The organism is Arthrobacter sp. FW306-1B-F12A (assembly GCF_058781865.1).
Map to the genome: position 1 here is coordinate 1 of NZ_JBYSXD010000002.1, position 57671 is coordinate 57671.

At 64.9% G+C, this 57671-nt stretch carries 51 protein-coding genes (1 of these 51 running past the window's edge); 21 read left to right on the forward strand and 30 right to left on the reverse strand.

From position 1 onward, the window contains the following. The 7 genes from AC3WJU_RS01230 to AC3WJU_RS01260 all read right to left on the reverse strand — a co-directional run. Positions 1-1426: HNH endonuclease signature motif containing protein (locus AC3WJU_RS01230; protein ID WP_492258945.1), on the reverse strand; the 1426-nt coding region annotated here is incomplete at its 3' end. A gap of 76 nt (positions 1427-1502) precedes the next feature. Further along, positions 1503-4640, reverse strand: coding sequence for an efflux RND transporter permease subunit (locus AC3WJU_RS01235; protein WP_492258946.1), 3138 nt, complete (start codon positions 4638-4640; stop codon positions 1503-1505). A gap of 40 nt (positions 4641-4680) precedes the next feature. Continuing rightward, entirely contained in the window at positions 4681-5145 is a 465-nt protein-coding gene (locus tag AC3WJU_RS01240; protein ID WP_307052976.1) for a hypothetical protein, read from the reverse strand. Next, positions 5142-8336, reverse strand: a complete 3195-nt coding sequence (locus AC3WJU_RS01245) for an efflux RND transporter permease subunit (protein ID WP_492258947.1) — start codon at positions 8334-8336, stop codon at positions 5142-5144. Before AC3WJU_RS01245 ends, AC3WJU_RS01240 begins: the two co-directional genes overlap by 4 nt. Positions 8337-8611: 275 nt before the next feature. After that, positions 8612-9604 (reverse strand): hypothetical protein, encoded by a 993-nt coding sequence (locus AC3WJU_RS01250; RefSeq protein WP_284988270.1) that lies wholly within the window; start codon positions 9602-9604, stop codon positions 8612-8614. A gap of 404 nt (positions 9605-10008) precedes the next feature. Beyond that, a complete protein-coding gene (locus AC3WJU_RS01255) occupies positions 10009-12774 on the reverse strand; it encodes a PAS domain S-box protein (protein ID WP_492258948.1) in 2766 nt (921 codons plus the stop codon). A 31-nt stretch (positions 12775-12805) separates the two neighbouring features. After that, the gene (locus AC3WJU_RS01260; protein ID WP_492258949.1) at positions 12806-13696 is read right to left on the reverse strand and encodes a ribonuclease Z; all 891 of its coding nucleotides are present in this window, start codon (positions 13694-13696) and stop codon (positions 12806-12808) included. 105 nt (positions 13697-13801) lie between these two features. Here AC3WJU_RS01260 and AC3WJU_RS01265 point away from each other — a divergent pair, with 105 nt between their 5' ends. Together AC3WJU_RS01265 and AC3WJU_RS01270 are read left to right on the forward strand one after the other, a co-directional pair. Beyond that, complete coding sequence (locus AC3WJU_RS01265) at positions 13802-14776, forward strand: dienelactone hydrolase family protein (protein ID WP_284988267.1); 975 nt, start codon at positions 13802-13804, stop codon at positions 14774-14776. Positions 14777-14804: 28 nt separating this feature from the next. After that, positions 14805-15461: a DNA alkylation repair protein gene (locus tag AC3WJU_RS01270; RefSeq protein ID WP_284988266.1), complete on the forward strand. Its 657-nt coding sequence runs from the start codon at positions 14805-14807 to the stop codon at positions 15459-15461. A 61-nt stretch (positions 15462-15522) separates the two neighbouring features. Here the strand turns inward: AC3WJU_RS01270 and AC3WJU_RS01275 are convergent, their stop codons facing one another. Beyond that, positions 15523-16677 carry a PDDEXK nuclease domain-containing protein gene (locus AC3WJU_RS01275; RefSeq protein ID WP_284988265.1) on the reverse strand — a complete coding sequence of 385 codons (1155 nt, stop codon included), beginning with the start codon at positions 16675-16677 and terminating at the stop codon, positions 15523-15525. A 215-nt stretch (positions 16678-16892) separates the two neighbouring features. Here AC3WJU_RS01275 and AC3WJU_RS01280 point away from each other — a divergent pair, with 215 nt between their 5' ends. The 5 genes from AC3WJU_RS01280 (at position 16893) to AC3WJU_RS01300 (ending at position 21617) form a co-directional block, all read left to right on the forward strand. Further along, positions 16893-17087, forward strand: coding sequence for a DUF1918 domain-containing protein (locus AC3WJU_RS01280; RefSeq protein ID WP_492258950.1), 195 nt, complete (start codon positions 16893-16895; stop codon positions 17085-17087). 72 nt (positions 17088-17159) lie between these two features. Beyond that, positions 17160-17648 (forward strand): DedA family protein, encoded by a 489-nt coding sequence (locus AC3WJU_RS01285; RefSeq protein WP_492258951.1) that lies wholly within the window; start codon positions 17160-17162, stop codon positions 17646-17648. Positions 17649-17680: 32 nt separating this feature from the next. Next, positions 17681-18484 (forward strand): thioesterase family protein, encoded by an 804-nt coding sequence (locus AC3WJU_RS01290; RefSeq protein ID WP_059389321.1) that lies wholly within the window; start codon positions 17681-17683, stop codon positions 18482-18484. Beyond that, the gene (locus AC3WJU_RS01295; RefSeq protein ID WP_492258952.1) at positions 18484-19260 is read left to right on the forward strand and encodes a lipoate--protein ligase family protein; all 777 of its coding nucleotides are present in this window, start codon (positions 18484-18486) and stop codon (positions 19258-19260) included. Before AC3WJU_RS01290 ends, AC3WJU_RS01295 begins: the two co-directional genes overlap by 1 nt. A 56-nt stretch (positions 19261-19316) precedes the next feature. Beyond that, positions 19317-21617, forward strand: a complete 2301-nt coding sequence (locus AC3WJU_RS01300) for an FdhF/YdeP family oxidoreductase (protein ID WP_492258953.1) — start codon at positions 19317-19319, stop codon at positions 21615-21617. A gap of 29 nt (positions 21618-21646) precedes the next feature. Here the strand turns inward: AC3WJU_RS01300 and AC3WJU_RS01305 are convergent, their stop codons facing one another. Together AC3WJU_RS01305 and AC3WJU_RS01310 are read right to left on the reverse strand one after the other, a co-directional pair. Next, positions 21647-21904: a mycoredoxin gene (locus AC3WJU_RS01305; protein ID WP_059389319.1), complete on the reverse strand. Its 258-nt coding sequence runs from the start codon at positions 21902-21904 to the stop codon at positions 21647-21649. A gap of 126 nt (positions 21905-22030) precedes the next feature. Continuing rightward, the gene (locus tag AC3WJU_RS01310; protein WP_059389318.1) at positions 22031-22420 is read right to left on the reverse strand and encodes a hypothetical protein; all 390 of its coding nucleotides are present in this window, start codon (positions 22418-22420) and stop codon (positions 22031-22033) included. 205 nt (positions 22421-22625) lie between these two features. Between AC3WJU_RS01310 and AC3WJU_RS01315 the strand changes: the two genes are divergently transcribed. Then, positions 22626-23825, forward strand: a complete 1200-nt coding sequence (locus AC3WJU_RS01315) for an MFS transporter (protein ID WP_492258954.1) — start codon at positions 22626-22628, stop codon at positions 23823-23825. On the opposite strand, the gene AC3WJU_RS01320 is transcribed toward AC3WJU_RS01315, so the two are convergent. From AC3WJU_RS01320 to trxB, 3 genes are all read right to left on the reverse strand, one after another. Continuing rightward, positions 23815-25050: an APC family permease gene (locus AC3WJU_RS01320; RefSeq protein WP_492258955.1), complete on the reverse strand. Its 1236-nt coding sequence runs from the start codon at positions 25048-25050 to the stop codon at positions 23815-23817. The two genes, AC3WJU_RS01315 and AC3WJU_RS01320, sit on opposite strands and share 11 nt — an antisense overlap. A gap of 4 nt (positions 25051-25054) precedes the next feature. Next, a complete protein-coding gene (locus AC3WJU_RS01325) occupies positions 25055-26305 on the reverse strand; it encodes an Nramp family divalent metal transporter (RefSeq protein ID WP_059389316.1) in 1251 nt (416 codons plus the stop codon). A 172-nt stretch (positions 26306-26477) separates the two neighbouring features. Continuing rightward, on the reverse strand, positions 26478-27455 hold the full coding sequence (gene trxB, locus AC3WJU_RS01330; RefSeq protein WP_307052987.1) for a thioredoxin-disulfide reductase: 978 nt from the start codon (positions 27453-27455) through the stop codon (positions 26478-26480). Between the two features lie 66 nt (positions 27456-27521). On the opposite strand from trxB, the gene AC3WJU_RS01335 reads away from it, so the two are divergent. Continuing rightward, positions 27522-28040 carry a GNAT family N-acetyltransferase gene (locus tag AC3WJU_RS01335; protein WP_492258956.1) on the forward strand — a complete coding sequence of 173 codons (519 nt, stop codon included), beginning with the start codon at positions 27522-27524 and terminating at the stop codon, positions 28038-28040. Between the two features lie 33 nt (positions 28041-28073). On the opposite strand, the gene AC3WJU_RS01340 is transcribed toward AC3WJU_RS01335, so the two are convergent. Next, entirely contained in the window at positions 28074-28766 is a 693-nt protein-coding gene (locus tag AC3WJU_RS01340) for an NUDIX domain-containing protein (protein WP_492258957.1), read from the reverse strand. A gap of 46 nt (positions 28767-28812) precedes the next feature. Between AC3WJU_RS01340 and AC3WJU_RS01345 the strand changes: the two genes are divergently transcribed. After that, positions 28813-29571 (forward strand): DeoR/GlpR family DNA-binding transcription regulator, encoded by a 759-nt coding sequence (locus tag AC3WJU_RS01345; protein WP_059389314.1) that lies wholly within the window; start codon positions 28813-28815, stop codon positions 29569-29571. Positions 29572-29583: 12 nt separating this feature from the next. On the opposite strand, the gene AC3WJU_RS01350 is transcribed toward AC3WJU_RS01345, so the two are convergent. The 3 genes from AC3WJU_RS01350 to AC3WJU_RS01360 all read right to left on the reverse strand — a co-directional run bounded on the left by AC3WJU_RS01350 (position 29584) and on the right by AC3WJU_RS01360 (position 32985). Next, complete coding sequence (locus AC3WJU_RS01350) at positions 29584-30180, reverse strand: TMEM175 family protein (RefSeq protein ID WP_492258958.1); 597 nt, start codon at positions 30178-30180, stop codon at positions 29584-29586. A 73-nt stretch (positions 30181-30253) separates the two neighbouring features. After that, on the reverse strand, positions 30254-31297 hold the full coding sequence (locus tag AC3WJU_RS01355) for an NAD(P)-dependent alcohol dehydrogenase (protein ID WP_306959550.1): 1044 nt from the start codon (positions 31295-31297) through the stop codon (positions 30254-30256). Between the two features lie 125 nt (positions 31298-31422). Next, complete coding sequence (locus AC3WJU_RS01360) at positions 31423-32985, reverse strand: CehA/McbA family metallohydrolase (RefSeq protein ID WP_306959551.1); 1563 nt, start codon at positions 32983-32985, stop codon at positions 31423-31425. Positions 32986-33217: 232 nt separating this feature from the next. Between AC3WJU_RS01360 and AC3WJU_RS01365 the strand changes: the two genes are divergently transcribed. Further along, positions 33218-33460: a hypothetical protein gene (locus tag AC3WJU_RS01365; protein ID WP_492258959.1), complete on the forward strand. Its 243-nt coding sequence runs from the start codon at positions 33218-33220 to the stop codon at positions 33458-33460. 89 nt (positions 33461-33549) lie between these two features. On the opposite strand, the gene AC3WJU_RS01370 is transcribed toward AC3WJU_RS01365, so the two are convergent. The 4 genes from AC3WJU_RS01370 to AC3WJU_RS01385 form a co-directional block, all read right to left on the reverse strand. Next, a complete protein-coding gene (locus tag AC3WJU_RS01370) occupies positions 33550-34161 on the reverse strand; it encodes a DUF305 domain-containing protein (protein ID WP_306959555.1) in 612 nt (203 codons plus the stop codon). A gap of 136 nt (positions 34162-34297) precedes the next feature. After that, positions 34298-34729, reverse strand: a complete 432-nt coding sequence (locus tag AC3WJU_RS01375) for a hypothetical protein (protein WP_332602099.1) — start codon at positions 34727-34729, stop codon at positions 34298-34300. 94 nt (positions 34730-34823) lie between these two features. Further along, positions 34824-35651, reverse strand: a complete 828-nt coding sequence (locus AC3WJU_RS01380; RefSeq protein ID WP_059389307.1) for a slipin family protein — start codon at positions 35649-35651, stop codon at positions 34824-34826. Between the two features lie 207 nt (positions 35652-35858). Continuing rightward, positions 35859-36044, reverse strand: a complete 186-nt coding sequence (locus tag AC3WJU_RS01385; protein WP_059389306.1) for a hypothetical protein — start codon at positions 36042-36044, stop codon at positions 35859-35861. A gap of 98 nt (positions 36045-36142) precedes the next feature. Between AC3WJU_RS01385 and hrpB the strand changes: the two genes are divergently transcribed. From hrpB to AC3WJU_RS01400, 3 genes are all read left to right on the forward strand, one after another. Continuing rightward, complete coding sequence (gene hrpB / locus AC3WJU_RS01390) at positions 36143-38857, forward strand: ATP-dependent helicase HrpB (RefSeq protein WP_492258960.1); 2715 nt, start codon at positions 36143-36145, stop codon at positions 38855-38857. Between the two features lie 69 nt (positions 38858-38926). Continuing rightward, positions 38927-39679 (forward strand): M50 family metallopeptidase, encoded by a 753-nt coding sequence (locus AC3WJU_RS01395; protein WP_492258961.1) that lies wholly within the window; start codon positions 38927-38929, stop codon positions 39677-39679. Between the two features lie 113 nt (positions 39680-39792). Further along, entirely contained in the window at positions 39793-41970 is a 2178-nt protein-coding gene (locus AC3WJU_RS01400) for an elongation factor G-like protein EF-G2 (protein WP_492258962.1), read from the forward strand. 21 nt (positions 41971-41991) lie between these two features. Here the strand turns inward: AC3WJU_RS01400 and AC3WJU_RS01405 are convergent, their stop codons facing one another. The 8 genes from AC3WJU_RS01405 to kynA all read right to left on the reverse strand — a co-directional run bounded on the left by AC3WJU_RS01405 (position 41992) and on the right by kynA (position 49342). Further along, the gene (locus AC3WJU_RS01405; RefSeq protein WP_492259012.1) at positions 41992-42657 is read right to left on the reverse strand and encodes an alpha/beta hydrolase family protein; all 666 of its coding nucleotides are present in this window, start codon (positions 42655-42657) and stop codon (positions 41992-41994) included. A 2-nt stretch (positions 42658-42659) separates the two neighbouring features. Then, positions 42660-43280, reverse strand: coding sequence for an L-threonylcarbamoyladenylate synthase (locus AC3WJU_RS01410; RefSeq protein WP_059389303.1), 621 nt, complete (start codon positions 43278-43280; stop codon positions 42660-42662). 27 nt (positions 43281-43307) lie between these two features. Next, complete coding sequence (locus AC3WJU_RS01415) at positions 43308-44108, reverse strand: ABC transporter permease (protein ID WP_306959564.1); 801 nt, start codon at positions 44106-44108, stop codon at positions 43308-43310. 61 nt (positions 44109-44169) lie between these two features. Next, positions 44170-45156 carry an ABC transporter ATP-binding protein gene (locus AC3WJU_RS01420; RefSeq protein WP_306959565.1) on the reverse strand — a complete coding sequence of 329 codons (987 nt, stop codon included), beginning with the start codon at positions 45154-45156 and terminating at the stop codon, positions 44170-44172. Continuing rightward, a complete protein-coding gene (locus tag AC3WJU_RS01425) occupies positions 45153-46238 on the reverse strand; it encodes a LolA family protein (protein ID WP_492258963.1) in 1086 nt (361 codons plus the stop codon). Before AC3WJU_RS01425 ends, AC3WJU_RS01420 begins: the two co-directional genes overlap by 4 nt. A gap of 86 nt (positions 46239-46324) precedes the next feature. Continuing rightward, positions 46325-47179, reverse strand: coding sequence for a PaaX family transcriptional regulator (locus AC3WJU_RS01430; RefSeq protein WP_332602104.1), 855 nt, complete (start codon positions 47177-47179; stop codon positions 46325-46327). Further along, entirely contained in the window at positions 47176-48414 is a 1239-nt protein-coding gene (gene kynU, locus AC3WJU_RS01435; protein WP_492258964.1) for a kynureninase, read from the reverse strand. Before kynU ends, AC3WJU_RS01430 begins: the two co-directional genes overlap by 4 nt. A gap of 43 nt (positions 48415-48457) precedes the next feature. Then, positions 48458-49342 carry a tryptophan 2,3-dioxygenase gene (gene kynA, locus AC3WJU_RS01440; protein WP_492258965.1) on the reverse strand — a complete coding sequence of 295 codons (885 nt, stop codon included), beginning with the start codon at positions 49340-49342 and terminating at the stop codon, positions 48458-48460. A 119-nt stretch (positions 49343-49461) separates the two neighbouring features. Here kynA and AC3WJU_RS01445 point away from each other — a divergent pair, with 119 nt between their 5' ends. From AC3WJU_RS01445 to AC3WJU_RS01460, 4 genes are all read left to right on the forward strand, one after another. Beyond that, on the forward strand, positions 49462-49959 hold the full coding sequence (locus tag AC3WJU_RS01445; protein ID WP_284988243.1) for an HAD domain-containing protein: 498 nt from the start codon (positions 49462-49464) through the stop codon (positions 49957-49959). A gap of 169 nt (positions 49960-50128) precedes the next feature. Further along, a complete protein-coding gene (locus tag AC3WJU_RS01450) occupies positions 50129-51343 on the forward strand; it encodes an inorganic phosphate transporter (RefSeq protein ID WP_059389297.1) in 1215 nt (404 codons plus the stop codon). Further along, positions 51340-51561: a hypothetical protein gene (locus AC3WJU_RS01455; RefSeq protein ID WP_059389296.1), complete on the forward strand. Its 222-nt coding sequence runs from the start codon at positions 51340-51342 to the stop codon at positions 51559-51561. Before AC3WJU_RS01450 ends, AC3WJU_RS01455 begins: the two co-directional genes overlap by 4 nt. A gap of 36 nt (positions 51562-51597) precedes the next feature. Continuing rightward, positions 51598-52194, forward strand: a complete 597-nt coding sequence (locus AC3WJU_RS01460) for a dihydrofolate reductase family protein (RefSeq protein ID WP_284988242.1) — start codon at positions 51598-51600, stop codon at positions 52192-52194. Here AC3WJU_RS01460 and AC3WJU_RS01465 read toward each other — a convergent pair. Then, a complete protein-coding gene (locus tag AC3WJU_RS01465) occupies positions 52147-52614 on the reverse strand; it encodes a hotdog fold thioesterase (protein WP_284988241.1) in 468 nt (155 codons plus the stop codon). The genes AC3WJU_RS01460 and AC3WJU_RS01465 overlap by 48 nt on opposite strands. A gap of 181 nt (positions 52615-52795) precedes the next feature. Here AC3WJU_RS01465 and polA point away from each other — a divergent pair, with 181 nt between their 5' ends. The 3 genes from polA to AC3WJU_RS01480 all read left to right on the forward strand — a co-directional run. After that, positions 52796-55438, forward strand: coding sequence for a DNA polymerase I (gene polA, locus AC3WJU_RS01470; protein ID WP_492259013.1), 2643 nt, complete (start codon positions 52796-52798; stop codon positions 55436-55438). 89 nt (positions 55439-55527) lie between these two features. Continuing rightward, positions 55528-56832 carry a GNAT family N-acetyltransferase gene (locus AC3WJU_RS01475; RefSeq protein ID WP_307053002.1) on the forward strand — a complete coding sequence of 435 codons (1305 nt, stop codon included), beginning with the start codon at positions 55528-55530 and terminating at the stop codon, positions 56830-56832. Positions 56833-56877: 45 nt separating this feature from the next. Next, positions 56878-57671, forward strand: the 5' portion of a protein-coding gene (locus tag AC3WJU_RS01480) for a polysaccharide deacetylase family protein (protein WP_492258966.1). The gene runs 139 nt beyond the window's last position; only the first 794 of its 933 coding nucleotides appear in the window; the start codon lies at positions 56878-56880; the stop codon falls past the right edge of the window.

Below are 57671 nucleotides of genomic sequence, written 5' to 3' on the forward strand. Positions count from 1 at the left end.
GTGGTTCCCAGTCCTGGTGTTCGCTGGGGTAGTGCCGATGTGAGGGCGAGGTCCAGCCAGGCGGACTGTCTTTGCTGGCGGGGGTGGGGGTCCATGCGGTGGTGTGTTTGAGGCGGTGGTGTTTGGGGCATGGCTGGCCGAGGTTGGAGATGCCGGTGGTGCCTCCCTGGGCCCAGGCCAGGAGGTGGTCTGCTTCGTTGTCCAGGGAGTGGTTGTTGCAGCCTGGGAAGGGGCACTTGCCGTCGCGGAGCCGGAGCCATTGGCGCTGGGCTGTGGTGAGGCGGTAGCTGGTGCGTCCGATTTCCAGCGGGGCGCCGTCGCGGGGGTCGGTCAGGACCCGGTGGAAGGAGTCGGCGCCGTCGGCGACCAGTGCCCGGGCCATGGAGGGCGGGATCGGCCCGTACCCGTCGAGCGTGGCCGGTTCGTCCGTGGCGCCCAGCAGGGACAGGACCGGGACGGTGATCAGGACTTGCGCCCTCGGGGACGGAACCCGCCCCGCCAGCCCCGGTTCAACTCGTCGGGCGCCCGTGCCGCTGGCTCGCGAACCGCCGTCGCCCGTGCCGCCGTCGGGCAGTCCGCCGTCGACCGTCGCGGAGCCGGTGTTGGCGAGGAGCCAGGTGGCGGTGACGTCGGCGCGGAGTTGGGCGAGGGTCCGGGCCTCGTGGGGGCCTTGGAGGGCGCGGGCGGCGGCGGTGGTCCGTTCCCAGATCCCGGCCGCGGTTTCGGCGGGAAGGTGGGCGGAGAGCCAGGCCATGCCGTCGCGGTCCGGGAGGTATTCGACCCGCCGCTCCCCGGCTCGTGTGGTGTGGCGTTCTTCGATGCTGACGGGGTGGTGGCGTTCGCGCCAGGTGCGGGCTTTGGCCCGGAACCGGGACGGGACGAGCTCCCCGGCGGGGCAGCCCCGGGCGGGGTTGGGGGCGTCGGGGTCCAGGAAGTGCGCTTCAAGGGCCGCTGCTGCGGCCGGGCCCAGGCCGTCGGTTTCATCGACGATGATCCGGGCATGCTGCCAGGAGATCGACCCGGACTCGAGGGCGGCCAGGGTCAGCGGCAGGTCCGTGGTCAATGCCTGGGATTCGGCCAGGAGGGTGCCGGCGGTTCGTTCGCTGACGGTCAGGACACAGGCGAGCTCGGCGACCAGGGCGAGCTCGTGGGCGGTGGACTCCCGGGGCGAGGACGCCGGCGGCGCCAGGGCCCTGGCCGCCTGGGCGTAGTCCGCGGCGAGCCTCGCTTTCAGCGCGGCGGTCCGGGCCTCCAGCCGGGCCACTTCGGCGAGGCCGTCCAGGCAAGCATCCGCCCGATCCCGGAGCGGATCGGCGGTCTCGGAAGAACCGGCGTCGCGGGTGAAGGAGGCAAACGCGGCGACGGACGCGGCAACGGCCTCCACGGCCGCCCTGCTCTCCGCACTCCACGTTGTCCTTCGATCCATACCCACAGCATCGCAGGAGGCACCGACAATTTAGCCTTGGCGACAGGGCTGGGACGCGTGGGCGAGGCAGAATCGGCTAGCTAGGTTCCTGCGCTCGGGAAGGAACCACTCGCCTGAATCTCCGGAAAAGGAACGTGAGTGCCTCCCGTGGATCACGGGACCCTGCTTTTGCGAAGCGGAGGTAGAGCGAGGGGACAATGAACAAATTGAGCAGGGTGGACGTGACGAGTCCGCCCAGAATGACCACGGCCATGGGGTGTTCAATTTCGTGGCCCGGGATATTTCCCATAACCACCAAAGGCACCAAGGCAAGTCCGGTAGCCAAGGTGGTCATGAGGATCGGGGAAAGCCGTTCCGCCGCTCCGCGCAACACGAGGGCGCGGCCGAAGGCTTCGTCCTCGTTCCTTTCCAGATGCTGGCAGTGGCTGATGAGCAGGATCCCGTTGCGGGCTGCGATGCCCATCACCGTGAGGAAACCGACGAGTGAGCCAAGCGAGAGGACCCCGCCGGTCACGTAGGCAGCGAAAACCCCGCCGACCAGGGCGATGGGGAGCGTCAGCAGCGCGAGCAGGGCCAGCCGCCAGCTCCGGAACGACGCTTGCAGGAACAGGAAGATCAGGGCCAGGGCCGCCACGGCGAAGATCGTCAGGCGTTCGGTGGCCGCCTGGCGTTCCGTGTACTCACCGAGGAGTTGGACGCTGTAACCCGGCGGCAGCTTCATGTCTTCGAGGCGTTCCTGGAGCGTGCGGACAACGGTCCCGAGGTCTGCCCCCTGATCGATAAAGGAACCGACCTCAACCCGGCGGGATCCGTTGGTGCGGTCAATGAGGTTGGGTGTCGATTGCACGCTGACGGCGGCGACGTCGGCCAGCCGGACGCGCTGTCCCCCGGGGGTGTCGATCGGCAGGTCCTCGATACTGGTGACGCTGGCGCGGGTCTCCGGGGTGCTCCAGACTTGGACGTCGTAGGCGCGTCCGTCCCGGAAGACGTCGCCTACTTCTTCCCCGGCCACGAGTGTCGCGGCTGCCCGCCTCACGTCGCCGGGTTTCAGCCCGTACTTTTGCGCTGCGGCAAGGTCCACCTTGACCGTGATCTGCGGTACCTCGACTTCCAGGGAAACGTGGGGTTCATTGGTGCCCTGGATATGGTCAAGGATGGACTTGATCTTCTGGGCCTGGTCCCGCAGCACGTTCAGGTCGTCCCCGTAGACCCGGACCAGGATTGGTTCGCTGGAGCCGGTCAGGACCTCTTCGATCCTCTCTTTCAGGTAAGTCTGGACGTCGCGGTGCAGGCCCGGATAGCCGTCGACGACCTCCTGGACAGCTGCCACCGTTTTTTCGTAGTCGGCGTGGCGGTCGATGCTGATCCAGTTTTCCCCGGCGTTGACGCCGACGATTTCGTCTGCGGTGAACGCCTGGCCGATGTGGGTACCGCAGTTCAGGACCCCGGGCACCTTGAGGAGCTCCTCACAGCCCCTTTGTGAGATGCGGTATTCCTCCGCTGCCGAAGTGCCGGGCTCTGCGACCCAGTGCATCAGGAAGTCCCGTTCCTTGAAGGTGGGGAACAAGGACTGGCCCAGCAACGGAGCGATCACCAGCCCCGCGAGAGCGACGGCGCCGAAACCGGCGTAGCCGTAGCGGGGCCGGTTCATGGTCCGGGACAAAATGGCGTGATATCCGCGCTTGAGCACCCGGACCAGTGGAGGATCGCGCTGCTCCAGTTTCGCGTTGCCGAGCAGGATCAGGGCCAGGGCCGGTGTCACCGTCAGCGCGACCAGCATCGAGGCGAGGACGGCCAAGGTATAGGAGACAGCCAGCGGCCGGAAAAAGACACCGGTCAGTCCGTCGAGGAAGAAAATGGGAACGGCCGCGACGACGATGATCAGGGTCGCGTAGACAATGGGACTTCGCATTTCCAGGGAGGCCCTGAGCACCACCGAGGCCGTTGGTTCGCCGCTGCCCAGGGCCCTATGTTGTCTGAGCCGGCGCATGATGTTTTCGACGTCGATGATCGCGTCGTCGACGACCACACCCACGGCGATGACAAGCCCCGCCAAGACCATGGTGTTGATGGAGCTCGCCGTGAAGTACAGCACGAGCGCCGCCGTCAGGAGGGAGAGCGGAATGGCCACAAGGCTGATCAGCGCGGTGCGCCACTGGAAGAGGAAGGCGCCGAGGATCATCACAACCAGGAGGCAGCCCAGGAGCAGCGCGAGGCTGAGGTTGGAAATCGCCTCCTCGATGAAGCTCGCCGGACGGAAGATGATGGTGTCAAAGGTGATTCCACTCAACCCTGGCTGGAGCTGGCGGAGGGCGTCCTCAACTCCCTTGGTCACATCGAGGGTGTTGCCCCAGGGGAGCTTTTCGACGATGAGCATGAGCCCGTGCCCGTTGTTGATGACAGCGTCGCCGATGAGCGGCTGATGGTCTTCAACGACCTTGGCCACGTCGCCCAGGTGCAGCGCGACGCCGTCCTTTTCCCTGATGGTGACCTGTGCCAGGTCCGCTGGGCTCGAAACGGCCTGGACATGCTGGACGCCCATTCTTTGATTCGGACTGTCGATGAAGCCTCCCGTGCCGATGAACCGGCCGGGGGAGTACTTCAGGAGGCCGGCGTCCACGGCTCCGGCGGTGACTTCCATGACCTCGTTGAGCGAAACATTTTCAGCCTTGAGCCGGTCCGGCTGCACCTGGACCTGCAGCATCTGGAGCCTTTCACCCCAGATGGCGACGTTGGCCACTCCGGGTACCCGGAGCAGCCGGGCGCGGATCGTCCAGTAGGAGAGCATGGACATCTCGATCAGGGACCGGCTGGAGGAGGTCATGCCAATCTTCATCACGCGGCTCGTCGACGACAGCGGCTGAAGCATGACCGGCGGAGCCGCCCACGTCGGCAGAGCGGATGTCACTGCCGCCATCCGTTCCGAGACCACCTGGCGGGCGTTCAGCAAATCGGTACCCTGCTTGAAGATGAGCACGATCGAGGACAGCTGCGGGACGGACTTGGAGCGCAGCTCATCAAGGCCGGGCATGCCGCTCAGGGAAGCCTCGATCGGTACGCTGACCAGTTCTTCCACTTCCTGCGCGGTCAGGCCGAGGCAGGCCGTCTGGATTTCCACGCGCGGGGGCGCGAATTCCGGAAAGACATCGATGGAGGCCGAGCTCAATTGCACTGAGCCCAACAGCATCACCGCGCAGGCCAGTGCAACAACCACTGTCCTGAATTTGAGGCTGATGCCTATGATCCAACGCATCTCAGTGGGCCGTATCGAATTCCTCGCCGAACAATTCCTCGGCCCCTAGCGTGACCACCACCGTGCCGATCGGCGGACCCTCCTTCAGCAATGCGGCTTCGCCGGCGATTCGCTCGATACTTACCGACTGGCGGACATACACGCGGAGCTCCGGATTCGTGTAGACCCAGGTCCTGCCCTGGCTGTCGTACAGGATCGCCCCGTAGGGGACGGTCAGCTTCCCTTGTGGACCCGACGACGCCGTCCCGGTCTTTAGCCCCAGACGTTCGACGGCGCGTTCCGTCAGGGTGACGCGGTGCAGGTCGGTCCCCGGGACTTCCTCCACGGTGGCAGGAGCGTCAGCGGCAGGCACGGCTTCGGCTTGCGGCTGGGAACAGGCCGGCAGTGAAAGCGTCAGGAAAGCGGCGACCACCAGGGCGATCAGGACTTTCGTGCTGCGGCCCTGCCGCGAAGCTAACTTCTTCATGGTGCGTCCTCGCTCTGTGCCCGGAGTAGCGGATCGTTCCGGGGTGCGGTCCTGGGCGCCGGTTCCGGTCCGAATCCAAGCAACAGCGCGGGCAAGACAAATAGCAGGAAAAGGGTCGTGGTTAGCAGCCCGCCCCAAATGATGATGACGAGCGGTTGGATGATTTCCGTTCCGACCACGCCACCCATGAGCACGAGCGGCAGCAGGCCAAGAGCCGTTATCAGGGCCGACATCAGCACGGGCATCAACCGGTCCCGCGCGCTTCGGATCACGAGCGCGGGGCCAAAGGCAGGACTGTCCTCGGACCCCAAGCTTCGGGCGTGCCGAATGAACAGGATGGATCCACGTGCGGCAATGCCCAGGAGGGCCGAGAATGCAGGAAGCGAGACCAAGGAGTTGATTCCGCCCGTCATCTGCGCAGCGAGCACTCCGCCCGAGAGCGCGGCAATCAAGCCCAGGAAGACCGTCGCACCCAGCCGCCAGCTTCCCAGCGCCGTCTGGAGAAGCACCAGGATTCCGGCCGCGGCGACCGCCGCCAGCAGCCACAGCCACCGGGCGCTGTTCTGCTGTTCTGCGTACTTGGTGAGGATTTCCGCATGGTACGAGAGCGGGAACTGCAGTTGCTGGAGGCCCTTCTCGATATCCTGCTGAACGTCGTTGAGGGCGCGCCCTTGAATATCAGCCTTCACATCGATCCGGCGCGAAGTGTCATCGTGCAGAATCACAGCCTCGTTCCCGACCATGTTGACGTGTGCAACGTCGCCGAGGCGTACGTGACCTCCGCCGGGGGTATCGATCAGCAGCTCGCGGACGCTGGTAAGGCTGTTCCTGGTGGACGGAGTTCCTTTGACGATCACCGAGAAGACTTTTTGTTGCTGGTATATGTTGCCGACTTCGATTCCCTGCAGCAGCGCTGCGGCGGCGCGCCTGACATCGCCGGGTATGACGCCCGCTTTCTGGGCCGCGGTCAGGTCAACCTGGACCTCGACGATCGGTTGTTGGGTGGGCGCGTCGACATGGGGATTGACGACGCCGTCGGTCCGGGCCAGGATTTGCCGCACCTCCTCTGCCTTCTGACGGAGGGTGGCCATATCCAGGCCGTAAACCCGGACGGTGAACCCGGGGTCGGCGGCCTGTTGGATCTGCTCAATCCTCTGTTGCGGATACGTGGATACTTTGCTGGTCAGCCCCGGGTACCCGTTCACCACGTGCTGGACGGCCGCCGCCGTGTCGCGGTAGGAGGCCTCCGCGGAAACTGTCACCCAAAGCTCCCCGGCGCTGATGTCGCCCACCTGGTCCGAGGTGATGGCGCGCCCGATGTGTCCCCCCACATTGACCACGCCCGGGAGTGTCCGGAGCTCTTGGGCGGCCGCATCAGTGATCCGCGTCATTTCCTGGTCTGAGGTGCCAGCGATCGCACTCCACTGCACCACGAGGGTCTTGTCCGGCAGGACAGGCACTGTCGGACGGCCGCTGGCTAACTGGGGGGCGAGGGCAAGTCCGGCGAGGGCGAAGGCTGCGGCGCCCGCGAGTACCCACCGGCCCTTTCCCGCTGTCCCGGACAACGCACGGCCGTACCCGGTGTGGACCCGGCTCAGGGTGCGTCCTTCGCGTGCGGTGGTCCGGCCGACGGGCAGGACGAAGACCAGCGCCGCGGTTACCGTTAGAGCCACGATCATCGCGACAGCCAAGGTGAGCAGGTAGGAAAGGAGCAGCGGGCCGAAGAGCGCTCCGTCCTCGCCCGGAATGAAGAACACGGGGAGCACAGACAACGCCATGATGAGCAGGGAATAGAGAATCGGCGTTCGCACTGCGCGCAGGGACGCCGTCACCAAGGTGTCACTCAATTGCGCGGTCCCGACGCCGGACGCGCCGGACGCGGCGCCGGACCCGACGTCGGACGCGACGCGTGCCCTGCCAGTTCGGACTGCGCCATAGAGGTCCTCGGCGACGTCTCCGACGATGACGGCCAAGGCCAGGACCATGCCGGCGAGGACCATGGTGTTCATCCCGGTGCCTCGTAGGTACAGGACCAAAGCCGCCGCCGTCAGGGAGACCGGAATCGTGATCAGGCTGATGACGGCGGTGCGCCAGGAGCGGAAGAACGCGCCAAACATGGTGGCTGTCAACACGAGCGAGACAAGCAGTGCGACACCAAGCGTGCCTACCTCTTCTTCGATGAACGCTGCCTGCCGGTAGACGGTGGTGTCGATAGTGACACCGGACAAGCCTGGCTGGAGGGCGTGGAGCGCATCATCGATGCCCCGGGTCACATCCCTTGTGTTCGTCTCCGGGAACTTTTCGATGACCAGGAGCAGTTCGGCATCCTTGCCGGAGAGTGCATCCCCGATCAGCGGCTGGTGATCGGTCACGACGTGTGCAACATCGCCCAACACCAGCTTTCCGGCCGGCCCTTCCAGGCTGACTTGGCCCAGATCCTCTGGCGTGGTGATTGGCAGGACGTGCTGCACTCCAAGCCGCTGGTGGCCCGTCTCCAGGAAGCCGCCGGTACCGGGTGTGGACGCCTCAAGGTAGCTCAAAGGCGACACCCAGACGGCATTGCCGGTAGTCGTAATGACCTCGTCCAGCGTCACGCCCTTGGCCTCAAGTTCCCCAGGATCGACCAGGACCTGCAGCTGCTGGTCGCGGAGGCCCCAAATTGCCACGTTCGCGACGCCGGGCACCGCCAGGAGTCCGGGCTTCAAGGTCCAGCGGGCCAGAACAGACATGTCTATGGCCGACATCTCTTTGGAGGTCAGCCGGATCATCATGACCCGGCTCGTCGATGAGAGGGGCTGCATCAGGACGGGTGCGGCAGACACGTTCGGCAAGGCGCGTGCTTGGGTCAAACGCTCAGACACAAGCTGGCGGGCCCGGAAAAGGTCGGTCCCCGGCTTGAACACCATCTGGATTGATGACAGGCCGGGGACGGATTTGGAATGAATGGCTTCCACCCACGCCACACCGTTCAACAGGTCTGCCTCCATGGGGGAGGTGATCAGTTGTTCAACCTCCGCGGCGGAGAGCCCTAGGGCCTCAGTCTGGATTTCGACCTGTGGAGGGGCGAACTCCGGGAAGGCATCCACTGCCATGCCCGGCAGGCTCGTGAAGCCGAAACCCAGGATCCCCACCGCCACGGCCAGGACCAGAAACCGGAACTGGAGTACCCACCGGAGGACCGTGCCCATCATGGCCGGTCACCCGGCTCCTTGGGTGTGAAGGTGGAGAAGCCGTAGCGGGGAGGAGACACCCCAGAATCGATGTCCGGTGAGTGCCCGCTGAAAATGTTAGATCCCCGGTACCTGTCCACCACGCCGCTCCTTGGAACAGTGCCAAAGCGCCCCCAGACGTGTACGTCAATCATGAGCCCCGGCCGAACCTTGGGTCAACGCTCAATGCAAGGATTCTCAGGATAATGACAGGGAATTTTTCGTCCATTCACAAGTGATAGTGGTATACGCAAGAACTAGCCGCTGGAGCCCGGTGTCGCAACCTCGGCGCGGGGGGTCGTTCCGTAAACACTCGCACTGACCTGGTAGGCGTGCCCGTCCAATTCCAACGCCTGCCGATTGATCTCAGTCAGGGCGGAGTCCGCGAGCGCCTCCGCTTTGATGAGGTCCAACGACTCCTGGTCCGCGCCGCCAACCGCTGTCACTTTCACCAGCCCCGTGCCCGCTGAATAGAGTTTTTGCTGGTGGCCAACGGACGGTTCCAGCGGATTGTACTCATCAACGGTCAACACATCGTCGTAGCACGCGGCCGGTACGCATACCCGCTCATGCTGCTTGAAGACAGTTCCACAATCCAGGAAGCCCACATCGGGTGCGTGGGCTTGGACGTACCCCGGGGTACCGGTCACCGGCTGATCCTGCATGGCGATCCCTGCCTGGGCCTTGGAAATGCCGTGAATGAAAGTGCGGGGCGCGCCGGTGAAAGTGCCGTTCTCGTACTCTTCCGGATACTCCCCGAAGAGCCAGACAGCTCCCTTTTCCGTCTGGGCAAAGAAGGCCAGCTCGGATTCCACGAGCTGCCCGTCGTAGTAGTCACGGTCCCACATCACGAGGGTCTTCACGCCGTCAATCACTTTTGTCAGTCCGGTCACTGAGTGGACCACCGTGCGCTCGGTGGTGCCGTCGGCACTCTTCACCATGCCCTTGGTCGTGTACTGCATGCCGGGCTTCAGTGGAAACCACTTGTTGTCAATCCTCGGCGCCGGCTGGAAGGCCGAGCGGTCGTAGTGGATGGCGGACCCGGCCCCGCAGAACTCTGCGGCGTCCGTGGTCGCCGTCGGGGTAGCAGTCGGCGGGGCAGATCCCGACGTCGGCCCTGTCAGGGGCCCGTTCGACGTGGCCGGGGAAGGCGTACCGCTTGGCCCGGAACACGACGCCACCGCGGACATTGCCAGAAACAGCACGAGTGCAGAACCCAACGCTGTGAGTCGTTTGCTTGGCTGGAACATCTCGGTGTCCTTTCACAACAGGCTGATGAAAGGAGGGCCGGGACAGCGGGAGAGGTTTTCATGCCGCACCGCCCACGGTCCAACATTTCTCAATTGTGCTCCGGCCGGCACGGAAAAAGAACAGACGGCGCACAAACCCGATGTGGCGAAGGGCGTTCCCTTGGGCACCCGGGGGGCCGGCGGCGTCTGGGGTAGAGCGCCCCGAGCCCCGGGCTCCAGGGGCACTCCCGCCGTCGGCCCCGTCCAGCGCCGGTCCCGGAGGGCCGGCTGGTCTGTTTCAAGCCGCGGATGTGTTCCTGTATTAATTCAACATCTTTCCCGGCCCGTAGGCACGAGTGCCGCCTACTCGTTTTCCAGGCACGGGCCGCCGAACACGCGGAGAATCCTACGTAAGCACCCCGTGATCAAATGCCCGATGAAGGGACCGCACGGGGAACCCAGCGATTGAGGGCTTCTTCCAGGCCGGCCAGATCGACTGGTTTGCTGAGGTAATCATCCATGCCGGCTGCGAGGCAGCGCTCGCGGTCTTCGTCCTGGGCTCCTGCGGTCATGGCGATGATGGGCAGGCGGACAGAGCCGTTCTCCTGCACCCGGATGCTCCTGGTGGCCTCGAAGCCGTCCATGACGGGCATGTGGCAATCCATGAGCACAGCCGCATAGGAGCGGGCGGCGATGGCGGAGACGGCCTCGGCGCCATCGGCAGCGACCTCGGCTTCGTAGCCCAGCTTGGCAACCATTTCGCAGGCGACGAGCTGGTTCACCGCGTTGTCCTCCACCACGAGGATCCTACCTTTGGAGGGCCTGTCCGGCCTCGGTGGCCGTGCAAGTGCGGACGCCGGTCCGGTCGCCGCATTGCCCGCTGCCAGCCGCACCAGGCGGTCGTAGAGTTCCGAACCGCGTACGGGTTTCGTGAGCCATTCGCTGATTCCCGCGCCGGCCATATCGGGCTTGGATACCTGGGACGCGGAGGTCAGCATCATAAGGCGGATGCCCCGCAAGCCTGGGTCCTTCGAGAGCTCGTGGGCAAGCTCGAGGCCGTCCATGTCCGGCATGCACATGTCGAGCACGGCAATGTCGAAGGGTTTCCCTGCGGCGGCTGCCTTCCGTGACCGGTCGAGCGCCGTACGCGCGTCGGCAACCGGGTCCGGTCGCAGCCCCCATGTGTTCAATTGCGATTCCAACACCAACCTGTTGGTGGCATTATCGTCGACCACCAAAACGCGCAGACCCGCCAGTGGGCCAGGGACAGTGCGGGCGGGAACCCGCCCGGGTTCCTTGGCGAGCGGCAATCGGAGGGAGAACCAGAACGTGCTTCCCTCACCAGGGGTACTGGTCAAGCCGATGTCCCCGCCCATCACTTCCGTCAGGCGCCGGCAGATGGCCAACCCCAGCCCGGTTCCACCGTACCGACGCGTGGTGGATGCATCTGCTTGGGAGAACGAATCGAACAAGCGCAAGTGATCCGCGGCGTCGATACCAATGCCGGTATCGCTGACTTCGAATCGAACAAGCGCTGTTCTTGCGTCTTTGTCTGCGATGGTTACCCGGATGGCAACTTCACCGGACGCGGTGAATTTTACGGCGTTCGAAGCCAGGTTCAACAGGATCTGCCGGATCCGGCCGGCATCACCGGCCAATTGCGCGGGAACATCGGGGTGGCAGTACGTGATGAGTTCCAAGCCTTTGCCCTGGGCTGCTTCGGCCAGGAGAGACGCCACTTCCTCCATCACGTCCTGCGGATCGAAGGGCGTGATGTCCAGGTCGATCTTCCCCGCTTCCAACTTCGAGAAGTCCAGGATGTCGTTAATCAGGGTCAATAGAGCTCCGGCAGCGGTCTGGACCCCTTCGGCGTACTTGCGTTGCGTTTCATCCAGCGGCGTGTCCAACAACAGCGTTGTCAAGCCGATGACCCCGTTCATGGGGGTGCGGATCTCATGGCTCATCGTCGCGAGGAACTCGGACTTCAACCTGCTCGATTCCAGGGCGGCCTCCCTGGCTGCCAACAGGTCCGCTTCGGCGGCACGCCGGGCGGTAATGTCCTGCCCGATGCTCGCAATTCCGGTGACTCCGTGGTCGCCGCGGATCGGGGAGACCGTGAGGGACACAGGCACGATGGACCCGTCCTTGCGCATCCGGTCCGTCTCGAAGCTACGGGCCTGGCCACCATTCTGGACGGCGGTGAACACCTCGTCCTCGGCTTGGAGGTAGTCCGGAATGAGGAGCTGTACGTTCTGCCCGGTCGCTTCAGCGGCAGTGTATCCGTACAGTTTCTCCGCCCCAGGGTTCCAGCTGGTGATGACGCCCGCGGGGGTCATGCCGATGATCGCGTCGGCCGAAGACTCAACAATTGCGGCCAGGCCCTCCACTTGGGCGAGTGCCTCCCGCGCCTGGTCCTGTGCGCGCTGACGGGAAGTGACGTCGCGGAAACTCCAGACCCGTCCCACGATCTCATCCCCGACCTGTTGGGGCCGGGAATACCGTTCAAACGTCCGCCCGTCACGGAATTCCAACATGTCCAGGCTCTCCGCCCCCGGATCGGCGTACAGTTCCTGGACCTTGCCTATGAACCCGTCGGGATCCGTGAGCTGGTCGAGGACGAAAGCCAACAGCCGGCCGTCGTCGTGCGACTCCAGGAGATCCGCGGGGATGCCCCACAACTCGGCAAAGCGCTCGTTCGCCCCCGCGATAGTCCCGTCCGCCGCGACAACCAGGATGCCATCGGCCGTGGACTCAAGGGTAGCGCTGAGAAGGGAGAGGGCATCGCGGAGTTCGGCATCAACGCGGACGCGGTCACTTACTTCGCGGATAGAGGCAACGAGCTGCATGGCCGGTCCGACGCCGAGGGGAGCAAAGCTGACCTCAATGGGAAACTCGGCGCCGTCGCGGTGGCGGCCGAACAGTTTCAGGTCAGTCCCGGCCCGGCGTATTCCCGGATCACGGGCAAAGAGGTCCCGGATGGCGCCGCCTTGGCCCTCGAACCGCGCCGGAAGCAGCACCTCATAATGCTTGCCCAGCAGTTCGCTACGCGAATAACCGAAGAGCTGCTCTGAATAGGCATTGCCGAACGTGACCTGACCGTCTGCGTCGATCACCAGCAAGGCGTCCGGTACGGCCTCGACCAGGCCGCCAAAAAAGCCGAACTGATCCAGCGGCCGTATTTCGTTTGTCATTTCGGCCCCCAGAGCTGAATGGATGACAAGCCTACAACCACCGCTGCCGTTTCGGGAAGGGAACACGGTCCAGGTCGTTCGCGGCCATGACGGAGGCCGCGCCGGACCGCGCCCGGGCTTGCTCCGCGAGCAGTCCGACGTCGGGATAGCGCGACGAGAAATGGGTCAGGATGAGCATGCCCGCTTCGGCGGTGGCAGCCAATGCCCCCGCCTGCCCGGCGGTGAGGTGGCGGTACTGCGCGGCGAGGTCGCCGTCGTCGTCGCTGAAAGTGGACTCAGCCACAAGAAGGTCCACGCCGTTGGCGAGTTCCCCAGCGCCGTCACACGGCGCCGTGTCCATCACGAAGGCGAAGCTCTGTGCTGGCCTCGGCACGCTCACGTCTTCCAAGCGCACACCGCCCAGTCTCCCGTCCCGCTGCAGGAGGCTGATATCGGATCCGGTAATCCCGGCCGCCGCAAGCCGCTCCGGCAGAAGGCTGCGGCCTTCGGGCTCCACAACCCTATAGCCGTAGGTCTCGATCCGATGGAGCAACGGGCGCACCTCCACCCCTTCGGCGATGGGACCGGGACCACCGTGCGGATGAAGCCGAAGGTCGACGCCGGGCGACGCGACAGCGACGAGGGCGCGGATCATGTCCTCACCGGACGCAGGATAGTGCAGGTGGATCGGATGCTCCACCCGGTCCAGGGCCATGCGCGAAAGCACGCCCGGCAGCCCGAAGCAATGGTCGCCGTGGACATGGGTAACACAGATCCGCGTGATCTGGCTGGCCGAGACGCCGGCTTGGATCATCTGCCTCTGGGTACCTTCGCCAGGATCGAAGAGCAGGCCCTCGCCGTCCCAAAGGAGCACGTATCCGTTGTGGTTGCGGGTCCTGGTCGGGACCTGGGAGGCGGTGCCGAGAACCACGAATTCACGCATGGAACCGAGTGTCTCATTGCTTGGCGGCTACGCCCATCATCCAGGGCGCCCTTGCCCGGTAACGGTCTTGGGAGGAGGATATGCGGCAGACTCAGGAGGCCTTCCATGATCCAGCTCGGGAAATTTGAAAAGTACCTGGTCGAGGAATTCTTCGACGACTACCGCTCGGGAGACATGTCGCAGCGAGCCTTCATTCGCCGGCTCGCATTTATCACCGGGAGCATGGCTGCCGCCTCCTCGACGATGCTGCAGCTCGGATGCACTCCGGATGAGGTTCCGCTAAGCACCGATCCCATGCCAAGCCCCGAGGCCTCGGCCGCCCGGCCCGCAACGACGGCGGCTTCCGGGCCAGTACCGGGGGCGAAGAGCCCGCTTTCCGTACCTGAGGGCGCGTTCGGCCTCGTGACGGCCACCGTCCGGTTCCCCTCCGGCGGAACCGGGATCAGCGCCTACCTTGCGAGGACCGACGGGGCCGGTGCGGGACCCGCGGTCCTTGTCTGCCACGAGAACCGCGGACTGACCCCGCACATCCAGGACGTGGCCCGCCGTTTCGCCAAGGCCGGGTACGTTGCTTTGGCGCCGGATCTCCTGAGCCGGGAGGGAGGCACACCGGGCATGGATCCCGACGCCGTGCCCGGGGCGCTGACACGGGCGGGAGCTGAGCGCCATGTTTCCGACTTTTCCGCGGCCTTCGATTACCTCCGATCACTGGAATTCGTGGACGGCGAGCGGATCGCCATGAACGGCTATTGTTTTGGCGGCGGCATCACCTGGCAATCCGCCACCGAGATACCCAGGTTGAAAGCCACAGCGGCCTTCTACGGACCGGCGCCCGACCTGGATAAAGTCCCATCCATCAAACCTGCCGTCTTGGGCGTCTATGCCGAACTCGACCAGCGCATCACCGGCGCAATGCCGGCACTTCGGGATGCGCTCGCAGCCACCGACGTCCGCCACCAGCTCACCGTCTATCCCGGCGTCGACCATGCCTTCCACAACGACACCAGCGAGCGGTACAACGAAACGCAGGCGACAGCCGCCTGGCGGGACATGTTGGCCTGGTTCGGCGAGTACGTCTGAACGGACAGTATTGCGAAAGAATGTTCGCATGAGTGACGCCGGCGAGTTCATCGATGAGGCCTTGCGCCGTGAAGGCTCGTGGATCCGTGCAGAGCAGGCCCAGGCCCGGCTGGGAAACGGGCTCCAGCATTACGGGTCCTCGATCGGTGCTATCCGTGGGACAGTCCGCGATGCCCTCCGCCGCCACCCGGGACTCGAGCATGACGAGGTCACTGCCTTGAGTTCGGAATTGTGGGAGGTTCCCGTTTTCGAACGCCGGCTCGCGGCAATCGTCCTTCTGCAGTCCAAGGTCCATCTGCTGACGAATACCGATCTGACGCGCCTTGAGGGTTTTGTCCGCGAGGGAAGGCTGCGTGAACTCGTAGATCCGCTCGCGGTGGACGTGATCGGACCTTTGATCGCCGGACTGGAAGGGCAAGCCAAGGCGCGGGCTGGAAGCGTGATGGATCGATGGGTGCGGGAGCATGACGAGTGGCTATGCCGCGCTGCCCTGATGTCGCCCCTGCGGGCGCTCCGTGGCGGTGGAGGCGACTGGGAAGCGTTTGTGAGCCACGCCACCGTGGCGCTGGACGCCGCTCGGGAAATGGGCGCCGAGGCGGAGGTGGTCAGGGAAGCGGTCTCCACCGTTCTCAACGACGTTGCCAAGCGACGGCCTGAGCTGCAGTTCCCCTCGCCAGTCGCTTGAACCGCCAGTCCCTTGAACCGCCAGTAGCTTGAGCTTGTTGCCCCAGCGCCGGGGCCACTGTTCACGGATTGGGTTCAGCTTCCACGGCAGGCGCGCGTCCCTTGGACGCGGCGTTCGCCCGTTCATCGGCCAGTTCGGCCTCGAGGAGTTCAATGCTTGGAAGGCTCGAGGCGAGTTCCTCCGGCAGCGATTCGATGATTTTGCTCTGCCATTCCGAGACACCGATGGGCAGGTTGATTCCCCGCAAGGCGTACTCGGCCACCACGTTGTTCTTCTCCTTGCAGAGCAGGAGGCCGATGGTTGGCTTGTCATCGGGATGCGCCAGGAGATCGTCCACGGCCGACATGTACATGCCTAGCTGGCCGACAAACCCGGGCTCGAACTTCACCGCCTTAAGCTCGATCACTACATAGCAGCGGAGCTTCAAGTGATAGAAGAGGAGATCGGCGAAGAACTCATCGCCGTTGATTTCCAGCCGGACCTGCTCGCCGACAAAGGCGAAGCCTTGGCCCAGTTCCAGGAGGAACTTCTCCACATGTTGGACGAGTTGAAGCTCCAGTTCCCGCTCGTTGCGGCGGTCTGTCATGGCGACGAAGTCGAACACATACGGGTCCCTGGTGGCTTGTTGGGCAAGGTCCGAGTCCGCCGGCATCATGGTGGTGCTGAAGTTGGTTATTGCTTGCCCGGAGCGCTCATGGAGGCGCGTTTCGATCTGATGGGCAAGGACGTTGCGCGACCATCCGTGTTCGACGGCGGCAGCCGCGTACCAGAGGCGGGTCGCGGCGTCGTCGAGCTTCTCAAGCAGCGCGATCTGGTGGTACCAGGGCAATGTTGCAAGCGGCACTTGCAACATTGGGAACTCCGGCCAAGCCTGGGCGAAAGTCTTCATGTAGCGGAGGTTCCTTGGCGAGAATCCCTTGGATCCAGGAAACCGGGTTTGTATGTCTGCCGACAGGCGGGTGACGACTTTCGAGCCCCAGCCTTGCTCCGATTCCCGCTGCGCCAATTGCCTGCCGATGGACCAATAGGAAGCAAGCAGCGCCTTGTTCGCCGCGGAAATGGCCCGTGAACGTCCCGTGCCGACTTCCTTGGAGACACTGGCAAGCAGCTCGGGGTACCAGTCCGGCATGGAGGTGCGCGCCGGGGGAGCAGCGAACGACGCCGCGGCTTCCGCCGCCGTCGTGGTCTGTTCCGGTTTCAGTTCTTGGCTTCGCACTGGCTGTCCTCTTCTTAGGCGGTTGGGCTTCTTAGGCGGTTGGGCGACTTGGGCGCATGGCGACCGGTTCGGCGACCATTTCGTCGAACGTACGGGAGAGGGCTGACAATTTAGGAGCTGGGACGTGCCACCGCTCAGCCGGCTGGGTGGACCGCCGGCACCCTGTTCCCACGACGGCCCAACACTCGTAATCTGAATGCTGGGAGGTGGTTCCTGTGGAAGCAGCCCAGGGAGATCGGATCATCATTCATGGCAGGACGGTCGGGGCGTCCGACCGGCACGGCGAGATCATCGAAGTCCGCGGTGCAAATGGTGCGCCGCCGTATTTCGTCCGTTTTGACGATGGCCACGAGACCATCCTGTATCCGGGTGGTGATTTCACGATCGATCGCACAGGCGTGAGCTCGTAGCCGCCCGGCCGGCCGTGTTTCCTCATGAGCTAAGGTAAGACTTAGCTGTGAAGGAGACCGGGGAGGGCGCGCGTGGACCAGATCCTCGACCTGCCCTTTGAAGTGGCGCTTGCGGCGCTCTTCGCCGTCGTGATGGTCCGGGTCAACGCGACATACTGGATCGGCCGCGGCGCAGCGGCCGGAATGGAACGCACGCGGTTCGCACGCGCCTTGCATCGCCCCAAAGCAAGCAAAGCGCAGGCCCTGATTCAGCGCTTTGGTCCCTACGCGGTCGTGCTGACCTTCCTGACTATCGGACTCCAAACCGCCGTGAACCTGGCCGCGGGGGCTGCGAGAATGCCACTCAGCCGGTATCTCCCTGCGGCGATAGTAGGCTCCGGTATCTGGGCCCTCGTCTACGCGACCATCGGCCTCGCGGCGATAGATGCGTGGCTCGCCGTCATGGCGGCCTCCCCATTTGCCGCCGTGCTCCTGTTCCTCATCCTTGCCGGATTGGCGGTCTGCCTGGTCATGCGGCGTCGGCGTCGGACGGCTGTGGCGCCAGAAGATACAGTGGTCTGAGTTCCATTACCGGACCGGCGAAAGGGCAGGCGTTGAGTATTGAGCTTCCGGACCTTGCGGAAGGCGACTTCTACTACGAATCGCTCGGGAATGGGCGCTTCCGCTCAACCATCCACGCCCAGGGGGCGTGGAATCCGCACGAGCAGCACATGGCGCCTGCATCGGGCATCCTGGCTGATGCCCTGCTCCGCCACGAGCCGCGCGACGACGTCCGGATGGCCCGCCTCAGCTACGAAATCCTCGGATTGATCCCCGGCGGCGAATTCGACATCACCACGGCCACGGTCCGCCCCGGCAGGACGATTGAATTGATCCAGGCGGAACTCTCGGCGGCAGGACGCGTGGCTATCCGTGCCACCGCCTGGCGCATGGCGACCAGCGACACGAGTGCCGTCGCCGCCATAGAAGACGTTGAAATGCCGGCCCCGGACGAATGCAAGCCGTGGGACGGCGCGAGCGTATGGCCGGGTGGCTACATCCGGTCCCTCGAAATGCGGATAGCGGAAGGACACCGGGCAGGCTCCGGCAAAGTCTGGATCCGCACGGAGCATCCGCTCACCGATGCTGCGGACAGCCGCGATCTCGCGCGGCTGGTCGGACTCGTGGACACAGCCAACGGTATTGCCGCGCGCGTTTCACCCGGAAAGAACAGCTACATCTTCCCCAACCTTGACCTGCAGATCCACATGTACCGCGAACCTGCGGGCGAATGGCTGGGCCTGGACAATATGGTCTCCTTCGGAAACGACGGCATCGGCCTCACATCCACCGTGCTTCACGACATCAGTGGCCCTTTCGGCCGCGCGGAGCAGATCCTCACGCTGAGGAAGAGCTGATGGTTGAGGACCTCGCCCGGACACAGCGCACGCTGACGGTAGTGCGCCAGGAAGAATCCCTCGGAGTCGCCGATGACCTGGACTTCGGGATCGAACTCCTCAACCGTGCCCGCAGAGGGCTGCTCGGCCCGACGCTCCGAATGTACAGGCCCCGGCCTACGGTGGCGTTCGGGCAACGCGATGCCAAGCTGCCGGGATTCCAGGGCGCGTCCGAGGCCTGCCGGAACCTGGGTTTCGAACCCCTGATCCGCAAGGCGGGCGGGCGTGCCGCGGCCTACCACCGGGGCACCCTGGTGATCGATCATGTGGAGCCTCACGCCGACGCGATTGCCGGGGCGAAGGCCCGATTCTCCTTCTTTGGCGAGCTACTCGCTGGTGCGCTCCGCCGCGTCGGGGTGCAGGCCGCCGTCGGGGAGATCCCCGGGGAGTACTGCCCGGGCGAGTTCAGCGTCCACGGCCTGGACCCCGATTTTCCAACGCACCAGATCAAGCTGGTCGGGACCGCCCAGAGGGTTGTCTCCGGGGGGTGGCTGTTCAGTTCGGTGATCGTCGTCGAGAACTCGGCGCCCATCCGCGAAGTCCTCACTGCCAGCTATGGCGCCCTCGGACTCGAGTGGGACCCAGCCACTGCCGGGGCGGCCAACGACCTCTTGCCGCAGCTGGACGTACCCACGGTGGAGGACGCCGTCGTCGCGGCTTACGCGGAATATGCCGAACTCGTCGACGGCGATTTCCAGAGCCTGCTCCCCGTGACGAGCACCAGCACGCCGTTGTAGACGAATACCGCCAGGACTACGCTTGAGGCCACAAGCAAGTGGACCGAGGTAGAACAATGGACAAGAAGCCATCGGTTGTCCACGATTCCGACGCGGACCTCACCGTTGGACCGCCGAAGCGATCCGCCGCGGGTTTGCCCAGCCTGGTGGACTCCTTGCCGCGTGCGGTGAGCCAGATGGGGCCGTCCCGCACCTGGAAGTCCTTGCTGGCAATGAACCAGAAGGACGGCTTCGACTGCATGAGTTGCGCCTGGCCGGATCCTCCCGAGCGGAAGCTGGCCGAGTTCTGTGAGAACGGTGCGAAGGCCGTCGGGTGGGAGGCTGATCCGCTCAAGGTTCCGTCCGGTTTCTGGGACGAGAACGACGTCGAATCCCTCGCCCAGCGCTCGGAATACTGGCTGGGACAGCAGGGCAGGCTCGTTGAACCCGTCTACAAACCCGCGGGTTCCAGCCACTACCGTCCCATCAGTTGGGACAATGCGTTCCGGATTGTGGCCCGTGAGCTGAACGCCCTGGAATCGCCTGACGAGGCGACCTTTTACACGAGCGGACGGACGAGCAACGAGGCCGCGTTCGTCTACCAGCTCTTCGTCCGGGCGTTCGGAACCAACAACCTGCCCGATTGCTCGAACATGTGCCACGAGTCCACGGGGCTTGCCCTCGGTGAGACGCTCGGCGTCGGAAAGTCCGCCGTCAGCTACACGGACTTCGCCAAGGCGGATTTGATCATCATCATGGGCCAAAACCCGGGGACCTGCCACCCCCGGATGCTCACCGCGTTGGAGGAGGCAAAGCTCGCCGGTGCCAGCATTGCGGCGGTGAACCCGCTCCCCGAAGCCGGACTCATCAACTTCAAGAACCCGCAACGTCCCCGTGGGCTGGTGGGCAAAGGAACGGACTTGGCGGACCAGTTCCTGCAGATCCGCCTCGCAGGAGACATGGCGTTGCTTCAGGCAGTCTCCAAGCGGGTTCTGGACGCGGAGAAGGCAGCGCCGGGGGCGGTACTCGATCATGCGTTCATCGAGGAGCACTGCCAAGGACTCGAAGAGTTCCAAGCCCACATCGACGAGCTGGACGAGAAGGACGTCCTTGCCGCGACGGGCCTGAGGACCGAGGAAATCGACGAGCTCGCATCCCGCTACCTGCGTGCGGAGAAAGTCATCATCACCTGGGCGATGGGCCTGACCCAGCACAAGAAGGCCGTGTCCACCATCAAGGAGATCGTCAACCTGCTGTTGCTCCGTGGAAACATCGGCAAACCCGGCGCCGGACCGTCGCCGATCCGTGGGCACAGCAACGTCCAGGGCGACCGCACCATGGGCATTTGGGAGAAGATGCCCGAACCGTTCCTCAACGCCCTGCAGCAGGAATTCGGCTTCGACCCGCCGCGGCACCCCGGCGTCGATTCCGTGGACAGCATCCGCGGCATGCGGGACGGCAGGATCAAGGTGCTCGTAGCGCTCGGTGGAAACCTCGTGCACGCAATGTCTGACACCACTGCGGCTGAGGCCGCCGTCCGCAAGACCCGGCTTTCCGTCCAGATTTCTACGAAGCTCAACCGTTCCCACGCCGTGGTGGGAGAACAAGCGATGATCCTGCCGACCATGGGCCGTACGGAAATAGACCGCCAGGCCGGCGGAGAGCAGTTCGTCACCGTCGAGGACACCGTCTGCGCGGTTCACCGCTCGGCGGGAAGGCTGGAGCCGATTTCGGACAAAGTCTTGTCCGAAGTGGCGATCGTATGCCGCATGGCCGCCACGGTACTCGGCGACAAAGTCCCTGTGGACTGGCGAAGTTTCGAAGCGAACTACGACTCAGTGCGCGAACACATCTCCCACGTGGTGCCTGGCTTCGAGGACTTCAATAAGAAAGCCCGGAGCCGTGACGGTTTCGTCCTGCCCCACGGCCCCCGGGACGAGCGGAAGTTTCCCACCGCCACCGGGAAAGCGATGTTCACTGTCAACGACCTTGAGACCATCCATGTCCCGGAGGGGCGCCTGCTGCTCCAGACGGTGCGCTCCCACGATCAGTTCAACACGACCACCTACAGCATGAACGACCGCTACCGCGGCGTGAAGAAGGGCCGCATGGTGCTCTTTGCGCACAGCGACGACCTCGCTGACCTGGGCCTTGCCGACGGCGGCTATGTGGACGTCCACAGCGAAGCCGACGACGGCGTGGACAGGGTCCTGCGCCAGCTGCGGTTGATCGCGTACCCCACGGCCCGCGGTTGCGTGACTGCCTATTACCCGGAGGCGAACGTCCTTGTACCGCTGGATTCGACCGCCGAGGGCAGCAACACTCCTGCGTCCAAGTCCGTGGTGGTGCGCCTGGAACCAGCCGCACCACCGGGATAACTCAGCCCGGATAACCCAGCTCTGGAGGTTCAGGCGGCGAGGCGCGCTTCGACCTCGGCTGCGGACGGGTTGGTGGCCGCGGTTCCGTCCGGGAAGAGGACCGTGGGGACGGTCTGGTTCCCGCCGTTCAGCTTCTCCACGAGTTCGGCAGTGCCCTCAACCTCTTCGATGTTGATCTCGTTGTAGCCGATGCCCTTGGCGTCCAGCTGCTTCTTCAGGCGGTTGCAATAACCGCACCAAGTGGTCGAGAACATAGTGATGGTGCCGGATTCGGGGGTGAAGTCCACGGATTCTCCTGCCGTCGTTGTTTTGAACTACTCGCATCAACGGTAACCCGGCAGGCACTATTCCTTCGCGCGCATGTGTCACATGACACGCAAGGGCGAATCGGTCATGGATTTGGGCGCGCGGTCCTAGAGCGACTCTTCGACGGTGACGCCGGACTGGAACTCACGGCCGTCGGCTTCACTGAAGGCCGTCATCACATGTCCCTTGCCAAGGCCGTTGATCGCCGAGAGGGGGAAATGGCCGGTAATAGTGTTCCCCGAGTGCTCAACACCCTTCAGGTCGTAGTTCTCTTCGGCGCTTTGGTCGTGGTTAAAGGAGAAGAAGGCGATCGCCTCCCCGTTCATGAACTCGATACCCAGTCTTCGCTGAGAGGAATAGTCCGGAGTCGCCGCGACCAGGCCTACGACATAGGCGCCGGAACCAGGGATGTTGCCCTCGATCTCGAACTTCGCCACGAGCGTGGCTTCCGTGGCGGTTACGCTGGCCTGCTTCAGAAGTGCCTCATGGATGCTCATGGCTCAATCCTGCTCTGTGCGACCTCCGCCGTCCACCCCTGATTCGGGTTTTGTCAGAGCCCCGCCGCCGGCCGGATCCTCTCGGGCCCGCGGCCAAAATCCGTCTTGACCAGCCGGAAGACCTGCCGATACAGGTACCGGCAGGGCCTCCCTTACGGCCGGGAAGGCTTCTAGGGTTGAGGGCGTGGATAACCCGAATGGAAGCATGAAGCGATTGCTCGTCCCGTCTGCGGCGCTGTTGTGGGGGTTCCAGTTCGCGTTTCTCAACCCCGCGCTGGCACTCCTGCTGGTGGCGCTCTTCAATGCCACCCCGGCCGAGGTGGGGTGGGTCCTCGCGGTCTACAATGCCAGCGGCTTCGTAGCTTCCCTTCTTGTGCCGGCGTATGCCGACCGTGCAAACGACTACTTGCGCCCCATGCTGGCCTGTGGCGTCCTGACCCTGGCGCTGTCCACCCTCCTGGCCGTGAGCACTTCGCTGCCGCTCGCCGTCGTGGGCTTGATAGTCCTTGGCGGCCCGGCAGGGGTCGGAAGCTCGCTCTTGTTCGCCCACCTCAGGCACTCAGGCGCCGGAATGAGCGACGTGATGAACACCCGCGCGATTGTCTCTTTCGCCTGGGTCGCGGGACCGCCCCTCGCGACATTCATCATGGGCACGCTGGGCAATCGGGCCATCCTGCTCGCGCTTGGTGTGGTGGCCGTCCTCAACGTCGCCACGACTGCTGCCATGATTTCCCGACGGCGCGCTGCCTCCGACGAGAATCGTCCCAAGGCCCATGCCGAAGAGGATGGGCACCCGTTCTCGAAATTCGGGGTCGCCGCCGTCGTCTTCGCCTTTGTCGCCTTGCAGGCCACCAACAGCGCCGCTGTGTCCATCATGAGCCTGTTCGTGACCCAAGGGCTCGGTGTGGATGTCATCTGGGCGGGCATCGCGCTTGGCGTGTCGGCCGCGCTTGAGATACCTGCGCTCTTCCTCATCGGGCGGCTGGCGCGCCGCTACTCCAGCCGGGCGCTCATCGCCTCCGGATGCGTGGCCGGGATCGCGTACTACGCGGGCATGGCCTATGTCTCCAACCCTGCCACCCTGATTGCGCTCCAGGTCCTGAATGCCTGGTTCTTCGGGATTGTGGCGGGCGTGGGGTTGACGTTGTTCCAGCGGCTGATTCCCCGTCCCGGCCTGGCTTCGGGGCTCTACACCAACACGCGGCGCGTCGGCGCTATCGTCTCGGGCCCCATCATTGCTTTGGGATCGACGACGGCGCTCGGCTACCAGGGCATCTTCGCGGCTTGCGCCGGACTCACGGTCTTGGCGCTGGTAGTCATTGTGCTGGCCGGGCGGACGTCGCGGCGAATGCCGCCGAATGAGCGTCCTGCTGCCCCTGCGCCAACCCATGACGCTATCGCTTGAGCCTTACGACGCGCAGGAGGATGCCTGCCGCGAACATGAGGACGCCCAGGGCCGCCGATAGCGGCGGGAGCGTGCTCACGAGGACCACACAGGCCAGGGCTCCGAACACCTGGAGCGCTTTGGGGTATCGGCGGTCTTCGGCCGGTTGGGTATACGCCGCAATATTGGCGACCAGGTAGTAGATGAGGACGCCGAACGAGGAGAAACCGATCGCGCCGCGCAAGTCGGCGAACGCGACGATCACGCAGATCACGACGGCGAGAGTGACCTCGGCCCGGTGCGGGACACGGTACCGGGGGTGGACGGCGGCGAGCCAGTGCGGCAGGTCGTGGTGCCTGGCCATTGCCAGGGTGGTCCGGCCCAAGCCCGCGATGAGGGCCAACAGTGCACCGAGGGAGGCGACGGCGGCTCCCGCGCGGACCGCCGGGACGGCCCAGGCTCCGACCGCGGCAGCGAGCGGCGTCGGGGTGGCAGCCACACCGTCCGGGCCGAGCGCGGCAAGGAGAGTCACGGCGATGATGGCGTAAATGACGACGGCGATGCCCAAGGCGATCCCGATGGCACGCGGAATCGCCCGGCGGGGGTCCCGGACTTCCTCTCCCATCGTGGCGATCCTCGCGTAGCCTGCGAAGGCGAAGAACAGCAACCCTGCGGATTGGAGGATCCCGTACCAGCCGTGCGCAAGCAGTCCGTCCCCGGGGATGTTGGCCGGAGACGGGGCAGAGCCGCCCCAACACGCTGCCACCCCGACGGCGAGGGCCGCCAGCACTGCGAGAACCAGAATGCGGGTCAGGCCAGCCGTGCGGGTCACCCCGTGATAGTTCACCGCGGCGAGGACGACGACGGCGGCGATGGCCACGGGACGTTCCCACCCGGGAGGGGCGGCGTAGGCGGCGAATGTCATGGCCATGGCTGCCGCGCTGGCGGTCTTGCCGATGACGAATCCCCAACCGGCCAGGTATCCGGCCCAGGGTCCCAGCCGTTCACGGCCGTAAATGTAGCTTCCGCCCGACGTCGGGTACGCGGCGGCGAGCTGGGCGGAGGACGTCGCGTTGCAGAATGCCACAGCCGACGCGATGACGAGCCCGATCAGCAACCCTGATCCTGCGGCGGAAGCGGCAGGAGTGAAGGCGGCGAACACGCCGGCGCCGATCATCGAGCCCAATCCGATCACGACCGCGTCGAAGGTACCCAGCCGACGGGCCAGGCCCTGGGGGTTGCTCATGGGCCTAGGACTTCCCCGTGACTGTCAGGACGATAAGGACGCAATTGAGTCCCACGATCAGTGCAGCGCTGGTCCACCCGGCAATCCTCAATGGCGTGGAATCCGTGTGGATGCCCATGACTTCGCGCTTGCCGGTGAGCCGGATCAGCGGAATCAAGGCGAAAGGAATGCCGAAGCTCAGCAGGACTTGGCTCAGCACGAGTGCCAGCGTGGGTTCGATGCCCGCGCCGAGAATGACCAGCGCCGGGACCAGCGTAACCACCCGGCGGAGCAGCAGGGGTATTCGGATCTTAAGGAGCCCGCCCATGACCGTTGCTCCGGCGTAGCATCCGACGGACGTTGAAGCGAGGCCTGAGGCAAGCAAACCGATACCGAAAGCCACGCCGATGATCGGACCAAGGGCAGATGTCACAGCGGCATGGGCGCCGGCGATCGTGTCGGTTCCTTCGACTCCCCGCAGGCTGGACGCGGCCAAAAGGAGCATGGCGATGTTCACGACCCCGGCAAGCACCAAAGCCCCCACGACGTCCACACGGGTGATCTTGATGAGCCGCGTCCGTTCAGCGGGGTCCTCCGAGAAACCATGCCGGTCGCGGGCCAGGGCTGAATGCAGGTAGATCGCATGCGGCATGACCGTGGCGCCGAGCATGCTCGCGGCAAGCAGGACAGTGTCCGTGCCCTCGAACCGCGGCACCAGACCCGCCAGTACGCCACCGGTCTCCGGGGGATTGACGAAGAGACCCGACACGAAACCGACGGCGATGACGGCCAAGAGCATCATGATGGCGTATTCAAAGGACTTCTGGCCCCGTGACGACTGGAGCGCCAGGAGCAACATGGAAGCCACTCCGATGATGATGCCGCCCATGAGAAGTGGCAGTCCGAAGAGGAGGTTGAGGGCCACGGCTCCGCCGATGACTTCGGCCATGTCGGTAGCCCCGGCCACCACCTCCGCCTGGACCCAGAACAGTCTGCGACGGTGGGTTCCCAAGCGTTTGCCCAGGAGCTCAGGAAGGCTGTGCCCGGTGGCCAATCCAAGTTTCGCCGATTGGTACTGCACCAGGACCGCCATGATGTTCGCCGCTACCAGGACCCACACGAGGAGGTAGCCGTAATTCGCTCCCGCGGTGAGGTTTGCGGCGACGTTGCCCGGATCGACATAGGCGATCGCAGCCACGAAAGCCGGCCCCAACAGGAGCAGCCGGGACTTCCACCGGGGTTTGCTCGCCGGTCGCTCAACAATCGTGGCAGCCATGGTTTCCTCAACAGCGGGGATACGGACATGATGAGGATACCGTTAAGTTAGGCATACCGAAAAGTAGCTTTTAGGTGCAGCTTGATAAGCTCGCGCTTTGCCCAACTGACTGGCAGTAAGTGTCGCTTTGAGCCCTCAAAACGACACTTACTGCTAGTTAGTTGGGTGCGGCTCAGGCGTGGGTGGGTTCTTCCACCAATGCCGTGGCGATGCTGTCCGCGTCATCGAGTGCGGCGAGGTACCGTTCGGCATCCAGGGCCGCGGCGCAACCCGTGCCGGCGGCCGTAATGGCCTGGCGGTAGCGGTGGTCCACGGCGTCGCCGCAAGCGAAAACTCCGGAGAGGTTGGTAACAGTGGTGGGGGAATCCACCTTGATGTAGCCCTCGGCGTCGAGTTCCACCTGTCCTGCGACAAGGTCCGTCCGCGGGACATGTCCAATGGCCACGAATATGCCCGTAGCCGCATGTTCACGCGATTCACCGGATCGTGTGTCGGCCAGGGTAACCCCGGTAACCTTGGCGTCGCCGTGGATCGCCGTGATCGCCGAGTTCCATGCGAAGCGGATTTTCGGATTGTCCTTGGCCCGTTGGGCCATGATCCGGGAGGCCCTTAGCTCTTCCCTACGGACGACGACGGTCACGGTCTTCGCGAACCGGGTCAGGAACATCGCCTCTTCCATGGCGGAGTCGCCGCCCCCCACCACGATGATTTCCTGTTCGCGGAAGAAGAAGCCATCGCATGTGGCGCACCATGAAACGCCGTGTCCGCTCAGCCTCTTCTCTTCGGGCAAGCCGAGTTCTTTGTAGGCGGAACCGGTCGCAAGGATTACGGCCGGTGCCTCGTGGGTGTCGCCGGAGCCGGTGACCACGCGCTTGAGGTGCCCGGCCAGCTGGACTTGAGTGACGTCGTCGAACACTATCTTCGCGCCGAAGCGCCCGGCTTGTTCCTGCAGGCCATCCATGAGCTCGGGTCCCTGGATTCCGGCGGGGAATCCGGGGAAGTTTTCCACCTCCGTGGTGTTCATCAGCGCGCCGCCGGCGGTGACTGATCCAGCAAGGACGAGGGGGCTCAGGCCCGCCCGGGCGGCATAGATTGCCGCGGTGTAACCGGCGGGGCCGGATCCAATGATGATCAGTTGTTCTTTGCTCATGGGACAAGTGCAACAAGGTCGGGGGATTCAATCAAGGGCTCGTTAATCCATGTGCATAATGGGTGAATGTTCAGCGAAGTCGGAGCCGTCCTGATCCGGCCCATGAATCCCGAGGATTGGCCCGCGGTCCGTGCGATTTTCACGGAGGGTATCGAGACCGGGCAGGCAACCTTTGAAGCGGCAGCCCCGGACTGGGAGCAGTTCAACGCGGGCCGCCTTCCCGATCACCGATTCGTCGCTGTTGCATCCGGCCTCGTGGTGGGGTGGACTGCTGTTTCCCCTGTGTCTGCGCGCCCGGCATATGCCGGCGTCGTCGAACACTCCGTCTATGTCGCCGGTTCTGCGCGCGGACGGGGAGTTGGAGGCCTGCTGTTGAAAACGCTGGCTGCGTCGACCGAAGAGCACGGCATCTGGACCATCCAGTCGAGCATTTTCCCCGAGAACCAGGCCAGCATCCGCCTTCACGAGGCCAACGGATTCACCATTGTTGGCCGTCGCGAACGCATCGCACGCATGAGCACAGGGCCCCTTGCCGGCCAATGGCGCGACACGCTCCTGCTTGAACGGCGCTCACGCCGGGTCTGAGCGGCGCGGTTTGAGGGGCGCGCCGAGGGTGGCTTATGGCACTTCGCAGAGGTGGTTGAGGGCCGCCCACTGAAGGAGCATGATCGACTTTCCGTCCACGATGCGGCCGTCGTCGATCATGGCGAGGGCATCGGAGAAGGCAATCTCGATGGTTTCGATGTCCTCGCCCTCCGCGGCTACTCCGCCGCCGGGGCCTGTCTGGTCCGCCGGGGTGTAGGGCGCGACGTAGAAGTGCAGCCGTTCGGTGACAGATCCGGGGCTCATGTATGCGTCGAAGACGTGCCGCGGCGTTCCGACGTCGACGCCGAGTTCCTCGCTTGCCTCGCGCCGGATGGCCGTTTCGGGATCGTCGTCGTCCAGCAATCCGGCAGCAGCCTCGATCAGCATGCCGTCCGGATGATCGTTGACATAGGCCGGAAAGCGGAACTGCCGCGTGAGCAGAACCGTGCCCCGGCCGGCGTCGTACAACAGAATCGTTGCTCCGTTCCCTCTGTCGTAACTTTCGCGTTGCTCGGTGACCCATCGGCCGTCCCTGCGGCGGTAGTCGAAGGTGGTGCGACGCAGCACGTGCCAACCGTCGGAAGTCACTTCGACGTCGCGCACCACCACGGCGGGATTGCGGTCGAGGCCCCGGCCTGCCTGGTCGAGGCCGGTGCGGCCGCGGTGGTCGGGGACATCAATTCCAGGACGCAACGTCGTGGGAGGGGCATCGATTCTCGGAGTCATCCCGCTAGAATAGTGCATGATCGTGCAACATCAGGAAGGAACGCGCATGCTTGCTGCCGAACGGCACCAATTTCTCCTCTCGCGGCTTGCGGCCGATGGCAAGGTGATCGCCAAAGACATCGCCCGTGAACTCGGCCTGTCCGAAGACAGCGTGCGCCGCGATCTGCGCGAGCTTGCCGCGGCCGGGCTCTGCCAGCGTGTATACGGCGGTGCGCTGCCGGCTTCTCCTGCGATCGCCGACTATGCCACCCGCGCTACGGTCGAGCCGGAGAGCAAGGGGCGCATTGCTGCCTGCGCCGCTTCGATGATCCAGCCGGGTTCCGCCGTGATCCTCGACGGCGGCACCAGCACCCTCGCGGTGGTCCACGCGCTGCCGGCGGAGCTCGACTGCACTGTGATTACCCACAGTCCGACCATCGCCTCGGCGCTTGTCGAGCATCCCCTCATCGAGGTGTTCCTCCTCGGGGGCCGCTTGTTCAAACACTCTGCCGTGACCTGCGGGGCTGCGGCGGTCGAGGCCACCCAGGCCGTTTCCGCCGAGTTGTTCTTCCTCGGTGTCACCGGAATCCACCCCGTCCACGGACTCACCACCGCCGACGCCGACGAAGCCGCCATGAAGCGTGCTCTCGCCGCCCGTGCGGCAGATACGTACGTCCTCGCGAGCGCCGAGAAGATCGGGGCCGTTTCGCGCTACTCGGTGTTGCCTTTCGCCAGCGTCGCCGGCCTTATTACCGATGCGCCAGCGAACGATCCCACCATGGGGGAGCTCTCGCGCCTTGGCATCGCCCTTGTGGGCGCTGGATAACCGGGCTTGCCCCTACCCGGACCGATCCTCGTGTGCACGGGTGACGAAGTGTTCAACGCGCCGGTCCGGAACCAGCCAGATCATGGCCACGACGGTGTACGCGGCGACGGCGAGCAAAGGATGGAGGAAGCAGAGGCCAAGGCCGGCCACATAGATGAGCGGCGACGTCTTCCCCTTCCAGTCCCGGCCGATCGCCTGGGCCAGCGCACCCTGCCGGCCCTGGCGCCGGATCAACGACTGCTGCAGGACGTAGTAGGCAACGGCGGCGCACAGCAGGTTGAAGCCGTAAGCCAGCACCGGGACCTCGGCGAAGCCCGACTCATCCATCCAACGTGTGCTGAACGGGAAGAGGGATATCCAGAACAGCAAGTGCAGGTTCGCCCAGAGAATTCGGCCGTTGACCCGATCCGCCAGATGGATCATGTGGTGGTGGTTGTTCCAGTAGATCCCCACGTAGACGAAGCTGAGCAAATAGCTGAGGAACGTGGGAAAGACGCTCAGCAAGGCATGCCAGTTAGGCTCCGCGGGCACCCGCAGCTCAAGCACCATGATGGTGATGACGATCGCGAGGACGCCGTCGCTGAATGCCTCAAGCCGGTTCTTGTTCATCGCATTGCCTTCATGGGGACATCATCGTTGCTGCGGACTCCCGCGGCCAAGAGATTACGCCCGCCCTTCCCGCCTAGCCCAGCGTGGAGGCATCAATGACGAAGCGGTACCGCACATCGGAGGCGAGGACCCGCTCGTAAGCGTCGTTGATCTTCTCGGCCGGGATGACTTCGATCTCGGCCCCCAGCCCGTGTTCGGCGCAGAACTCGAGCATTTCCTGGGTCTCCCGGATGCCCCCGATCGCCGATCCGGCGAACGAACGCCGGCCCCCGATGAGTGCGAAGGCGTTGACCGGCAGCGGTTCCGCCGGTGCGCCCACGTTCACCAGCGCGCCGTCGAGCGCCAGCAACTGAAGGTAGGAGCTGATATCGATCGGGGCGCTGACGGTGTTGATGATCAGGTCGAAGGTCCGCGCGAGCTTTTCGAAGGTGGCCGGCTCGCTCGTGGCGAAGTACTGGTCCGCGCCCAAACGCAGGCCGTCTTCCATCTTCTTGAGCGACTGGGACAGCACCGTCACCTCGGCGCCCATGGCGTGCGCGAGCTTGACGGCCATGTGGCCCAGCCCGCCGAGTCCGACCACGCCGACCTTCTTGCCCGGTCCGGCACCCCAATGCCGGAGAGGCGAATAGGTGGTGATGCCTGCGCACAGCAGGGGAGCGGCGGCGTCGAGCGCTATCCCTTCGGGGATCCGCACCACGAAGTCCTCGGTCACGACGACGTGGGTTGAGTAGCCGCCTTGGGTGATGGTGCCGTCGCGGTCAACGGCGCCGTAGGTCCCGGTCATGCCTTTCAGGCAGTATTGCTCCTCGCCCTTGCGGCAGTTCTCGCATTCGCGGCAGGAGTTGACCATGCAGCCGACGCCGACGCGGTCGCCGACCTTGTGGCGGGTCACGTCGGAGCCGATTTCGGTGACGATTCCGGCGATTTCGTGGCCGGGGGCGAGCGGGTAGGACTGCGGTCCCCAGTCGCCGCGGACTGTGTGGATGTCTGAATGGCAGATGCCCGCGTACTTGATCTCGATGAGCACGTCGTGGGCACCGACGTCGCGGCGCTCAATGGTGGTCGGAACGAGGGCTTCGCTTGCGGACGGGGCTGCGTAAGCATTGACGGTCAGCATTATTCTCCTGTTGGTGGACGGAGGATTGGCACTATCCATCCAACAGGAGAATTCCGACGTGAGGGAGTCCCTGCTGGTAGGGGTACTGGCAGGGACTCCCTCAACGGAATGGGATCCTTTGCGGACTAGCTGGCGCCGAGGAAGATCGGGTTCGTCAGCGCTGCCATGGGACCGAGCGGGATGACTGTTCCCATCTCCGTGCCGCTGCCGGATGTTCCGTCGATCTTCGGATGCCGGACCTCAACGCGCACGTAAGCCGCGAGCTGCGGGGTGGTGACCCAGGTGCTCGTTCCCTGGCCCGACGCGGGAAGCGTGACCTGCTGGGTCTGTCCTTCATCCGTGATGAAGCGTACGACGCCGTTCGGCACGCCGGCGATTTTCGCCGTCACCGTGACGGGGGCACCTGCCGCGACGTTGAGCCGCTCGCCCACGGTCGCGCTCTTGCCGCCGGACGTGACCTGGAAGTCCACCGAGACGTCAGCCGACTCGGCGATCCAGTTCCGGCCATTGCGGATGCCGTCCAGCAGGGCATCGCGGGACAACGCTGCGGCGTTGACCACGTTGTGCGGGAAGCCAATGACCTGCGGGACGCTGTGGGCGTCGCTGTTGCCCATCGCCGGGAGCCACCGGCCACCGGTACGGACGGAGTGCGCGAGCATCGAATCCCAGGTGTTGACGGAGGACTCGTCGTCCAGGGTCCACGGGCCCGTCCATACCTCAACCGCATCGGCGTCGTCATAGCCGAACTTCCAGCGGCAGGCGACATACGGGCAGTACGGGTGAGCCGGAACAACAATTCCGCCCGAGGCGTGGATCCGCTGGGCTTCCTGCTCGAACCCCTTGTCGCGGGCACGGTAGCGCCAGTCGATCCATTCGCCCGGCTCCAGGCCGAGCGCGAGGTAGTGGCCGTTGCGCGTGGTGACTTCCTCGCCCGTGAGGATGAGCAGGTCGTTGCCGGCAAGCGGCCCCCAGACGCCGTGCGATGCCGGCGTGTTGTGGTCCGTCGAGATCATGAAGTCGAGGCGCGCGGCGCGGGCGCCGGCTGCGACGTCCTCGGGCGTGCGCTTTCCGTCCGAGTAGACGGTGTGCAGGTGGGCGTCCCCGCGGTACCAGCCTGCGCCGCGGCCGGCAATCTGCTGCGGCGGATACTGGGGCTTGAAAGGGGCGACGTCGGGTCCGTACTCAAGCGTGACGTTCACCGTGTAGTCAAGGCCCTGCTCGGCCACCTGGTACGGGCCAAGAACAACGTTCCACGTGCCCTTCCCAATCGGCCCCGGCAGGTAGCCCGGCGTCGTGTCGCCGGCGCTGATGCTGAATTCGGTGCGGAAACCACCGGACCAGCCGCGGAATCCCTTCCCGGCGAGGTCGGTACCCTTCTCATCGAAGATTCCAATGTCGCAGGCGTTCGTGAGAAGTCCGGAGGCCACCTGGGGCTTGCTGTAGGTGTACGAAACGCTGATCTTGTTGACGCCGGCCGGGACCTCGATCGGCAAATAGACGAAGTCCGCTGCTCCCGGATCCAGATGGCCGGTGATCGTCTTGCTCTTGCTGGTTCCGGTAGCGGCTGCCGCGAACGAAACCGGGGCCAGGGTCAGAGCCGCGCCGGTCAGTGCGGCGGCCAGGAAGCCGCGCCGGGTAGAGGAAAAGGAGACATTGTCGCCCGAATGGGCTTTGCATGGTGAAGTCACTCACTCGATGTTGCACACCGTTACTGAACAGTAGGCAACGGAACCAAGAACGCAGCATGAAAGCGGGAGCGTCAGCAAGCGGAGTCCATTCAGTGGACCCGTCTTCAATTGGCCCTTGCCACGAGCCATGCCCGGCCTTACTGTTCTTGGCATGCACCAAGGGCTGGGGCGACGGCGCAACCATTCCCATGTACCGAACAGGACGGTGTTTTAGATGTGCGATATTCCGGGTTTGATCAGTCGCCTTGAAGCCCAAGACCTCGCTCGATTGCGCGAGGCAGGCAAAGAAAAGCCCCTGGAACCGGGGATGATCGCCGCTATTGATGCCGCGGCCGGCGGGCCGGGCGAGGGCCGCGGGTACTACGTGGTCAGCGGTTCCCTGTATCCGGTCGAAGCCAGGGACTACCACCTCAGGGAAGATGTGGCGGAGGCGCTGTTCGCGGCGGAAGGAACCTCCGTGGGCGCCACGGCCTAGGCCCGGGAAACCGTAACCCAAGCCGCAGGCACCGGCCCACACTGGAAAAAACAGGTGGGCCGGCGGTGTGGTCTGGAGGGTGCTTGTGACTACAGCGCGCCCAACAGCTCCTGCATTTCCTTGATCTCGGCCTCCTGCGCCGTCACGATGTCCTTGCCGAGTTTGAGGGCATCGGCGTTCTTACCGTCGGTGCCTTCCTTCTGAGCCATGGCCACGGCCCCTTGGTGGTGGGCGATCATGTGGGTCAGGAACAGCCTAGCTGCATCCCGGCCTTGGGCGGCCTCGAGTTTCGTCATGTCCTCGTTGTCCACCATTCCGTTCATGGTGTGGCCGCCCGACATCCCCGCGGGCTCGTTCCAGTCCTTGAGCCAGCCGGTCATCTTCTCGATCTCCGGGCCTTGGGCTGCCTTGATCCTGCCGGCGAGCGCAGTCACTTGGGCAGGGATGCCGTTCTTGGCGAGTATGACGTCGCTCATCTGGACGGCCTGGGCATGGTGGGGGATCATCATCCGGGCAAACTCGGCATCCGCCGCGTTATGGTCTCCCGCGGTCGCCGCGGCCGGGGATGCGGCCGAACCAGACGAAGAGGCGCTTCCGTGGTCCATTCCCGGCATGCTGCTGCCGCCGGTTCCGGCCGAGCAGCCGGCGAGCGCGATTGCTGTGGCCACGGTAAAGGTGGCGAGGGTCAGGTTTTTTCTCATGGTTTTGGGGTCCTTCAATCAATCAGCCTGCAGAAGCGCGGCTGCGTGGGACGCGCACAGCAAGCCCACTGTGTGGGGCGGCGCGTCAGGGTGGAGTCTTGTGCAGCGGGCCGGCAGCCCGGTGCGGCGGTGGATTTTACGTGCGGCTGATGCAGAGATCGCCCGGGGAAGGACTACCCGGGCGGTGCGAATATCCGGAGACCAGGGTACCGGCCTCTGACGTGCCCGCATTGGCGTAGGGCGGGACACCTGGTAGGGGTGCTGTCAGGGTGTTATGGCCCGGAGCGGGGACGCAGACGGCGTGCAGGGCCGACATCGTGGTGCACGTGCCCGGGCTTGCACACGACTGCGCCGGAGATGAATCCGCGTGCTGAACTATGTGCGACGGGCCGATGACAGTGGCGGGGCCCACGACGGCGGACTGGCCCATAGCCGGGGTGGCGTGCATGCTGTGCCCACCCGCCATGACATGCATCCCGACGATTCCGCCGATGATCGCGAGCAGTCCTGCCAACAGGCCCGTGCGGAGGAGGAAGGCGGTGGCGCGGCCCCGTGAGGGGTCGGTCATGGTCTTCCTCCTTCCGTAGCTTTGTGCGCTCGGTTCCCGGGCTTTACGACGGCTTCAACGAGTATAGGCGCCGTTCAGTTTCATTCTGCCGCACTCACCCTGCCATCGTCCGTCCTGTCATGGTCCTTGGTGGTTGCGCGGCTTTCGCGGCGGCGGCTTCGCGGGCCAGGAATGCTCCGAGCTCGCCGATGGTGCTCATCAAGGGAGCCGGGAAGACGACCGTGGTGTTCTTGTCCACGCCGATCTCCACCATGGACTGCAGGTTGCGCAACTGCAGGGCCAGTGGATGGGCCATCATGGTGTCAGAGGCCATGCCCAGCGCGGCAGCGGCCAGGGACTCGCCTTCGGCGGCGATGATCTTGGCGCGCTTTTCACGCTCGGCCTCGGCCTGGCGGGCCATGGCGCGCTTCATGCTGTCCGGCAGTTGGATGTCCTTGAGTTCCACGAGGGTCACTTCGACGCCCCATTCCAAGGTCAGTCCGTCCAGGATCTGGCGGATGTTGGCATTGATGACGTCCGTTTCTGCGAGCGTTTCGTCGAGCGTGTGCTGACCCACCACCTTGCGCAGCGTGGTTTGTGCGATCTGGTCGATCGCGGCGTAGACGTTTTCGATGGCCAGGACGGACTTGATGGCGTCCACCACCCGGAAATACGCGACGGCGGAAATGTCCAGGCTGACGTTGTCCCGGGTGATGATGCCCTGGGACTGGATCGGCATGGTGACGATCCGCAGGGAGACCTTCCTCAGGCGGTCGACGAACGGGATGATGATCACAAGGCCCGGGGTCCGGAGGCCCTGGATCCTCCCAAGCCTCAACAGGACACCGCGCTCATACTGCGTGACAATGTGGACGGCCATCGCAAACCAGATGACCAGCAGGACAATCAAGACAATCAGCCAGGTGATGGCGTCCGCTGTCATGGCCGCACACCGGCTTCGTCGCTAAGTGCTAATGCGTTCATGGCGGAGATCCTTCGGTGGCAGTGGAGGGAAAAGGGAGCCCACTTTCCGCAACGAGGCAGGCGAACCCGCTTACGTTGTATCTCCAGTAAATACCTTGGATTCGCCGAGTTGTAGGGCCACAAATGAAAGGAACGCCCTCTGGGACGTTCCTCTCAATTTCGTGGCTTAGACCCTTTCGCGGGTCCGGTCGATAACCGGCTCCGGATCGTTCCTGAACTCACGGTAGCGGCGTGGGAAGGCCCAGAACATGAAGTCCTTCGCGTCGACCTTGGGCTCAGGGCGTTCCTCGGGTTCCTGTGAGGCATCTTTCCTGGTGTCCCGCCGGAAATCCTTGTTGTAGCCGTAGCACATCACAGACCTCCTTCTAGCAACTGCCCTTTAATCGTCCTCCCGATTCGGCAAGCAGTCCACCTTTCAACGGCTGATCCGCTTATAGGCACAATGGAGGAGTGAAATCCCCACCCGTTCCCCGGAATGCCGCGCTCGCATACCGCCCTTTCGACCTGGACACCATCGGCGAGGGACTCGTCTTCGGAGAATCGCTGGGGGAACTCGCCAAAGCCCTCGATACAAGGGGAACGGCAGGAACCGCCGTCGTGCAAGCGCCCCCGGGGACCGGCAAGACGACGCTCGTGCCGCCCTTGCTTGCCAACATCCTGCTCGCCGACGGCGCGGCCGGCGCGGTAACCGGAAGGCAGTGCCCCCGGGTGATCGTGACCCAACCACGGCGGGTCGCCGCACGCTCAGCGGCACGGCGCCTCGCCGCTCTCGACGGCAGCCGGCTCGGCGAACGGGTCGGATACACGGTCCGCGGCGAAAGCCAGGCGGGCCCCGGGACCATGATCGAGTTCGTGACTCCTGGAATCCTCCTGCGCCGCCTGCTCGCGGATCCGGGGCTTGAGACCGCCGGGGCTGTGATCCTGGACGAGGTCCACGAGCGCGGCCTGGAGACGGACCTGTTGCTCGGAATGCTCATCGAGGTCCGCGAACTGCGGGAGGACCTCACGCTCGTCGCGATGTCCGCAACCCTCGACGCGCCACGGTTTGCCGCGCTGATTGGAGGCGCCGGAGAAGGCACAAGCGGAAAGCACGACGGCGGCGGGCCGGCACCCGTCGTCGACTGTCCGTCCGCGCTGCATCCCTTGACGGTGGACTGGGCGCCCGCGGCAGGTCCACGGTTGGACGGACGCGGCGTGACCCGCGCCTTCCTGGACCATGTGGCGGACACTGCCGCGTCGTCGTACACGGACACCCTCGCCGCTGATCCGGACATCGACGCCCTGGTGTTCCTTCCTGGTGCGTGGGAGGTCTCCCACGTCGCGTCCCGGCTGCGCGCCAGACTGGCTGCGAGGGCCAGGGACGTGGAGGTATTGGAGCTTCACGGCCAGGCAAGCCCAGCGGAACAAGACCGGGCGGTCTCCGGCCGGGAGCCCGGCGGATCTCCCCGGATTATCGTCTCGACTGCCCTGGCCGAATCCTCCCTGACCGTTCCGGGAGTGCGGCTGGTCATCGACGCGGGGCTGTCCCGTGAACTGCGGCGCGACGCCGGCCGCGGCATGTCCGGCTTGGTCACGGTCTCCTGCTCCCGAGCCTCCGCCGAACAACGCGCCGGACGCGCGGCACGCCAAGGGCCAGGGCGCGTGGTCCGCTGCTACGAGCACAAAGCATACGGCGCCGCACCGGCCCACCCCACACCGGAAATTGCGGCCGCCGACCTGACGGGCGCGGCGCTCGTCCTCGCGTGTTGGGGATCGCCGGGTGGCCGGGGGCTCGCACTTCCGGACTCCCCGCCCCAAGGCGCGATGGACGATGCCATTGAAGTGCTGCGGGAACTTGGCGCCATCGACGCGGACGGACTTGCCACGGACGTGGGGAAGACCCTGGCCCGGATCCCCGCCGATCCACGACTGGCCCGTGCATTGCTGGATGGTGCCGCCACTGTCGGGCACCGGGCGGCTGCCGAGGCTGTCGCCCTCGTGGCAGGGGATCAACGGGCTCCCGGAGCTGACTTGACGCGCCTGCTGGCCACACTCCGGGCAGGCAAGGACCCCGCGGCCCGGCGTTGGGCCGAGGATGTCCGCCGCATGGAGGCGATCGCACGCCAGGAGCGATCCGGTGTCGGGCCTTCCCTGACCGCACCGCCGAGCCTGCCTTCACTGGCGAGTCCTGCCGAAGCCTTGGGGTTCGTGGTCGCGCTTGCGTTCCCCGACCGTGTTGCGCGCCGCGTTCCAGGCACCGGCCCTGAACGCTACCTGCTGACGTCGGGAACACGTGCCGGGCTGCCGGCGGGCAGTCCGCTCGCCGGCCACGATTGGCTCGCTGTGGCCGAGGTATCCCGTGCGGACGGCCGGGATGCGGCAGGCACTGGCGCCGTCATCCGTTCCGCTGCACCTTTGGCGGCGGATGCGGCGGAAGCTGCCGCCAGCCACCTCCTGAGCGATACGGTGGCAGCCGAATTCACGCAGGGCCGCGTCACCGCCAGGCGGGAACGGCGGCTGGGTGCGATTCTGCTTTCGTCGACGCCCGTACGGCCCACCATCGACGACGGTCGCGCTGCCGTAGCCCGCGCCCTGGCGAAAGAAGGCCTGGGGACCATTGGCTGGTCGACGGCAGCCGATACCTTGCGCCGGCGACTGGCTTTGCTGCACAGGGAACTGGGCGATCCATGGCCGGACGTCTCCGAGCCCGCCTTGCTGGCCAGGCTGGAGAAGTGGCTGGCACCGGAGCTCGAAGCGCTCGCAGGAGGCGCTGCGACGAACGGGATCGACCTGGCCGAGCCGTTGCGGCGGCTTTTGCCGTGGCCCGAGGCGGCCCGGCTCGGTGAGCTGGCGCCGGAATGGCTTGAGGTGCCGAGCGGTTCCCGGGTGCGGATCGACTATCCGGACGTTGCCGACGACGACGGCCGGCCGGTCGTGGCGGTCAAGTTGCAGGAGTGCTTCGGCTGGGCTGCGACGCCGCGCTTGGTAGGCGCACGGGTGCCGGTGCTGTTCCACCTTCTTTCTCCGGCCAGGCGACCGCTGGCCGTGACAGATGACCTGGCCTCTTTTTGGTCCGGCCCGTACGCCCAGGTCCGTGCGGAGATGCGCGGGCGCTATCCGAAGCATCCCTGGCCCGAGGACCCGTGGACAGCGCCAGCAACGGCCAAGACCAAGCGGAAGATGTGACCCCGGCTTGCCGGTGGTTCCAGCTGGCTGGGAGGCGTTCACAGGCTTTTTCTTTAGGATGCCACGGTGATGAACATGGAATTGCGTCCCGCTGACCTTGTCAACGACTGGTGGCAGGCCGTGCTGCGGGGATTCACCACACAAGAGGTCCCGAACCTTGCGACCCCTGTTGTGCTGGGCATCCTGGCTGCTGCCGTCGTACTGAGCATCCCGCGCGCCACCTGGCGCTGGTTTGGTCTTTATGTGACCTTCGTGCATGAACTGGGCCACGCGTTCGCTGCCCTCATGACGGGGCGGGTCGTCCACGGGCTCCGGATCGGGCTGGACCACTCCGGACAGCTCCTGAGCAGCGGGCGCGGCAAATTCGGCGCAGCCTGGTCCGGGTTCTGGGGATATCCGAGTCCCGCGGTGGTAGGCGTGGCGCTCATCTGGTCCGTGTCGGCAGGGCGGTCCGGGGCAGCCATGTCCGTCGGCGCGCTGGTGTTGCTGCTCGCACTGATCTTTCTGCGGAACTTCACTGGAATCTTCGTGGCGCTCCTCAGTGCCGCGATTGCCCAGTTGCTTGTCATGTTCGCCACTCCCTCGACGGTAAGCCATGTGGTACTCGGACTTGGCATAGCCCTCGAGGTGGGCGCCGTGCGGGATTGGTTCAAGGTGGCTTCGGTCCACACCCGTCGGCGCGACCGGCTCGCGTCGTCGGATGCCTACATCCTGGCCCGGTCCACGGGGGTGCCGTCCTTGCTGTGGCTCGTGGCTTTCGCCGTTGTCATCGCAGCAAGCGCGGTGTTTTCCCTTCGCACGGTGTGGGGCATGCTCTCCTAAGGCTGCGGTTTCGGCACGGACTGGGTCGATTGCTCTTGCCGTGCGCCAGTCCAGGGTGTGGAATCGGTTAGCAAAGGACGCGGGGGATTCGGCTTCTACTCCAGGAGGTGCTCATGTCGGTGAAAGGCCCAGGCAGTGCGACGAAGGGGTCGAACCGGACCAACCCCGATCTTCGACGGGCGGACCCGTCCTCGGCGCCAGCCGATCGGCCCGAAAACATCCGCAACGTCGTCCTGATTGGCCGCTCGGGCGCGGGAAAGACGATGCTGCTCGAATCACTCCTTTACGCTGCCGGGGTGGTGAACCGCATGGGTTCGATCGTGGATGGCACCACCGTGAGCGACTCGGAGGCGACGGCCATCCACCAGCAGCGATCCATCGGGCTGTCCGCGGCGCCCTTGGTCTTCGACGACATCAAAGTGAACCTTCTCGACACCCCGGGCTACGCCGATTTCATGGGAGAGCTGCGCGCGGGGCTGCGTGCCGCGGATGCGGCTCTGTTCGTAGTGTCGGCCGTTGACGGCGTCGACGCCGGAACCACCGCCCTGTGGGGTGAATGCGAGCGCGTTGGCATGCCCAGGGCCGTGGTCATCAGCCGGCTTGACCATCCCCGGGCGAACTACGATGCCGTCCTGGCCGAATGCCGGTCCGCCTTCGGCGATTCTGTCCTTCCCCTTCATTTGCCGGTCCGCACCGCGGACGCTGTTTCCGGAGTGCTCGGGCTGCTTTCGGGCTCGGTGTCGGAGTACACCCCCGGGGAACCACGGCCCGCGGTCCGGGCGGCGACAGCGGCGGAACTGGCCGGCGCGGAAGGTGTCCGGGGGGAACTCATCGAGGGCATCATTTCCGAGAGCGAGGACGAGACCTTGATGGACCGGTACCTCGGCGGCGAGGACGTCCCCATCGATACCCTCGTGGAAGATCTGGAGACCGCGATCGTCCGGGGGACGTTCTTTCCGGTCCTGGCCAGCTCTTCCGTGACCGGAGTCGGCACGGCCGAACTCTTGGAAGTGCTGACCCGCGCCTTTCCGCCTCCGACTGAGCGAAGCCTCCCGACGGTGACTGACCTGGGCGGGACACCCTTGGAACCCCTGGCATGCGATCCGGACGGTCCGCTCCTTGGCGAAGTGGTGCGGACTACTGTTGACCCGTTCCTGGGACGGGTGTGCCTTGTCCGGGTCTTCTCAGGGACGCTGCGAGAGGACTCTGCCGTGCATGTGGGTGGACACGGCCTGGCTGAGCGCGGGCACCCCGACCACGACAGCGACGAGCGGATCACCCACCTGTACTCCCCGTTGGGCTCAAGCCTGCGGCCGGTGCAGTTCGCCGTGGCCGGAGACATTTGCGCGCTGGCGAAGGTGGCGAGCGCCGAAACGGGAGACACGGTTTCCGCGCGCGAGGCTCCACTGCTCGTGGAAACCTGGGACATGCCCGAGCCGCTGATGCCTGTGGCGATCGAAGCAGCCTCGCACGGCGATGAAGACGCGCTGTCCAAGAGCCTGGCCAAGGTCGCGGCGGGAGATCCGACCCTGAGGGTGGAGCGCAACTCCGAGACGCACCAGCTGGTCCTGTGGTGCATGGGGGAGGCCCACTCGGAGGCAGTCCTGGACCGTTTGCGCGAGCAGGGGGTGAAGCTGCAGACCGTGGATGTCATTACCCCGCTCCGGGAGACCTTTGCCGCCCAGTCCGCGGGCCACGGACGCTATGTCAAACAATCCGGCGGCCACGGACAGTACGCGATCTGCGATATCGAAGTGGAACCCCTTGAACGCGGGGGAGGCTTCGAATTCGTGGACAGGATTGTTGGCGGGGTCATCCCCGGCACGTATGTTGTGTCGGTCGAGAAAGGCGTCCGGGCCCAGATGAGCAAGGGGGTGCGGGCAGGTTTCCCGGTGGTCGACATCAGGGTGATCCTGGTGGGCGGCAAGACCCACAGCGTCGATTCATCGGACGCGGCTTTCCAGGCCGCTGGCGCTTTGGCCTTGCGGGAAGCCGCCGCGGCGGGCAGCATTCAACTGCTCGAACCGATTTCGGCCGTGACGGTCCTTGTGGCCGACGAGCACGTGGGCGGGGTCATGAGCGATCTGTCCTCCCGCCGCGGGCGCGTCACCGGGACGACATCCGTGGGCGGAGAGCGCACGGAGATCAGCGCCGAAGTGCCGGAGCAGGAACTGCTGCGGTACGCGATCGTGCTGCGGGGACTGACGGCGGGCAGCGGTCGATTCCGCCGGGAGTACTTGCGGCACGAGCCGTTGCCGCCCGGCATAGCCGTCGCCTCGGCGAAAGCCTGAGGCTCAAAGTCTCCTTCCAGGTCAGCGGTTCTTGCGAAGGAACGCTGAAACGGGAGGTGCCAATGAGGCCCCCACCTCCGCAGCGCTCTTCTTGACTCCCGCGCGGCCAAAGGAATGGTCGCCGCCCTCCCACCACTCGATGGTGGCGGCGGGGCCGATCCGGGCCACCACGTTTTCGAGCAGCTCGGGCGTCGCGAAAGTGTCCCGCGTGCCCTGCAGGAAGAGCATCGGCAGCGTGAGCCCGTAAAGGTGCTCGTCACGGAGCTTCTCGGGTTTTCCGGGCGGGTGCAGCGGGTAGCCGAGATAGATGAGTCCCTCGGCGGGCATGCCTTCGGCCACTGCCATCGACGCCATGCGTCCACCGAAGGACTTGCCGGCCGCCCACAGCGGTTCTCCCTCCGAACGGGACGCGGCTTCCGCCATGACGGCCCGCCAGGCCGCGATAGCCCCGGGAGGCCGGTCGGGGAACTTCTTGCCGGCTTCCCGGTAGGGGAAGTTGAAGCGCAAGGTCGCGACGCCGTCGTCGTTCAAAGCGTGCGCGAGGCCGCCCAGGAACGGATGCTCCATGCCCGCCCCGGCCCCGTGGGCGAGAACGAGGGTCGCGACCGGTTTGTCCGGCCGGCCGTAGATACCGGAGACCGGTGTGCCGTCGACGTCGATCGTGACACTGGATTCGGCGGTACGCATGCTCACTCGAATCGGGAGGGATCGCCGGTGCCGCGCCTGACCACTTCCGCGGTGCCGCTCGAGAAGTCCACCACCGTGGTGGGCTCTGCGCCGGTGTCGCCGGAGTCGATCACGGCTTCCACCAGATTGTCCAGGCGTTCCTTGATCTCCCAGCCTTGGGTCAACGGCTCCTCCTCGTCGGGGAGCAGCAAGGTGCTGGAAAGGAGCGGTTCGCCCAGTTCGGCCAGGAGGGCCTGGACAAAATTATGGTCCGGAATCCGCACGCCTACCGTTTTCTTCTTGGGGTGCAGGAGGCGGCGGGGGACTTCCTTGGTGGCAGGCAAGATGAACGTGTAGCTACCCGGCGTCACGGCCTTGATGCTTCGGAACACATCGTTGTCGATCATGACGAACTGACCGAGCTGCGCGAAGTCCTTGCAGACCAAGGTGAAATGGTGCTTGCTGTCCAGCTGCCGGATCGAGCGGATCCGGTCGAGGGCTTCCCTGTTGCCGATTTGTGCGCCGAGCGCGTAGCAGGAATCGGTGGGATAGGCGATGAGCCCGCCGGACTGGAGGATATTCACCACCTGGGCAATTGCGCGTGGTTGGGGGTCCTGCGGGTGGACATCGAAGAATCTTGCCATGCCACGAGCTTACGGGCAGGCCGTACTTCAGGACAGGACATCCTTGCTGGTGAACTTGCCATAAGCCAACGCGCCGGCCGCCACGACGTAGGCCGCCTGCAGCAGGGCATTGTCGCCGAAGCTCGTCCACGAGATGGGTTGGCGCAAGAGGTCGGCGAAACCCAACCAGTAGTGGCTGAACAGCCACGGGTGCAGCCACTCCAATTGCGGCAGGTTGTCGGCCACTTGTGACACCACGGACAGGACGATCGTTGCGGCCATGGCCCCGACCGGCACGTCCGTGAAGGTGGATATTGCCAGCCCGATGGCGGAGAGCCCCAACAGTGACACAGCAATGTACGCGGCTATCAGCAGGGAACGCACCACTGATTCGCCGACGCCGATCGTGTCGCCGGAGAGCAGGGTAACGGGACCTACCGGGAAGAGCGCGACGCCGGCCAGCGCACCGGCGGCGGCCACCGTAAGGGTCGCTGCCAGGCAGAAAGCCGCGGCGGACGCGTACTTGATCAACAAGAGGCGGACGCGTCCCGCCGGGGCCACGAGCAAGTACCTGAGCGTGCCAAGGTTCGCTTCTCCGGCAATCGTGTCGCCTGCCACCACTCCGATCGTGAGGGGAAGGAACAAGGGCACGGAGACGATCATTGCCGTGACGCCGACGAAAAGCCCGTTCTGGGTGATGCGATCAAGGAACGGCGGACCACGCCCCGGCGCCACGGGATGCGAGCTCAGCTTGACCGCCGCGGCAATGAGGATGGGGATCGCCGCGAGCGCGAGGAGCATGGCCCATGTCCGCAGCCGCCTGAACAGCACAGAGAGCTCCGAGGCCATGAGTGACCACGAGCTTGATGGCCGGGCCGCTGGCTGGCCGGGCAAAGATTCGGTTCCGCGTTCAGCCGGCAATGTCGAAACCCTCTCCGGTCAGGGAGACAAAGCGCTCCTCCAGGCTGGCGTCCTCCACGCCGAAGCCCCGCACCCGGACGCCGTCGGACACGAGGGCAGCCACGATCGCCTCGGGAGCCACCCCGTACCCCGGCGGGCCGGTGCTGACGAGGCTCTGGCCATCGGCACCGTGCGATCCGGGCAGCGGCACTGACAGTTCCGATTGCAGGCCCAGCCTGGAGAGGACACGGACAGCGGCCTCAATATCGGGCGTGTGGAGCCGGATCGTGGCCGTTCCCGCGGCGCGCAGTTCGTGCAGGGTTCCTTGCGCCACGAGTTTGCCTACGCTCATGACACCCACATGGGTGCACATCTGTTCCACTTCCGCGAGGAGGTGGCTGGAGACGAACACGGTGGTGCCCCCGGCGGCGAGGGAGCGGACCAGGCCGCGCACCTCCCGGGTCCCTTGCGGATCCAGGCCGTTGGTGGGTTCATCGAGGACAAGCAGTTCCCTCGGCCGCAGCAGGGCATGTGCAATTCCCAGCCGCTGCTTCATCCCGAGCGAATAGGCGCGCACCTTTTTGCCCGCGGCATGGGACAACCCCACCCTCTCGAGCGCTTCATCCACCCGTGCGGCCCTGGTCCGCGGGGAGGCATGAAGATCGGCGCTGTCCAATCGCCGAAGGTTCGCCGCCCCGGACAGGAAAGGGTAGAAGGCCGGGCCTTCCACGAGCGAGCCCACGTTGGGCAGGACCGTTGCCAGTTGGCGCGGCATTTCGCCACCCAGAACCCGGATGCGGCCGTTCGTGGCGGCCGCCAATCCAAGCAGCAACCGGATGGTGGTGGTCTTGCCTGAGCCATTTGGACCGAGGAAGCCAAAGACTGAACCGCGCGGAACTGCCAAGTCGACGCCGTCGACGGCGGCCCGGTGACCAAAGCGCTTGCTGAGGCCTTGCGTCTCTATCGCCAGTTCAGCCGGCGGGGATGCCTCCGTCATTTCGTGGCGGCTGCGGCCTGCAACCGCTCAAGTGGCACCATTCCCGCGAAGACGCGGCCGTCGTCGAGCATCAAGACAGTTACCAGGCTGGTGGTCACTGCACGGCCACCCGCTACCGGCTGGGTGAGCTGGGCCACCATCGGAGCCGAGCGGACATCGGCGGGCACGGTCCCCGAGGGCATGGCGATCACTGCGTCCCAGCCGGTTCCCGTGACTGTTGGCCGGCCCCCGGTTGCCTTTACCTGCGGTGCTTGCCCGGTCTTAGCGGGGAGGGTACGCGGTTGCGGGGTTGCCTTCTCTTCCACGGCGGCACCGCGGGGCGGAGTGAAACTGAACAGGGCGGCGTCGGGCGCCGACAAGCTCACGTCAGTGAACGCGAGCGAAAAGGCCGCCGCGGCCTGGCCCCGTGCCCGCACCTCGACGCCGAGCGGCAGGCCGGAGGCGGAGTCGACGGCGATTGTCACGGAATCGACCAGCGTGCCGGTACTCCGCGGCTTGATCACCAGTTGGTAGGCCGTGCGGCCGGCCACCGTGGTTCCGTCGCCCACGGTCACGTCTGTTGTAGGCCCGACGGCGGCGAGGAAGTGCTGCGCGACGACATCAGGCGTGATCGCTCCGGGAGTCGGCGTCGCGCGCGGGGCCGCAGCGCGGGCCGTTTCGGCGGGCATCGTCATGTGCGCCGCACTGTTGTCGGCCGAGTTGTAGAGCCAGAGATCGTTGCTGTTGCGGACGAGGTCGCGCTCGGCGAGCATGTCCATCACCTGGAACCTGGCCTTGGCGGGGCCGTCCAGGTAGACCCGGACCGTGTGGGATCCGCTCAACAGTTCCATGACCGAAGCGGGGCCTTGGGTTGCCGTTGGCCCGACGGAGGGGAGCTGGGGGAGTCCCAGATCGGAACTCTGTTGAAGGGTTCCGGACAAAGCATGGACGTCGGCCCGGCCGATCATCGCGATGACTTCCTCTGCCGTTTTAGGAGGCAGGCTCGTCGCAGCTCCCGCCTGGTAGGAACCAGCGAGGGCCGCCGCAGCAAGGGCTACCGGAACCAGCGCGGCCGGCAACCAACGCAACCAAGGACGGGTCATGACAACCTCGCGAACCATCCACCATCGGCGAAGTTCATGCTTCCAGCGTACGCCTGCTGCCCGGAGTGATCACCCGTTCTTGGCCCCTAAGCTTCCAGCGTCCTCCGCACGAAGTCCGCGCTGGGCCGTGAATAGGCGGCCCCCAAGCGCTCGAACAAGGCGATTCCCGCCATGCCCGGCCAATCCTCGGGAAGGAATTCCGCCGGCAGCCCCGGATCAAGGTACGGAATGATCCGCCAGCGGTCGATGCAACGGACGTAACGGGCGAAGGTTTCGGCCGAGGCCGGGCCGCCGTCGGAACCGCTGTCTTGGCCGCCGTCGTCCGCCGCGGAACCATGATGCCGGATGAAGTCGCGATGCAGTTCTGCCACGGTGTCCAGGTCCCACCATGCGGATGCGGCCTCGCGGAGGCTGCCGCCCACCAAGGGGGTATCCGTCACGAACACCGTGGCCATTCCGCGCAACCCCAGGTCCTCGAGGATCTCCTCCACTTCCACCCTGAGCGAATCCGGGCAGATCCACAGCCCTGCTGCCACCGTGCCGCAGCCGATCCAGTGCAATCTCCGCCGCAATTGGTGCCGCTTTTCCCGCTCCGTTTCCGGAATGGAAAAGGACACGAGGCACCAGCGGTCCGCGGGGGACATCAGGCGGGGGTTGAAGATCCGGCGGTCTCCGCGGGCAAGCATCGTGGCGGCGCCCTCGGTGACGGCGAAGCCGGGAACACCTTCACGGAGCTGAGGAAGGACGATTTCCTTCTTCTTCAACCGTGACAAGGCCGTTCGGGACACGGCAGCGGTCACGCCAAGTGCCTCCATGAGGACGATGATGTGCCTTGAGGACATCCATCCGCCGGCATCGCGCAGGTATAAGCCGATGACGGTCCGCAGCAACGACGTGGTACTCCCGGGCCGGGAGTCCATGTCGTCGAGGACGGCACTCACAGGAGTTCGGTCAGGGCGTCCCGGATGGCGGTCACTCCCAGCTCAACCTCCGCGTAGCTGGTGCTGAGCGGCGAGAGCCCGATCCGCAATCCGTGCGGCGGACGGAAATCCGGAATGACACCCCGCTCCCAAAGCGTCCGGGTCACCTCGCCGAACAAGGGATGGTCCACCGTGATGTGCGAGCCACGCTCTGCGGTGTTGCGCGGGCTGACAATCTCGACGCCGAGGGGAACCAATATGTCCTCAGCCAAGGCGACTGCGTACTCCGTCAGCTTGATGGACTTCTCCCGCACAGCCTCCATACCCACTGATGCGATCAGCTCAACCATGTCCTTGAGCGGCTGCATGGCCAGCACCGGGGGAGTTCCGGTGATGAAGCTGCGGATCCCACGGGCCGGGGTGTAGCTTTCCGTCATGCCGAAGGGGTTGTCGGCGCCCATCCAGCCCCAGATCGGCTGTTGCAGTCGGTCCTGCTGCGACGCGTTGACGTACGCGAACGCGGGGGAGCCCGGGCCGCCATTGAGGTATTTGTAGGTGCAACCAACAGCAAGGTCCACACCCCAGGCGTCCAGTTCGAGGGGCACCGAGCCTACCGAGTGGCACAAGTCCCAGAGCATGAGCGCTCCGGCTTCCTTGACCATCGCGGTGATCGCCGCGGCATCCGCCAGGAAACCCGAACGGTATGCCACGTGGCTGAGTACGACGACGGCGGTCCGCTCGCTGAGCAGTCCCTCGAGGTCCGTGGTCCGGACGCCGCTGGCCGGGTTGGAAGCGACCCACTTGATGGTGGCGCCCTTCTCCGCGGCGATGCCCTCGATGATGAAACGGTCCGTGGGGAAGTTGTCCCGGTCCACCACAATCTCATCGCGGCCCGCTTGGGCGTCGACCGCTGCCCGGATGAGCTTGTAGAGCATCACGGACGTGGAATCCCCCACGGTCACCTGGCCGGCGGCCGCGCCGAGGGTCACGACGCCGATGCGGTCGCCCACTGCGGTGGGCTCATCCATCCACTGTTCGTCCCAGCCGCGGATAAGGCGGCTGCCCCAGGCGTCCTCGACGAAGGACGCGAGCTTCGCCGATGTCGCCTTGAGCGGCCTGCCGAGCGAGTTCCCGTCAAGGTAGGCCGTGAGCTGGCCGTCCGACGGGGCGTAAAAGGCCTCACGCTGCCCGGCGAGGGGATCCGCGGCGTCGAGCTCTGCCGACGTCGGCCGTTGCGTTTGCTGCACGCTGTTCATGTCTCTCCTGAAGAAAGCGATGGGGTTGCTTGGAATTTGCTGTTCAGTTGCCGATCTCGGTGCGGACGGCGTAGAGCTCCGGGAAGAAAGTGAGGTCAAGGGCCCGCTTGAGGAAGTCGACGCCGGAGGAGCCTCCCGTGCCCACCTTGAATCCGATGGTCCGCTGCACGGTACGGAGGTGGCGGAAGCGCCACGCGTGGAAGTTGTCCTCGATGTCCACAAGGTCTTCGCACGCTTCGTAGAATCCCCAAGGTGTGGCTTCCGATTCGTAGATCTCCTGGAAGACCGGTACCAGATCCTTCTGGAACGTCCACGGTTCGCTCGTGTCACGTTCAAGGATTTCGGCCGGAACACCATAACCGGCCCGCGCCAGCACTGCGAGGAAGGCGTCGTAAAGGGTCGGCTCCTCCAAGAGGGTACTGAGCTGGCTGTGCGCCGCCGGATCGCTCTCGAAGACCCGGAGCATGCCGCGGTTCTTGTTGCCCAGGAGGAACTCGACGCCGCGGTACTGGTGGGACTGGAAGCCTGACGAACTGCCCAGGAAGCGCCGGAATTCGGAATACTCGCGGGGAGTGAGCGTGCCCAGGACAGACCACTGCTCGGTCATGGTCCGCTGGATCGCCTTGACGCGTGCGATGCATTTGAGGGCTTTGGCAAGGTTGTCCACATCAAGGAGCCGGCGGGCTTCAAGAAGCTCATGCAGGATCAGCTTGAGCCACAGTTCGCTGGTCTGGTGCTGGATGATGAACAGCATTTCGTCATGGTGTTCCGGGGTGCTCAACGGGTGCTGGGCCGTGAGGAGGCGGTCAAGGTCCAGATACCCGCCATAGGACATGGCCCGGCTGAAGTCGGTGCGGACCGAATCCTCGATGGGCCTGATCCCTCGGGCCCTGATGGTCTCTTCGGAGTGGCCGGTGCGGTTTTCCATGCATTGAGATTATCACTTATGTGACGAACGTCAAGATAGTGAATTTCCGGACGGTCCCGGTGGCGTTCCAAAGCGCTTGCCTTACGCTGGCTTTGTTGGCACGTCCGGGAGGGGGCTGCATGACCACCGTGTCGCTGTATCTGGATGTCGACGGCGTGGTGAACCCCTTCGGTCCCCTGGGCTTCACCGATTGGGGTACGGAATGGAAAATCGCCGACGCCGGAATCCTGGACGTCGTCTACGCCTCCGAACTGGTTGACGAACTCAATGACCTGGCCGCCCACCCCGCGGCGAGGTTTGTATGGTTGACCACGTGGCAGCGGCTCGCGCCCGAGTTCCTATGCCCCGCCATCGGTCTCCACGGCGAGCATTGGCCCGTCTTGACCAGCGATGGTTGGGACCAGACTGCCGATTGGTGGAAGCTGGACGTCTTGCAGAAGGACGTCCAGGAGTCCGGAGCCGAACGGATCGTGTGGATGGACGATCAGCTGGACCATGAAGCCGCGGCCCGGTCCTGGGCCGAGTTCCTCGGCAACCGTGTGCTGTGGATCTCACCGGATCCGCGGCGGGGCCTGTCACGCAGCGATATCGCGGCTGTTCGGCAATTCCTTGGATGATTCGATGTTTGGCCATGCCGGCAATGGCACGTAAGATTCTTAAGGTTTCACGCCCGCCATAGTTAATTCCGCCAGTACAGTCAGATGAACGCGTGCTGAACTGTTTTTTGTTGGGCAGGCCCCGGGGAAGTGGAACTGCGCATCATCGACTCTGCAGATTGGGCACCAGGTGGGAATCACCTTCATGGTCGCGCTTGTCATAGCGCTGGCCTTATTTTTTGACTTCACCAACGGCTTCCACGACACTGCGAACGCCATGGCGACTCCGATCGCCACGGGTGCCATCAAACCCAAGACGGCTGTTGCCTTGGCCGCGGTGCTCAACCTCGTGGGCGCGTTCCTCTCGACCGAAGTGGCAAAGACCATTTCGGGCGGCCTGATCCGCGAGGGCACGGACGGTATCCACATCACGCCGGAGATCATCTTCGCCGGGCTGATGGGGGCCGTCCTGTGGAACATGTTCACGTGGCTCAAGGGGCTGCCGTCCAGTTCTTCGCACGCGCTTTTTGGCGGCCTCATCGGCGCTGCGATCGTCGGCATCGGATTCCACGCCGTCAACTTCGACACCGTGCTCCAGAAGGTGATCCTTCCGGCCGTCTTCTCGCCACTGCTCGCCGGTGCCGTGGCCTATCTGTGCACCAAGCTGGCCTACCTCCTGACGTCCCGGCATGACCCCGAAACCGGCGACAAGCTGACCCAGAAGCGCGGCGGATTCCGTACCGGCCAGATCTTCACTTCGAGCCTCGTCGCCTTGGCCCACGGTACCAACGACGCGCAAAAGACCATGGGCATCATCACCCTCGTCCTGATCGCCGCCGGAACCCAGCCGGCCGGCAGCGGCCCGCAGCTCTGGGTCATCGGGGCCTGCGCACTCGCCATCGCCATCGGAACCTATGCGGGTGGCTGGCGCATCATCCGGACCATGGGCTCGGGGCTGACCGACGTCAAGCCAGCCCAGGGCTTCTCCGCGGAAGCCAGCACGGCATCAGCCATCCTCGCTTCCTCCCACCTCGGCTTCGCGCTCTCCACCACGCAGGTGGCCTCCGGTTCGGTCATCGGCTCGGGACTCGGGCGCAAAGGCACCACGGTGCGCTGGGGAACGGTGGGGCGCATCGCCACCGGCTGGCTCTTCACCCTCCCTGCGGCTGCCATCGTGGGCGCTTTGACGGCGTTCCTCATCGGCACCGGTACCGTCGGCGTGGTCATCGCCGCAGTCGTGGGCACCGCCGTCGTCGTCTACATGTTCATTTACTCGAGGAAATCGCACGTGGGCCACCACAACGCCGTCGAAGTCGAGGAAGCCGGCACCGCAGTCCGCTTCCGCAAGAAGAAGGCTAGAAAACAGAACCTGAGCAAAAGCGCGAGTAAGGACATCCAGGCATGAAGTGGTTTGATCTGGTGGAGGTAGCCGGCGCGACCCTTGTGGCGGCCGTTCTCCTCGTCGTGCTGTATTCGCTCGGTGTCCGCCTCACCGCCATCGCGGGCGACGCCCGGCAGAAATCGCCGGGCATGGTCCGGTCGCTCGCCTACGCTTGTTTTGCGGCCTGCGGCATCGCCGTGCTTTTCGGGATCTACCTGATCGTTCCGTACTTCTCGAAGTAGCTGTGAACGCTGCTGCCTGATGGGTAGGGTGGGGCCATGGCGGATTTCCAGTACTACGTGGCATCCTCGCTTGACGGGTTCATCGCCACGAAAGAAGACGATCTTGGCTGGCTGCTCCAGTTCGAAGAGGCCGAGGGCGTCACCGAAAGCTATGAAGACTTCATGGCGGGCATCGGCTGCATTGTCATGGGCGGCCAAACGTACCGCTGGCTCATGGAACACGAACCGGGCAAGTGGCCCTACCAAGGTGTTCCATGCTGGATCTTCACCCACCGCGAATACGCCGCGCCGCCCGGCGCGGACGTCACATTCGTCCGTGGCGAGGTTGAGGAATTCGCGCCGGACCTGATTGCCGACGCCGGCGACAAGAACGTGTGGCTGGTTGGCGGCGGAAACCTCGTGGCCCAGTTCGCCAAGGCCGGCCTGCTGGACGAGATGATTGTCACCCTGATCCCGGTCGCTTTGGGTTCCGGCAAGCGCTTGTTGCCTGTTGAAAGCCCGACGGCGCCGCTTGAGTTGGTCTCCTCCCGCACCCTGGGTAGCGCGGCAGTAGAGGTGCGCTACAGGTTCCCCGCGCGTGCCGGTTCAGCGGGCCCTGTTCTCCCGGATCATGTTGGTGATCCGGGCAGTTGAGAGTCGCCGGCCGTGATCGTCGGTCATGACAATTTCATGGGTGGCGAGCGTGCCGCCCAAGTGGATGGCCGTGCAAGTGCCGGTGACCAGGCCGCTCGCAATGGAGCGATGGTGGGTTGCGCCCACCTCGATTCCCACCACGTGGCGCCCGGCTCCGGCATGCAGGGCTGCCGCGAAGGAGCCCAGGGTTTCGGCGAGGACCACGTGGGCTCCGCCGTGGAGGATGCCGGCAACCTGGGTATTGCCTTCGACCGGCATGGTGGCAACGGTCCGTTCAGGGCTCAGTTCCAGGAACTTGATGCCCATCTTCGCTACGAGGGAACCCACGCCATAGCGGGAAAGCCAACCGTGCAACTCTTGCGGAACGCCGGCCGCATTGAGTTCGTCGGTGAACGGGCCCGGCGTGAAATTGTCCATCATGGCAACTAGGCTGGCACCTGTGAGCGAAACAACCAAACCGGACTCAGTTCCAACGGCAACGTCAACGGCAACCGCAAGCGCAGTGTCAACTGCCACCGCAACGGCACCAGACCCTTCAACAACCACTGCGGGCACGGCGGCCGGTGGCCGGCCGAGGCTCCTGGTCCTCGACGGTCACTCGATGGCGTTCCGGGCGTTCTATGCCCTGCCGGCAGAGAACTTCGCCACATCCTCGGGCCAGCACACCAACGCCGTGCATGGCTTCACCTCGATGTTGATCAACCTCATCAAGGACCAGAAGCCCACCCACGTTGCGGTGGCCTTCGACGTCTCGGACGACACGACGTTCCGCAAGGCGGAGTACAGCGAATACAAAGGTGGCCGCAACGAGACGCCGCAGGAATTCCGCGGGCAGATCGATCTCATCGACCAAGTCATGGAAGCGTGGGGCATCAAGACCATCAAGATGCCCGGGTACGAGGCAGACGACATTCTTGCCACACTCGCGGCCCGGGGAGAGGCCGCAGGTTACGAAGTCCTCCTGGTTTCAGGGGACCGTGACGCTTTCCAGCTCATCACGGACAACGTGTTCGTCCTGTACCCGAAACAGGGTGTTTCCAATATTCCCCGCATGGACGCGGCAGCGATCGAAGAAAAGTACTTCGTTCCCCCGTCCCGCTACTCCGATCTCGCCGCGCTGGTAGGGGAGTCCGCCGACAACCTCGCCGGCGTTCCCGGCGTCGGCCCCAAGACCGCGGCCAAGTGGATCAACCTGTACGGCGGCCTCGAAGGGATCCTGGAGAACCTGGATTCGATCGGCGGCAAAGTCGGTGGATCCCTCAGGGAAAACATCGACGCCGTCAAGCGGAACCGCCGCCTCAACCAGCTGCTCAAAGACCTTGAGCTCCCTGTGACGCTCGCGGAACTCGAGGAGCCGCGCCCGAACCGCCAGGAGGTCGAGACTCTCTTCGACACCCTTGAATTCAAGACCCTCCGCGCCCGGCTGTTCGCACTCTATGGCGACGACACCGCTGGCGCGCCCCCCGAAACCATCGACGCGCCCGACTACAAGATCCTGGACGACGCCGCCGCCCTGGAGGAGTTCTTCGCCGCCGGTACGGGGAGCCGTGCCGCCGTCGCCGTGCAGTTGGTTCCCGGGCGGATCGGTGACGACGCCTCTGCCCTCGCCATCGTGCGTGCCAACGGGGCGGCCTACATCGAGTTGTCATCCTTGGACGCGGCGGCCGATGCCGTCCTTGCCAAGTGGCTTCAAGACCCCGAAGAAGCCAAGGTCATGCACGAGTTCAAGGACGCGTTGAAGGCCCTGAACCACCGTGGACTCGGCCTGGAAGGCGTGGTGGACGACACTGCCATTTCGGGCTACCTGATCCAGCCGGACCGCCGCAGCTACGAACTCGCCGAGCTCGCCCAGCACCACCTGAGGATCACCGTCGCGGCTGCGGCTGTACAAGCCGGCCAGCTGGAACTCGATCTTGGTGATGGGCCGGACGGGGCCGCCGCCAGCGCGCTCGTCCAGCAGGCCGCCGTCGTGCACACACTGAGCAAGCACTTCGAAAGCGAGCTCGCCGAACGCAAGGCCGAGGCGCTCCTGACCACCTTGGAGCTGCCGGTCGCACGGGTCCTGGCCCAGATGGAACTGTCGGGCATTGCCATCTCCACGGAACGCCTGAACGAACAGCTCGCGGACCTGGCGAAGGTGATCGACAACGCCCAGGAGCAAGCATTTGCCGCGATCGGCCACGAGGTCAATCTTGGCTCGCCCAAGCAGCTCCAGACCGTCCTCTTCGAAGAGCTCGGCCTGCCCAAGACCAAGAAGATCAAGTCCGGCTACACGACGGACGCTGCCTCGCTGAAGGCCCTCCTGGAGAAGACCGGCCACGAGTTCCTGGTGCAGCTCATGGCCCACCGGGAATCCTCCAAGCTGGCCCAAATGCTGGAGACCCTCAAGAAATCGGTGGCTGAGGACGGCCGCATCCACACCACGTACGCGCAGAACGTCGCGGCCACGGGGCGTATTTCCTCGAACAACCCCAATCTGCAGAACATCCCGGTGCGCAGCGAGGAAGGCCGGCGGGTCCGCGGAATCTTCGTTGTCAGTGAGGGCTACGAATGCCTGCTGTCTGCCGACTACTCGCAAATTGAAATGCGCATCATGGCCCACCTGTCCGGCGATGAAGGCCTCATCCAGGCGTACAAGGACGGCGAGGACCTGCACCGCTATGTGGGCTCGCACATTTTCAACGTGGCACCGGAAGACGTCACTAGTGCCATGCGCTCCAAGGTCAAGGCCATGTCCTATGGGTTGGCCTACGGACTGACCTCGTTCGGCCTGTCCAAGCAACTGGAAATCTCGGTCGACGAAGCCAGGACCCTCATGAAGGACTACTTCGACCGCTTCGGCGCCGTGCGCGACTATCTGCGCGGCGTGGTGGAGCAGGCCCGGATCGACGGCTACACCGCCACGATCGAGGGCCGCCGTCGCTATCTTCCGGACCTGACCAGCACGGACCGCCAGCACCGCGAGATCGCCGAGCGCATTGCACTGAACTCGCCGATCCAGGGTTCGGCGGCGGACCTCATGAAGCGGGCCATGCTCGGCGTTTCGGCCGAGTTGACCAGCCAGGGGCTGAAGTCCAGGATGCTGCTGCAGGTCCACGACGAACTCGTCCTCGAGGTCGCCCACGGCGAACGCGAAGCCGTCGAAAAGCTCGTCACCGAACAAATGGGGACGGCGGCCCAGCTCACGGTACCGCTCGACGTGCAGGTAGGCGTCGGCTCCAGCTGGTACGACGCCGGGCACTAGCGGGCCCGCTGGCCTCTATAGCCGTTCTGCATGGGGGCACGCCGCCGATATGGTGGCGTGCCCCCATGCTGTCTGGCTAGGCTCGGGAGGTGGCTGATCCCAAGGAAACAAACGAAAAGTACAACGTCAAGCGCTTTCGTTCCGTCGGCAAGGAGAACCCGGACTACGGACAAGCCCGTGATTGGCTCCGCGCCGTCGGCTTCGGATTCCATGACGAGCAGCGAAGCGATGAGCTCATCGACAAGATTCTCGCGATGTATCAAGCGGACAACCGTGAGTTGACCGGTGTTTACGTCAACGAAGAACCTCCGTTGCATGCGCTCAACCCGGGATTTCCGGTGGCGACATTTGGAACGCTGGAAAACAAGCTGAATGTTGGCTTCGGCGAAGAGCTGCGGACGCGCCAGATCACCGCGGTCACCGTGCGCGGAACGCACCGGCGGCATGGGATCCTGCGCGGGATGATGACCGCCGACCTCGCCGATGCCAAGGACGGCGGCTTCGCCATGGCCGCACTGACCGCATCCGAAGCGTCCATTTACGGCCGCTTCGGTTTCGGCGTCGCGACCTTCGAGCGAAGCATCAAGGTGGACACCGGTCCGAAGTTCCGCATCCGTCATGAGCCCGTTGGCCGGGTGGAGATCGCCGATCCACGCGTCCTCCTGGACCTAGCGCCCGAGGTATTCGAACAGGTCCACCACCGTACGCCGGGGTCCATCGTGAGGCAGGACTCCTACCGCCATCACGTGTCCGGGGCGATGACTCGCGACGGCAGCGAAGACAAGGCCATCAAATGTGCGCTCCACTATGCACCGGACGGCATCATCGACGGCTACGTGTCATACAAGTTCGCCGGCTGGGACACCAAGCCGTACACGGTGGAAATCGTGGACCTTGTCGCCGCGACGGACTCCGCGTACCTGGAACTGTGGCAATTCCTGGGCAGCATCGATCTCGTCGAACAGGTCTCCTGGCCCGACGCTCCCGTTGAAGACCCCCTCGTATGGGCGCTCGAGGACGGACGCTGCATTGCGTCTTCCGACTACCGCGACATGTTGTGGTTGCGCGTCCTGGACGTCCCTGCAGCCTTGTCAGCCCGCCGCTACGGCGCCGATGGACGGTTGGTCCTGCAGATCCGGGATGCGCTCGGTTTTGCCGACGGTACCTGGGAATTGACGTCCGACGGCGGCGTTGTCACCGTCAATGCGGCGGATGGCGGGAGCCCTGACCTGAGCATGGACGTCACCGATTTGGGGTCTGTCTATTTGGGTGCCGTCAATCCTGTAACCTTGGCTTCGGCTGGCCGGATCCGCGAGCACACGGCAGGAGCAGCATTGGCTGCCCGGCACATGTTCGCCGTCGAACGTCCAGCCCATTGCCTGACGCACTTCTAGGCGCATCTCCACCCACACACTCGATCTACAACAGAAGAGGATTCCATGGGGGAATTCCAGCCGGGGGGCCACTCCTCCGGCCCATCAGGGCTGCCGGGCCGGCGGTCCTTGCTGGCGGCTGCCGCCGGACTCGCGATGACCGGCCTGGCGGCCTGCGCCCAACAACCGGCAGCCGCCCCCGCGCCACGCCCCGCAACGGTTTCAACGCCGGTCGTGGACGAGGCCGGCCAGAATCCGGTGGTGCCCGAAACGCGGCCGGTGCCGCCGTCGAGGTCCCAGGTTGTAGCTGAATTTTCCGCGCGCAAGCCCGTCGAATGGGGTCTTGCGGTCCCCGGCGTGGTCTCGAAAACGGCGTCGACGCATGCGGTCCTCACGTTCGATGCTTGCGGTGGCCCCCAAGGCTCGGACTGCGATCAACGATTGCTCAAGACCCTCCGCAAGCTCAACGTTCCCGCCACCTTGTTCGTCAATGGCCGGTGGATCAAGGCCAATCCCGGGCTGGCGGCCGAGCTCGCGGCCGATCCTTTGTTCGAGCTCGGCAACCACGGCTTCCGGCACCAGCCCCTATCGGTCAACGGACGCTCGGCGTACGGAATCCCGGGCACCGCCAATGCGGGTGAAGTGTATGACGAAATCATGGGCAACCAAGAGGTCATGGAGCGGCTTTCCGGCAAAGCCCCACGCTTCTTCCGGGCCGGAACCGCCTACTACGACGACGTCGCGGCGGCGATCACCAATGCCCTCGGACTGGTACCCGTGAGCTTCACGGTGAACGGCGACGGCGGCGCGACCTTCCCGGCACCGACGGTCGCGGGCGAAGTGGGGAAAATTGCCGCAGG

What these genes read in the sequence shown, in the direction of transcription:
- AC3WJU_RS01270 (WP_284988266.1), top strand. Translation starts at nt 14,805, where the DNA reads ATGAGTGACGCCGGCGAGTTCATCGATGAGGCCTTGCGCCGTGAAGGC.
- AC3WJU_RS01265 (WP_284988267.1), top strand. Translation starts at nt 13,802, where the DNA reads ATGATCCAGCTCGGGAAATTTGAAAAGTACCTGGTCGAGGAATTCTTC.
- AC3WJU_RS01320 (WP_492258955.1), bottom strand. Translation starts at nt 25,050, where the DNA reads ATGAGCAACCCCCAGGGCCTGGCCCGTCGGCTGGGTACCTTCGACGCG.
- AC3WJU_RS01310 (WP_059389318.1), bottom strand. Translation starts at nt 22,420, where the DNA reads ATGAGCATCCATGAGGCACTTCTGAAGCAGGCCAGCGTAACCGCCACG.
- AC3WJU_RS01315 (WP_492258954.1), top strand. Translation starts at nt 22,626, where the DNA reads ATGAAGCGATTGCTCGTCCCGTCTGCGGCGCTGTTGTGGGGGTTCCAG.
- trxB (WP_307052987.1), bottom strand. Translation starts at nt 27,455, where the DNA reads ATGAGCAAAGAACAACTGATCATCATTGGATCCGGCCCCGCCGGTTAC.
- AC3WJU_RS01295 (WP_492258952.1), top strand. Translation starts at nt 18,484, where the DNA reads ATGGTTGAGGACCTCGCCCGGACACAGCGCACGCTGACGGTAGTGCGC.
- AC3WJU_RS01255 (WP_492258948.1), bottom strand. Translation starts at nt 12,774, where the DNA reads ATGACAAACGAAATACGGCCGCTGGATCAGTTCGGCTTTTTTGGCGGC.
- AC3WJU_RS01245 (WP_492258947.1), bottom strand. Translation starts at nt 8,336, where the DNA reads ATGATGGGCACGGTCCTCCGGTGGGTACTCCAGTTCCGGTTTCTGGTC.
- AC3WJU_RS01395 (WP_492258961.1), top strand. Translation starts at nt 38,927, where the DNA reads ATGAACATGGAATTGCGTCCCGCTGACCTTGTCAACGACTGGTGGCAG.
- AC3WJU_RS01415 (WP_306959564.1), bottom strand. Translation starts at nt 44,108, where the DNA reads ATGGCCTCGGAGCTCTCTGTGCTGTTCAGGCGGCTGCGGACATGGGCC.
- AC3WJU_RS01405 (WP_492259012.1), bottom strand. Translation starts at nt 42,657, where the DNA reads ATGCGTACCGCCGAATCCAGTGTCACGATCGACGTCGACGGCACACCG.
- AC3WJU_RS01460 (WP_284988242.1), top strand. Translation starts at nt 51,598, where the DNA reads ATGGCGGATTTCCAGTACTACGTGGCATCCTCGCTTGACGGGTTCATC.
- AC3WJU_RS01400 (WP_492258962.1), top strand. Translation starts at nt 39,793, where the DNA reads ATGTCGGTGAAAGGCCCAGGCAGTGCGACGAAGGGGTCGAACCGGACC.
- polA (WP_492259013.1), top strand. Translation starts at nt 52,796, where the DNA reads ATGGCGTTCCGGGCGTTCTATGCCCTGCCGGCAGAGAACTTCGCCACA.
- AC3WJU_RS01410 (WP_059389303.1), bottom strand. Translation starts at nt 43,280, where the DNA reads ATGGCAAGATTCTTCGATGTCCACCCGCAGGACCCCCAACCACGCGCA.
- AC3WJU_RS01420 (WP_306959565.1), bottom strand. Translation starts at nt 45,156, where the DNA reads ATGACGGAGGCATCCCCGCCGGCTGAACTGGCGATAGAGACGCAAGGC.
- AC3WJU_RS01380 (WP_059389307.1), bottom strand. Translation starts at nt 35,651, where the DNA reads ATGACAGCGGACGCCATCACCTGGCTGATTGTCTTGATTGTCCTGCTG.
- AC3WJU_RS01445 (WP_284988243.1), top strand. Translation starts at nt 49,462, where the DNA reads ATGACCACCGTGTCGCTGTATCTGGATGTCGACGGCGTGGTGAACCCC.
- AC3WJU_RS01335 (WP_492258956.1), top strand. Translation starts at nt 27,522, where the DNA reads ATGTTCAGCGAAGTCGGAGCCGTCCTGATCCGGCCCATGAATCCCGAG.
- AC3WJU_RS01370 (WP_306959555.1), bottom strand. Translation starts at nt 34,161, where the DNA reads ATGAGAAAAAACCTGACCCTCGCCACCTTTACCGTGGCCACAGCAATC.
- AC3WJU_RS01240 (WP_307052976.1), bottom strand. Translation starts at nt 5,145, where the DNA reads ATGAAGAAGTTAGCTTCGCGGCAGGGCCGCAGCACGAAAGTCCTGATC.
- AC3WJU_RS01455 (WP_059389296.1), top strand. Translation starts at nt 51,340, where the DNA reads ATGAAGTGGTTTGATCTGGTGGAGGTAGCCGGCGCGACCCTTGTGGCG.
- AC3WJU_RS01375 (WP_332602099.1), bottom strand. Translation starts at nt 34,729, where the DNA reads ATGACCGACCCCTCACGGGGCCGCGCCACCGCCTTCCTCCTCCGCACG.
- AC3WJU_RS01340 (WP_492258957.1), bottom strand. Translation starts at nt 28,766, where the DNA reads ATGACTCCGAGAATCGATGCCCCTCCCACGACGTTGCGTCCTGGAATT.
- AC3WJU_RS01325 (WP_059389316.1), bottom strand. Translation starts at nt 26,305, where the DNA reads ATGGCTGCCACGATTGTTGAGCGACCGGCGAGCAAACCCCGGTGGAAG.
- AC3WJU_RS01300 (WP_492258953.1), top strand. Translation starts at nt 19,317, where the DNA reads ATGGACAAGAAGCCATCGGTTGTCCACGATTCCGACGCGGACCTCACC.
- AC3WJU_RS01385 (WP_059389306.1), bottom strand. Translation starts at nt 36,044, where the DNA reads ATGTGCTACGGCTACAACAAGGATTTCCGGCGGGACACCAGGAAAGAT.
- AC3WJU_RS01465 (WP_284988241.1), bottom strand. Translation starts at nt 52,614, where the DNA reads ATGATGGACAATTTCACGCCGGGCCCGTTCACCGACGAACTCAATGCG.
- AC3WJU_RS01425 (WP_492258963.1), bottom strand. Translation starts at nt 46,238, where the DNA reads ATGACCCGTCCTTGGTTGCGTTGGTTGCCGGCCGCGCTGGTTCCGGTA.
- AC3WJU_RS01355 (WP_306959550.1), bottom strand. Translation starts at nt 31,297, where the DNA reads ATGCTGACCGTCAATGCTTACGCAGCCCCGTCCGCAAGCGAAGCCCTC.
- kynA (WP_492258965.1), bottom strand. Translation starts at nt 49,342, where the DNA reads ATGGAAAACCGCACCGGCCACTCCGAAGAGACCATCAGGGCCCGAGGG.
- kynU (WP_492258964.1), bottom strand. Translation starts at nt 48,414, where the DNA reads ATGAACAGCGTGCAGCAAACGCAACGGCCGACGTCGGCAGAGCTCGAC.
- AC3WJU_RS01250 (WP_284988270.1), bottom strand. Translation starts at nt 9,604, where the DNA reads ATGTTCCAGCCAAGCAAACGACTCACAGCGTTGGGTTCTGCACTCGTG.
- AC3WJU_RS01260 (WP_492258949.1), bottom strand. Translation starts at nt 13,696, where the DNA reads ATGCGTGAATTCGTGGTTCTCGGCACCGCCTCCCAGGTCCCGACCAGG.
- AC3WJU_RS01350 (WP_492258958.1), bottom strand. Translation starts at nt 30,180, where the DNA reads ATGAACAAGAACCGGCTTGAGGCATTCAGCGACGGCGTCCTCGCGATC.
- AC3WJU_RS01345 (WP_059389314.1), top strand. Translation starts at nt 28,813, where the DNA reads ATGCTTGCTGCCGAACGGCACCAATTTCTCCTCTCGCGGCTTGCGGCC.